This window comes from Collinsella aerofaciens, from assembly GCF_039758815.1.
Lineage (GTDB): Bacteria > Actinomycetota > Coriobacteriia > Coriobacteriales > Coriobacteriaceae > Collinsella > Collinsella aerofaciens_BP.
This window is the reverse complement of sequence record NZ_JBDMSK010000003.1, coordinates 57672-115342: the sequence shown is the minus strand read 5'-3', so window position 1 is coordinate 115342 and position 57671 is coordinate 57672. Positions and strand designations below refer to the sequence as shown.

At 62.0% G+C, this 57671-nt stretch carries 47 protein-coding genes and 1 tRNA gene (2 of these 48 cut by a window edge); 21 read left to right on the top strand and 27 right to left on the bottom strand.

What is annotated here, in order from left to right:
* From nifJ to ABHT90_RS03500, 6 genes are all read right to left on the bottom strand, one after another.
* Positions 1 to 1212: the beginning of a pyruvate:ferredoxin (flavodoxin) oxidoreductase gene (gene nifJ / locus ABHT90_RS03525; RefSeq protein ID WP_346977128.1), read on the bottom strand. The gene continues 2328 nt to the left of window position 1, outside the view; only the first 1212 of its 3540 coding nucleotides appear in the window; it begins with the start codon at positions 1210 to 1212; its stop codon lies beyond the left edge, outside the window.
* A gap of 479 nt (positions 1213 to 1691) precedes the next feature.
* On the bottom strand, positions 1692 to 2630 hold the full coding sequence (locus tag ABHT90_RS03520) for an FHA domain-containing protein (protein ID WP_346981644.1): 939 nt from the start codon (positions 2628 to 2630) through the stop codon (positions 1692 to 1694).
* Positions 2631 to 2633: 3 nt separating this feature from the next.
* The gene (locus ABHT90_RS03515) at positions 2634 to 4475 is read right to left on the bottom strand and encodes a serine/threonine protein kinase (protein ID WP_346981642.1); all 1842 of its coding nucleotides are present in this window, start codon (positions 4473 to 4475) and stop codon (positions 2634 to 2636) included.
* Positions 4472 to 5377 (bottom strand): hypothetical protein, encoded by a 906-nt coding sequence (locus ABHT90_RS03510; RefSeq protein WP_346981640.1) that lies wholly within the window; start codon positions 5375 to 5377, stop codon positions 4472 to 4474. Before ABHT90_RS03510 ends, ABHT90_RS03515 begins: the two co-directional genes overlap by 4 nt.
* Before the next feature lie 245 nt (positions 5378 to 5622).
* Positions 5623 to 6219, bottom strand: a complete 597-nt coding sequence (gene recR / locus ABHT90_RS03505; RefSeq protein ID WP_006235173.1) for a recombination mediator RecR — start codon at positions 6217 to 6219, stop codon at positions 5623 to 5625.
* Positions 6220 to 6232: 13 nt separating this feature from the next.
* A complete protein-coding gene (locus ABHT90_RS03500; RefSeq protein ID WP_006235174.1) occupies positions 6233 to 6553 on the bottom strand; it encodes a YbaB/EbfC family nucleoid-associated protein in 321 nt (106 codons plus the stop codon).
* 339 nt (positions 6554 to 6892) lie between these two features.
* Here ABHT90_RS03500 and ABHT90_RS03495 point away from each other — a divergent pair, with 339 nt between their 5' ends.
* The gene (locus tag ABHT90_RS03495) at positions 6893 to 7366 is read left to right on the top strand and encodes a hypothetical protein (RefSeq protein ID WP_346981639.1); all 474 of its coding nucleotides are present in this window, start codon (positions 6893 to 6895) and stop codon (positions 7364 to 7366) included.
* Positions 7367 to 7387: 21 nt separating this feature from the next.
* On the opposite strand, the gene dnaX is transcribed toward ABHT90_RS03495, so the two are convergent.
* Positions 7388 to 9865 carry a DNA polymerase III subunit gamma/tau gene (gene dnaX, locus ABHT90_RS03490; RefSeq protein WP_346981637.1) on the bottom strand — a complete coding sequence of 826 codons (2478 nt, stop codon included), beginning with the start codon at positions 9863 to 9865 and terminating at the stop codon, positions 7388 to 7390.
* Between the two features lie 115 nt (positions 9866 to 9980).
* Between dnaX and ABHT90_RS03485 the strand changes: the two genes are divergently transcribed.
* The 7 genes from ABHT90_RS03485 to pknB all read left to right on the top strand — a co-directional run bounded on the left by ABHT90_RS03485 (position 9981) and on the right by pknB (position 20914).
* On the top strand, positions 9981 to 10706 hold the full coding sequence (locus ABHT90_RS03485) for a hypothetical protein (protein ID WP_346981635.1): 726 nt from the start codon (positions 9981 to 9983) through the stop codon (positions 10704 to 10706).
* Between the two features lie 144 nt (positions 10707 to 10850).
* Positions 10851 to 12704: a serine/threonine-protein kinase gene (locus ABHT90_RS03480; protein WP_346981634.1), complete on the top strand. Its 1854-nt coding sequence runs from the start codon at positions 10851 to 10853 to the stop codon at positions 12702 to 12704.
* On the top strand, positions 12701 to 13714 hold the full coding sequence (locus tag ABHT90_RS03475; protein WP_035136732.1) for an FhaA domain-containing protein: 1014 nt from the start codon (positions 12701 to 12703) through the stop codon (positions 13712 to 13714). Before ABHT90_RS03480 ends, ABHT90_RS03475 begins: the two co-directional genes overlap by 4 nt.
* A gap of 6 nt (positions 13715 to 13720) precedes the next feature.
* The gene (locus tag ABHT90_RS03470; RefSeq protein ID WP_006235180.1) at positions 13721 to 14137 is read left to right on the top strand and encodes an FHA domain-containing protein; all 417 of its coding nucleotides are present in this window, start codon (positions 13721 to 13723) and stop codon (positions 14135 to 14137) included.
* Complete coding sequence (locus ABHT90_RS03465; protein ID WP_346981633.1) at positions 14134 to 15933, top strand: Stp1/IreP family PP2C-type Ser/Thr phosphatase; 1800 nt, start codon at positions 14134 to 14136, stop codon at positions 15931 to 15933. Before ABHT90_RS03470 ends, ABHT90_RS03465 begins: the two co-directional genes overlap by 4 nt.
* 16 nt (positions 15934 to 15949) lie before the next feature.
* Entirely contained in the window at positions 15950 to 18820 is a 2871-nt protein-coding gene (locus ABHT90_RS03460) for an FtsW/RodA/SpoVE family cell cycle protein (RefSeq protein ID WP_346981631.1), read from the top strand.
* A gap of 132 nt (positions 18821 to 18952) precedes the next feature.
* Positions 18953 to 20914, top strand: coding sequence for a Stk1 family PASTA domain-containing Ser/Thr kinase (gene pknB / locus ABHT90_RS03455; protein ID WP_195240991.1), 1962 nt, complete (start codon positions 18953 to 18955; stop codon positions 20912 to 20914).
* A 281-nt stretch (positions 20915 to 21195) separates the two neighbouring features.
* Here pknB and ABHT90_RS03450 read toward each other — a convergent pair.
* The 7 genes from ABHT90_RS03450 to ABHT90_RS03420 all read right to left on the bottom strand — a co-directional run bounded on the left by ABHT90_RS03450 (position 21196) and on the right by ABHT90_RS03420 (position 28331).
* Positions 21196 to 21271: transfer RNA gene (locus ABHT90_RS03450), tRNA-Arg, on the bottom strand.
* A 135-nt stretch (positions 21272 to 21406) separates the two neighbouring features.
* Positions 21407 to 21805, bottom strand: coding sequence for a DUF956 family protein (locus tag ABHT90_RS03445; RefSeq protein ID WP_006235193.1), 399 nt, complete (start codon positions 21803 to 21805; stop codon positions 21407 to 21409).
* Between the two features lie 120 nt (positions 21806 to 21925).
* A complete protein-coding gene (locus ABHT90_RS03440) occupies positions 21926 to 22846 on the bottom strand; it encodes a PTS system mannose/fructose/sorbose family transporter subunit IID (protein ID WP_055310058.1) in 921 nt (306 codons plus the stop codon).
* 16 nt (positions 22847 to 22862) lie between these two features.
* The gene (locus ABHT90_RS03435; RefSeq protein WP_346981630.1) at positions 22863 to 23681 is read right to left on the bottom strand and encodes a PTS mannose/fructose/sorbose transporter subunit IIC; all 819 of its coding nucleotides are present in this window, start codon (positions 23679 to 23681) and stop codon (positions 22863 to 22865) included.
* Positions 23682 to 23699: 18 nt separating this feature from the next.
* Positions 23700 to 24689, bottom strand: coding sequence for a PTS sugar transporter subunit IIB (locus ABHT90_RS03430; protein WP_055250789.1), 990 nt, complete (start codon positions 24687 to 24689; stop codon positions 23700 to 23702).
* A 405-nt stretch (positions 24690 to 25094) separates the two neighbouring features.
* Positions 25095 to 25523 (bottom strand): hydrogenase maturation nickel metallochaperone HypA/HybF, encoded by a 429-nt coding sequence (locus tag ABHT90_RS03425; RefSeq protein ID WP_346981628.1) that lies wholly within the window; start codon positions 25521 to 25523, stop codon positions 25095 to 25097.
* 30 nt (positions 25524 to 25553) lie between these two features.
* Positions 25554 to 28331 (bottom strand): FAD-dependent oxidoreductase, encoded by a 2778-nt coding sequence (locus tag ABHT90_RS03420; RefSeq protein ID WP_346981627.1) that lies wholly within the window; start codon positions 28329 to 28331, stop codon positions 25554 to 25556.
* 188 nt (positions 28332 to 28519) lie between these two features.
* Between ABHT90_RS03420 and ABHT90_RS03415 the strand changes: the two genes are divergently transcribed.
* The 3 genes from ABHT90_RS03415 (at position 28520) to ABHT90_RS03405 (ending at position 31983) form a co-directional block, all read left to right on the top strand.
* Positions 28520 to 29182 carry a TetR/AcrR family transcriptional regulator gene (locus ABHT90_RS03415; RefSeq protein ID WP_138340865.1) on the top strand — a complete coding sequence of 221 codons (663 nt, stop codon included), beginning with the start codon at positions 28520 to 28522 and terminating at the stop codon, positions 29180 to 29182.
* Between the two features lie 63 nt (positions 29183 to 29245).
* Positions 29246 to 30253 carry a DUF5692 family protein gene (locus tag ABHT90_RS03410; protein WP_346981625.1) on the top strand — a complete coding sequence of 336 codons (1008 nt, stop codon included), beginning with the start codon at positions 29246 to 29248 and terminating at the stop codon, positions 30251 to 30253.
* 233 nt (positions 30254 to 30486) lie between these two features.
* A complete protein-coding gene (locus ABHT90_RS03405) occupies positions 30487 to 31983 on the top strand; it encodes a hypothetical protein (protein WP_346981624.1) in 1497 nt (498 codons plus the stop codon).
* Between the two features lie 73 nt (positions 31984 to 32056).
* Here the strand turns inward: ABHT90_RS03405 and ABHT90_RS03400 are convergent, their stop codons facing one another.
* From ABHT90_RS03400 to clpB, 3 genes are all read right to left on the bottom strand, one after another.
* Positions 32057 to 33409, bottom strand: coding sequence for an ATP-binding protein (locus ABHT90_RS03400; RefSeq protein WP_346981623.1), 1353 nt, complete (start codon positions 33407 to 33409; stop codon positions 32057 to 32059).
* 309 nt (positions 33410 to 33718) lie between these two features.
* The gene (locus ABHT90_RS03395) at positions 33719 to 33922 is read right to left on the bottom strand and encodes a hypothetical protein (RefSeq protein ID WP_346981622.1); all 204 of its coding nucleotides are present in this window, start codon (positions 33920 to 33922) and stop codon (positions 33719 to 33721) included.
* 132 nt (positions 33923 to 34054) lie between these two features.
* The gene (clpB, locus tag ABHT90_RS03390) at positions 34055 to 36682 is read right to left on the bottom strand and encodes an ATP-dependent chaperone ClpB (protein ID WP_346981620.1); all 2628 of its coding nucleotides are present in this window, start codon (positions 36680 to 36682) and stop codon (positions 34055 to 34057) included.
* Between the two features lie 604 nt (positions 36683 to 37286).
* Between clpB and ABHT90_RS03385 the strand changes: the two genes are divergently transcribed.
* Positions 37287 to 37934, top strand: a complete 648-nt coding sequence (locus ABHT90_RS03385; RefSeq protein WP_161115195.1) for a hypothetical protein — start codon at positions 37287 to 37289, stop codon at positions 37932 to 37934.
* 405 nt (positions 37935 to 38339) lie between these two features.
* On the opposite strand, the gene ABHT90_RS03380 is transcribed toward ABHT90_RS03385, so the two are convergent.
* The 5 genes from ABHT90_RS03380 to dnaK all read right to left on the bottom strand — a co-directional run bounded on the left by ABHT90_RS03380 (position 38340) and on the right by dnaK (position 45339).
* A complete protein-coding gene (locus tag ABHT90_RS03380) occupies positions 38340 to 40640 on the bottom strand; it encodes a hydratase (RefSeq protein WP_346981619.1) in 2301 nt (766 codons plus the stop codon).
* A 398-nt stretch (positions 40641 to 41038) separates the two neighbouring features.
* Complete coding sequence (locus ABHT90_RS03375; RefSeq protein WP_006235210.1) at positions 41039 to 41455, bottom strand: heat shock protein transcriptional repressor HspR; 417 nt, start codon at positions 41453 to 41455, stop codon at positions 41039 to 41041.
* Positions 41456 to 41527: 72 nt separating this feature from the next.
* On the bottom strand, positions 41528 to 42493 hold the full coding sequence (locus ABHT90_RS03370; protein WP_346981617.1) for a DnaJ C-terminal domain-containing protein: 966 nt from the start codon (positions 42491 to 42493) through the stop codon (positions 41528 to 41530).
* A 108-nt stretch (positions 42494 to 42601) separates the two neighbouring features.
* Complete coding sequence (locus ABHT90_RS03365) at positions 42602 to 43444, bottom strand: nucleotide exchange factor GrpE (protein WP_195239827.1); 843 nt, start codon at positions 43442 to 43444, stop codon at positions 42602 to 42604.
* 2 nt (positions 43445 to 43446) lie between these two features.
* A complete protein-coding gene (gene dnaK, locus ABHT90_RS03360) occupies positions 43447 to 45339 on the bottom strand; it encodes a molecular chaperone DnaK (RefSeq protein ID WP_006235214.1) in 1893 nt (630 codons plus the stop codon).
* A 543-nt stretch (positions 45340 to 45882) separates the two neighbouring features.
* Here dnaK and ABHT90_RS03355 point away from each other — a divergent pair.
* On the top strand, positions 45883 to 46068 hold the full coding sequence (locus ABHT90_RS03355) for a DUF362 domain-containing protein (protein WP_118080210.1): 186 nt from the start codon (positions 45883 to 45885) through the stop codon (positions 46066 to 46068).
* Between the two features lie 238 nt (positions 46069 to 46306).
* On the opposite strand, the gene ABHT90_RS03350 is transcribed toward ABHT90_RS03355, so the two are convergent.
* Genes ABHT90_RS03350 through nadA form a run of 4 tightly spaced genes read right to left on the bottom strand, consistent with a single transcriptional unit; the run spans position 46307 to position 50174 of the window.
* Positions 46307 to 46852, bottom strand: a complete 546-nt coding sequence (locus tag ABHT90_RS03350; protein ID WP_346981615.1) for a transcription repressor NadR — start codon at positions 46850 to 46852, stop codon at positions 46307 to 46309.
* A complete protein-coding gene (gene nadC / locus ABHT90_RS03345; RefSeq protein WP_006235218.1) occupies positions 46852 to 47712 on the bottom strand; it encodes a carboxylating nicotinate-nucleotide diphosphorylase in 861 nt (286 codons plus the stop codon). The genes ABHT90_RS03350 and nadC overlap by 1 nt, the downstream gene beginning before the upstream one ends.
* 3 nt (positions 47713 to 47715) lie before the next feature.
* Positions 47716 to 49092 (bottom strand): L-aspartate oxidase, encoded by a 1377-nt coding sequence (locus ABHT90_RS03340; RefSeq protein ID WP_346981614.1) that lies wholly within the window; start codon positions 49090 to 49092, stop codon positions 47716 to 47718.
* A gap of 56 nt (positions 49093 to 49148) precedes the next feature.
* Entirely contained in the window at positions 49149 to 50174 is a 1026-nt protein-coding gene (nadA, locus tag ABHT90_RS03335) for a quinolinate synthase NadA (RefSeq protein WP_346981613.1), read from the bottom strand.
* Positions 50175 to 50466: 292 nt separating this feature from the next.
* On the opposite strand from nadA, the gene ABHT90_RS03330 reads away from it, so the two are divergent.
* Entirely contained in the window at positions 50467 to 51189 is a 723-nt protein-coding gene (locus ABHT90_RS03330) for a LytR/AlgR family response regulator transcription factor (protein ID WP_346981612.1), read from the top strand.
* Positions 51189 to 52466 carry a sensor histidine kinase gene (locus ABHT90_RS03325; protein ID WP_138341711.1) on the top strand — a complete coding sequence of 426 codons (1278 nt, stop codon included), beginning with the start codon at positions 51189 to 51191 and terminating at the stop codon, positions 52464 to 52466. The genes ABHT90_RS03330 and ABHT90_RS03325 overlap by 1 nt, the downstream gene beginning before the upstream one ends.
* Positions 52467 to 52530: 64 nt before the next feature.
* On the opposite strand, the gene ABHT90_RS03320 is transcribed toward ABHT90_RS03325, so the two are convergent.
* Positions 52531 to 53106 (bottom strand): hypothetical protein, encoded by a 576-nt coding sequence (locus ABHT90_RS03320; RefSeq protein WP_161115202.1) that lies wholly within the window; start codon positions 53104 to 53106, stop codon positions 52531 to 52533.
* A 136-nt stretch (positions 53107 to 53242) separates the two neighbouring features.
* Here ABHT90_RS03320 and trxA point away from each other — a divergent pair, with 136 nt between their 5' ends.
* The 6 genes from trxA to hypD form a co-directional block, all read left to right on the top strand.
* Positions 53243 to 53563 carry a thioredoxin gene (gene trxA / locus ABHT90_RS03315; protein WP_346981610.1) on the top strand — a complete coding sequence of 107 codons (321 nt, stop codon included), beginning with the start codon at positions 53243 to 53245 and terminating at the stop codon, positions 53561 to 53563.
* 221 nt (positions 53564 to 53784) lie between these two features.
* Positions 53785 to 54033 (top strand): hypothetical protein, encoded by a 249-nt coding sequence (locus ABHT90_RS03310; protein WP_006235225.1) that lies wholly within the window; start codon positions 53785 to 53787, stop codon positions 54031 to 54033.
* A 1-nt stretch (position 54034) separates the two neighbouring features.
* Complete coding sequence (gene nikR / locus ABHT90_RS03305; RefSeq protein ID WP_346981609.1) at positions 54035 to 54547, top strand: nickel-responsive transcriptional regulator NikR; 513 nt, start codon at positions 54035 to 54037, stop codon at positions 54545 to 54547.
* A gap of 117 nt (positions 54548 to 54664) precedes the next feature.
* Positions 54665 to 57124 carry a carbamoyltransferase HypF gene (gene hypF, locus ABHT90_RS03300; protein WP_346981608.1) on the top strand — a complete coding sequence of 820 codons (2460 nt, stop codon included), beginning with the start codon at positions 54665 to 54667 and terminating at the stop codon, positions 57122 to 57124.
* 131 nt (positions 57125 to 57255) lie between these two features.
* Complete coding sequence (locus ABHT90_RS03295) at positions 57256 to 57516, top strand: HypC/HybG/HupF family hydrogenase formation chaperone (RefSeq protein WP_215674329.1); 261 nt, start codon at positions 57256 to 57258, stop codon at positions 57514 to 57516.
* Positions 57516 to 57671, top strand: the 5' portion of a protein-coding gene (gene hypD, locus ABHT90_RS03290) for a hydrogenase formation protein HypD (protein WP_346981606.1). 957 nt of this gene lie beyond the right edge of the window; 156 of the gene's 1113 nt are visible here — the first part of the coding sequence; it begins with the start codon at positions 57516 to 57518; the stop codon falls past the right edge of the window. The genes ABHT90_RS03295 and hypD overlap by 1 nt, the downstream gene beginning before the upstream one ends.

Genomic DNA, 57671 nt, shown 5'->3' with positions numbered 1-57671 from the left:
CAGGCTCAGGTTGGTCACGTCATCGACGATGCCGATGGTGAACTCGCGCTTGGGCTCGTCCTTCTTGAGCTCCTCGAAGACAGCGAACGCGGACGCGGGAGGCGTGTCCTTGCTGCCCAGGCCGTAACGGCCACCGACGACCTTGATGCCCGTCTTGCCAGCCTCGTAGAGAGCGGAGACGACGTCCTGGTAGAGCGGCTCGCCGATGGAACCCGGCTCCTTGGTGCGGTCCATGACGGCGATCTTTTTGACGGTCTCGGGGAGAACGTCGACAAAGTGCTTGATGGAGAACGGACGGAACAGGCGGACCTTGACCAGGCCGACCTTCTCGCCGTGAGCGTTGAGGTAGTCGATGACTTCCTCGAGCACGTCGCAGAAGGAGCCCATGCACACGACGACACGATCGGCATCGGGAGCGCCGTAGTAGTTGAATAGGCCGTAATCGGTGCCGAGCTTCTCGTTGATCTTCTTCATGTAGCCCTCGACGACGGCGGGAAGCTCGTCGTAGACCTTGTTGCAGGCCTCGCGGTTCTGGAAGAAGATGTCACCGTTCTCGTGGCTGCCGCGGGTGTGCGGGTGCTCAGGGTTGAGCGCGTGGTCGCGGAAAGCCTGGACGGCGTCCATGTCGCACATCTCGGCAAGATCCTTGTAGTCCCACATGGCGACCTTCTGGATCTCGTGGCTAGTGCGGAAGCCGTCGAAGAAGTTAAGGAACGGGGTCTTGCCCTCGATGGCGGCAAGGTGAGCCACCGGCGAGAGATCCATGACCTCCTGGACGTTGCCCTCGGCGAGCATGGCGAAACCGGTCTGGCGACAGGCCATGACGTCGGAGTGATCGCCAAAGATGTTCAGGGCGTGCGAAGCGACGCAACGCGCGGAGACGTGGAAAACGCCCGGGAGCTGCTCGCCTGCGATCTTGTACATGTTCGGGATCATCAGGAGCAGACCCTGAGAAGCCGTGTAGGTGGTGGTCAGAGCACCGGCACCCAGCGAACCGTGAACGGTACCGGCTGCACCTGCCTCAGACTCCATCTCGACGACCTTGACCGGGGTGCCGAAGATGTTCTTGCGACCCTGGGCCGCCCACTGGTCGACATGGTCGGCCATCGGGCTGGACGGCGTAATGGGATAAATTCCCGCTACCTCGGTGTACGCATACGAAACATATGCGGCCGCCTCGTTGCCGTCCATAGACTTAAACTTACGCGCCATATACCCCTCTCCTCTCATATAGGTATACAGGCCCCGGCGATCGCCGGGATATTGGCGTGATGGGATTTTCGTTGTTGCTTCCAATCATCTGGCAGGCGGACTCAGCAGCAGGTACATGGCGTGGAGAGAAGGCATGCCGAGGCGAGGAGGGCTGCACGCGCTCCACAGGCCCAGCTACCCGTCTTGCACATGACCGAGCGCCGCAAAGGCCGCATGCCGGATGCTCCCGGGCACGCCCCGGCGATGGGAAGCGCCCGCAACGGAAATCCGCATGCGGGTTTATTGTACCCCGCCGTCAAGCCATATTTCGGCAAATATAGGTGGCCGGTAAAGGTTTACCTCGGGTGACTATTGTGCGCCCGGCACCGACGAATACAGTCCCCTGGAACCCCACAGCAGTTGCGGTGAAATAGGGACTGTTTTTGCTGTTAACGGCCTTAATCAGTCCCTATTTCACCGCAACTCATTGGGGGGATGAGCTAGAGGGCGCCGAGGAGGATGGCGTAGGTGGTGGATTCGCCGAGTTTGAGCTCGTCGCCGGGGTTGAGCTGGGCGGAGCGGCCGGGCTCTACTTGAATACACACACTCGTGGCCCCGTTTACCACCACGGTGCCGTTCGTGGACGACAGGTCCTCGACAAACCATGCGCCAGAATCGTCGCACCAGATATGGGCATGGCGGGCCGAGACGTCGTCACCGACATCGGTGATGTCGCCCTCCCCCGTTGCCAGCGCGCCGATCTCGACGCCTTCCTCACTCGGCTGAATCCAGCGCGGGGCGCTCACCACGTAGCCGTTTTGCACGCGCAGCAGTCCCAGCGGATGCGCCGGCGCGACCTCGCGCTCGCCCGCGACCGAAGATGTGCTCAGCGAGCGCGGCGTCGACGTGGCGCCGCCACAGGTCGCATGAGCGTAGTCGATGGCATAGGTCACCGACGAGCGGACATCTGCCGAGCAACCCACGGCGACAAACAGCACCAGGATGGCCTCGGCACGTTCGGCGGGCATGAGCTCAGCCGCCTGCGACAGGCGCTCGAGCGCATTGCGATAGAGATTCGTGTCCTGATGGCATTCCTCGAGTGCCCGCACCATGGGCTCGCCAGTGGGGCCGCACACCATATTGGTCACGGCCGCGGCGTCCATGGGATTGCGACGGCGCAGGGCCAGCTGCGACATAATGCGCGCGACCGAGGTGCCGTAATCGGCAAAATAACGTTCCTGCAGCGTGCCGACCGGCGCGCGCACGATAAAGCGCGAAACCCAGGAGCGATCGGCGGCACGGCTCTGCGGACTACGGCCGTCGGCGAGCGGGCGGCTCGAGAGCACCAGGCCGCACAGTTCGATATGGCTCAGGTGCGCTGCGCGCTTAAAGATGTCAAACATTGCCCCGCACGGGGTGAGCTCAGCTTGAGAAGCCATGGCTTAGCCCTCCTTGGTCGCAGAGATCGTGTCGGATACTTCGGCCGGCCCGCCAAAGGCGCGGACAGCCGCGGCTCCGCCGGCAAGCGGCGTCGCCATGGGAATTTTCGCACGTCGTGCTGACACGACGGGAAGCTCAAAGGCAAACCCCATCGCCAGCAAAAACCACGTGAGCGCATAGGTTGCAATTATGGCGGCCACCAGGCCACCCGCCACGGCATGCTGGGAAAACACGGCACATGCGAGTGCGGCCAGAGCCGGAACCTCGCAGGCGGAAAGGGCCAACACACCCTGCAGGAATCCCACACGACGGTCGCGCGCCAAGGCCCCGGCAGCGATGCCCACCATGCCCGGCAGCGCCAACGCCAGTGCCGCGATAATGGCCGGCAGCTTCCCGGACCACATAAGCGGTCCCACGACGAGCGTCACATGGGCGCCCGACGCCAACAGCGCCGCCGATACCACGACCACAGTCCAAAGCACGCCGCTTGCCGCCGTCGCACCAACCATCGCCGCACGCCGGGCTGTGTGCCCCGATGCCTCCATCGGGCACGGCATGAGCGGCTCGGCGCGAAGCGAGCGGGCGACATTTTGCGCATAGTGGTCGCAAAATGCCGAGAGCGCCGCCTCCACCGCAGCCGGCTCGGGACGATCTTCCTGATGGCAGGACAGGCAGGCCATCAACACATCGAACAGCTGAGCGTCGACAAACGCCAACGCATCGCGCAGATCCTCGGAATTTGGATCGAGCCCCAGCTGCTGAGCCTGTTCGGCCGCGGCAAGTGCCACATCGGGCTCGCGTCGCAGCAGTTGCGTCAAGTCGCAGCCGGGCGCGTGGGCGCCGACGGGATAATCGGGCAGCGTATCCATCTTGAGGCGATAGGGGCTGGCGATATCTCGTGTCTTTTTGCGCGAGCCCGAAGTACCCGACGCACCCGGCGCCACTTCGTACGGCGCGACACCGGCGATGAGCTCGTAGACCGTACTCGCCGCTGCATAGACATCGATCGCCGGCGACATGCGAAGCATGCGCAGGTCGGGGATATCGTCGGTGAGCATCTCGGGCGGGGCGTAGGCCACCGTCGCGCGGCGCAACGTGGCATAGCGCTCGGTAAACGACGCCTTGCCGCCGGTGCCGGCCACCGCAGAGGCGGGCTCGAGCGCCAGCGACGAGCCAAAGTCAATCAAGCACAGGTCGAAGGTGCCTTCGGCAAGCTGTCGGTCGAGCGGCAGGCGCGCCGTGCGCACCATTATATTAGCGGGCGAGATATCACGATGGACGAACCCCTCGCCTACCAAGCTCATGCGGCAGAGCAGATCGAACAGGTCGCGACCCAGGCGCGCCGCCACGAGCGGCGACAGACGTCCGGCATCGTCCACGGCGAGTCGCGAACGCAAGCGGGCGAGCGTCTCGCCCTCGACCCATTCCATGACAATTGCAGGCACACCGTCGACCTCGCCCCAGCCATAGAGGCGGGGAAAGCCCTTAAGGCCCGAAAGGGCGCGATGGCATTCGTATTCCTCGCGAAACGCCGCCTTGAACTTGGCGACCAGCGCCTCGTGAGCGGCATCGTCGTCAAACTCATCGCGCGTCGGCAAGATGAGCTGCTTGAGTGCCACGGCCTCGCCTTGGGCGTTGACGGCACGCGTCACGCGGCCGATACCGCCACGGCGCATGGTGGCATCGTCGGCAAACAGCATCGTAAAACGACGCAGATAGGCAGGCAGTTCGTCCTGACCGAGCGCAATGGCCGGCTCAAACCCGTCGACACGCGCCAGGCGCAGGCCGACCATGGGATCGCGACCGAGCGATTGTGGTGTGGTGGATGCAAGATCGGTCATCATAGGGCAAGCGCCGCCACGTTATTGTTGAAGTTACCGAGCGCGACGTCATCATCGCCGTAATGGCCGACCCATTGACATAGGTTGGTGTAACAGCCCCACAGATTGGCATACTGCTGATACCACTTTGACCGGGGCGAGAATGTCTGACGACCGAACTCGGCTCGAATGACAAACATCTCCCCGACCAGGCTGTCGCACGGTCTGGGATCTCCCGTAGAGTTATAGGTCGAGACCACGTCATTGGCACGAGAAACATAGCCGTCGAGCATGTTGTACTTGGTCACAAGCCAACTGTGAATGCTCTCTTCCTCGGCAGCGGAAAGGCCACCGGAGTTTGCATCGTTGTCAGTGTTGCCGCCCATCGAGCCGCCGTTTCCAGACCCTCCGGTAGAGGAACCCGACCCAGAGCCGCCGCCCGAACTCGATGAACCCGAGCCGGAGCCAGAAGTATCCGAGCTACCGGGCTTTCCGGACTGCTGGGCGTCCTGCTCCTTTTGCTGCTCGACCTTATTCACCGTTGCCGCCACGCTATTGTTGGACAACCGATCGATGATCTTGGTGTTGGTGAGCACGATGGTTTTGCCATTGGCAAGCGTGACTTCGTTGTCCGGGGCCTCGGCGCCGTCCGCATCGTCGGTGCCAAACACAATATGCCCGACCACACTTGCCCAAGCATATCCAGTCGTGGTGCCCAGATCGCTTTTGACCTCATGCCCCACGCGCGGTTCGCGTGCGGCATGCGCCTGCATCATGGACGGCACGGTCATGCCATAGGCAGAAACGCCAGCTATGACCAGCACCAGCGAGCACGATAGCAGTGCGTACGCCCGCGGCGCCAAGCCCAGTCGGCGTCGTATGCGCACCGCGGCGCCGCGCTTTGTCTGAGTGCCACCGGGCCGCATGCGTTCTCCTCCAACAAAAACACGCCGCTCGGGAGCGGCGCATTCATTCGAATCCATATTTGAGTGTATCAGCGAACCAAAAAGGTTGCGCAACGAATGGACAAATTAAGGATGCGAGCGGAAGCATCCATGCGATAAGCGGATACGAAGCATCTTTGTTGCACAACAAACTCACAGTCGCACGGGGAAATTATGACTACCCCGTGCGTCGCGAGGAAAACATACGGCAGGAGCAGGCTCGCCACCTAAATCGCGCGGCGGGCCTCGATGGCGCGGCCAAGCGTAAGCTCGTCGGCATACTCCAAGTCGCCGCCCACGGGAAGGCCGCTTGCCAGACGCGACACCTCGACGCCCAACGGCTTGATGGTACGGGCCAGATAGCTCGCCGTGGTCTCGCCCTCAATATTGGGGTTGGTGGCGATGATGACCTCGTGGATGTCCTCGTGGCCCAAGCGTGCCAGCAGCTCTCGAATGTGCAGCTGCTCGGGGCCAATCTTGTCCATGGGACTGATCACGCCGCCCAATACGTGGTAGAGGCCGTGGTAGCTGCCCGTGCGCTCGATCGCCTGGACATCGCGCGGCTCGCCCACCACGCAAATGCGAGTGGTATCGCGCATCGGGTCCTGGCAGATGGAGCACTCGTCGGCCGTGGCGTAGTTAAAGCAGCGGCTGCAAAAGTGGACCTCCTGCTTGACCTCCAGGATGGCCTCGGCCAGGCGGCGCGCCTCCTCGGCGTCGGCCTCCAACAGGTAATAGGCGATGCGCTGGGCCGACTTGGGACCAATGCCCGGCAGACGGCCCAGCTCATCGAGCAGTTTTTGCAGACTGTGGTTGGCACTCATATATATGCGTGTCTTAGAACGGCATGCCCGGGATGTTGAGGCCGCCGGTGATGGCGCCCATCTGCTTGTTGGCGAGCTCGTTGACGCCGCGGACGGCCTCGTTGACGGCAGCCATAATCATGTCCTGCAGCATATCGACGTCCTCGGGATCGAGCGCATCGGGATCGATGGTGAGGTTGACGAGCTCCATCTCGCCGTTAACGGTCACCTTGACCATGCCGCCGCCGGCAGAGGCGTCGACGGTCTGGGACTTGAGGTTCTCCTGCGCGGCGGCAAGCTGCTCCTGCATCTTGCGAGCCTGCTTCATCATCTGCTGCATGTTCATACCGGCCATGATGGCTCCTTTACGTGCGGCCGCACGCCGAGCTGCAAGGGCAGCCGGAGCACGGCGGGACTTTCAAACTCAAAAATCGTACCACGGCGCGCGGCGAGAGAGCGGGGCGGACGTGTTACCTCAGTCGATATACATGTCCTCCAATACAAACCGCACTCAAAGATTATGCAAGGTCGAATTATGCAAGGTTGCATAATATCGCACACTCAATCTAGTAGAGCCGAATCCGGCATTTCATGTGCGCCACTAAATAGCTAAATGCCGAACCGCTGCTCGAGGCGGCGCACATGGCGGCAGGGTATAATTTGATTGCCATAGATAGTAATTTGGAGGTGCCCCATGAATGCCCCCAACGCGCTCCAAAACATCCGCTCAAAACACCCCGTTGCATATGTGGTTCTCTATCTCTTTGTCGGCTGGGCATTGCTGGTTGTCATCACCCATGCCATAGCTTTTGGAGCAGAACTGCTGATAGCCAGCTCGGACCAGCCCGTCGTCAAATGGGAGACGACCGATGAGTGCACCGACGGAACCCGAACCGTCTACTACAACAGCCCGTCCCTCTATCAAGAGTTCAAGGTCAAGATAAAGGACTTCAAGATTGTCGATGCCGAGCTAGGCGTTTATTTGGCAATCGGAGCAACCATTAACGCCGAGCAAGTCGAGTACACGGACAGCCATGCGACGTATCGTATCGACCTCAGCATCCTAGGCCGACCGTCACGCACCTGTCTGCTCGAATGCGATATAAGCGGCACCACATTACACATGTCCGAAATACAGATGCGCCCGGGCAAGGGGTTCTCTTCTTGAGCAGCATACCCGCCCACACGGTTACTCCACCGGCTTGAAGATGGTGGCCTGGCCAAAGACGCTGCGGATGAGGGCCTTGGCCTCGTCCTCGGTCTGCGGGATGCTCGGGGCTGCGCCCTGATGGCCGAAGGGGCTGCCAGCACCGGGATTGGATTCCCAGGGAGCGGCGGGGACGTCGTCGTTTGCAGAGGCTGCGGGTGCCACAGCAGCGGCCTTGGTCGCGGACGCCGCACCCGGCACGTCGAACGGGGGCAGATCGTCCCCGCCGGCATCGGCAGCAAAACCACCGACCATAGCATCGTCGTAGGGCACCTGCTCGGATTCCCATGGCGCAGCCTGCGCAGGCGGCTGAGCCATGGGGACGGACGCGCGCTCGGGCGCTCGGGGCGCGGGCTCGGTCGGGAGCTTGCCCGTGGCAGGAGCACCGGCAGGGTTGTCGGAGCGCAGCCAAGGGGCCTTGGCCAGGTCGGATGACTTGGGCGCAGGCGCGGCAGCGGACTTGGGCGCGGGGATCGGAGCAGCCGGTTTGGGCGCAGCGGGTTCAGGCGCCGACGGGGTCGGTGCCGCTACCGGCGCCGCTTTTGGCTGCGTCGCGCTGGCGCTCGAGAATGCAGGGGGCACCGAGGACACGGGTTGCGGGTCCGCAGATACCGCAGCCCGTGCAGATGGAGAATGCTCCTCATGTTGAGGAGCCGGCGTGCCACCCCCATCCAGGACATAGTCGACGGTACGACGACCGAAGACCGCGCAGACCGTCGGCAGGACCACCGACTGCGTATCGGCGCGACCGAGCATCTTGATGGCAAAAGTCGAACCCGCGGGGAACGAGACCGTGAGCTTGGAGCCGTCGTCGGCCGTGGCGCGGGCGTTGAGCAAAAGCCCTGCGTAGGAGGCCTGACGAGCCTTGACGCGCTCGACGACCTCGGCCCATTTGCGCTGGAGCTCGCCGGCGTCCTCAACCGCGGGGGTCTCGGCAGCACCGGCGGCGGCAACCTGGGCGGCGTTGTTGGGCTTGGACACCGACACGGTCGATGCAGCAGGCGCGGAAGCCGGAGCCGCAACGGGCTGAGGTGCAGGCGTTACAGGTCTGGGCGCCGGCGCAGGAGCCGCGGACTTGGTCGCAGGCTGGGCAGCCGGAACAGCAGCGCCGCGGTCCCAAGGCATACCGCCCTGGCGCGCGGACGTAGCAGCGGGGGCAGCGGATGCCGCCGGAGCGGCAGCACGAGCGCCCGAAATGAGCGTCGGCTGTTGGGCAGCAGCGGGTACGGATGCTGCAGGCGCGGCGGCCTGAGCAGCAGCCACGCTCGCCGGCACGGCGCCGTTGGCAATCATGGCCTCCAGGCGTGCCACGCGCTCGGCCAATGCCTCAATCGTTAAATCGGCCTCGGGACGTGCCAGGCGCGTGCAGGCGATCTCGAGCACCAGGCGCACGTCGCTCGCGCCCCTCATCTCCAGCGCGGCATCGTCAAGCACCGTCAGCACGCGGGCCAGACGGTCGGTCGAATGCTCGCCAAAGGCAGCAGCCTCGGCAGCAAGCGCCTCGGCCTGCTCGGCCCCGCCCTCAAACAGCTCGGCACGGGCACCGGCAACGCAGGCCACATACACGTCGCGCACATGCGCCACCAGGTCGCGCGTCAGCTCAAGCAGATCATTGCCCTCCTCGACCTGTGCGCGAATGAGCCCATAGAGTTCAGCAATATCACGCTCGGCAATAGCGCGGGCAAACTCGCCCAGGATCTGGTCCGAAACCTCGCCCAAAAGCGAGCGGGCATCGTCCGCATGCACGGCGCCGTTGCCAAAAACGCTCAGCTGCTCCAGCGTGGAAAGCGCGTCGCGCATACCGCCCTTGGCATGGCGCGCCACGATGGTCAGCGCCTCGTCGTCGTAATCGAAGCCCTCCTGCTCACACACGTAGGACAAGCGATGTTCGATATCCTCGTTGCTGATGCGGTGGAAATCGAAGCGCTGGCAGCGCGAGAGGATGGTCTCCAGAATCTTTTGCGGGTCGGTGGTGCACAGCACGAAGATCACGTGTGCCGGCGGCTCCTCGAGCGTCTTGAGCAGCGCGTTGAACGCCGCCGTCGTGAGCATGTGAACCTCGTCGATGATATAGATCTTGTACTTGCCGCGCACCGGGGCAAAGTTGACGGAGTTGATGATCTCCTCGCGCACATTGTCCACGCCCGTGCGGCTTGCGGCATCGAGCTCGTAGACATCGGGGTGGTTGCCCTCGGCGATGAGCTCGCACTCCTCACAGGTGCCGTCGGGCATGCACCCGCTTGCGCCCTCGGCGCGCGCTGCCTCGGCATTACGGCACAGCAGCGCCTTGGCAAGGATGCGCGCCATGGTGGTCTTGCCCGTGCCGCGCGGTCCGCAGAACAGGTATGCGTGGGACAGGCGCCCCTCGGTGATGGCGTGCTCGAGCGTCGAGACGATATGCTGCTGGCCCACCACGGAGTCGAAGGTGAGCGGGCGATACTTTCGGTACAACGATTCCATGGGTGCTCCCCCGGGTATACTGAGTCTTGTTGCCGCGACGGCCATGCGGTCGCACGGCATACTGCATTCATAATAACCCGTACGGCGAGCCCGCCGCGATAGGAGTCCAAAGAGCATGGCAGACGCAGAGAGCAACCTCGTCCCCTCCGAAGCAGCCGACCAGGTCGAGGTCGCGCTCGAGGAGCAGGCCGCAGCCGACGACGGCATCCTGTACCTCAACGAGTACCAGTACGAAAACGACCTGGTCACCGACTTCGCCCGCCTGGTCGCCTCGCCCAGGCGTCGCGGTTCGCTGTATGTCGCCGCGGCAATTGCCGCGCTGATCGGCATTGGCATGCTGGTGGCCGGCGGTAACTGGATCAAGTTTGGCGTCGTCCTGATCGTATTCGGCGCCTTTTTGGCCTGGTGGAGCAAAAACCTGCACCACACGCTCGCCCGTGACTTTATCGACGCCGTCGAGGCCGACGAGTCCATGGGTGGCCGCTATCGCCGCGTCGCTGCCAACGAGGACGGCCTGATGGTTTGGGGCAAGAGCGGCAAGTCGCAGTTCTTCCCGTTTGAGAAGCTCGACCACGTACTCGACGGCGAGCGCATCTTTGTAGCCATGTTCGCCGACCAGGGCGTGACTATCCCTAAGGACACCTTTATCCGCGGCGATGCCGAGCAGTTTGGCCCCTTCCTTAAGGCGCGCATCAACAAAAAGCTCCGCATCGAGACCAAGAAGAAGAAAATGAAGGCCGAGAAGGCTGCCGCCGAGGCCAAGCGGGGCGACAAGGCCGACAAGCCCCAGGACAACAAGGGCAAGCAGCGCAAGCAGAAGAAGAGCAAGAAGAAGCGCTAAGGCCAAGCCAGACAGGCAGCCTCGCATCCCGCCATCCTCGCCATCCGCCTGAGCGTGCTACACTAGCAGCATCTATGCCACCGCGAACGGCTCGGCCCCGCGCCCGCCGCTCGCAAACGAACTTTAAACGCACGAGGGTTGGCCATGCCGCTTTTCTCGCAACATACCGCCCGGTTCTCGCCGGACGTTCCCTTGGAGGGCACCAGCTCTCGCGAGCTGCTCAAGCGGTACCAGCCGCTCGAGACGCTTGCGACCGGCGGTTTTGGCTCCATCGAGATTTGCCGCGATACGCACCTGCGCCGCCGCGTGGCCATTAAGCGCATCCCCCTTATCAACGGTGCCGGCATGCCCGCCAGCGACATCATGGATGTCCTGCGCGAGGCGCACACTGCCGCCATGCTTCAACATCCCAATATCGTGCAGGTTATCGACTTTACGCACGATACCGCCTATGCCTACCTCGTCATGGAATATGTCGATGGCATGTCGCTCGCCGACTTTTTGCATCGCGTGGACGGCCATTCGCTCACCTTTGACGAGGCCGCGGCCATTGCCGACGCGCTGGGCCAGGCGCTCACCTTCGCCCATAGCAACGGCGTGCTCCACCTGGATATTAAGCCCGCCAACGTGCTCATCGACCACTCGGGCAATGTTAAGCTCACCGACTTTGGCATGGCGCGGCTGTCGTCTGCCGGCGGCTTTGGCGGCTCGCGCGGCGGCACCATCGGCTACATGCCACCCGAGCAGCTCGACATCGAGACTGGCACGGTTGACGAGCGCGCCGATGTCTTTGCCCTCGCCTGCGTGATCTACGAGGGCCTGTGCGGCAGCGCTCCCTTTATGGCCGCCACGCCCGGCGACTCGCTCGGCCGCATCATCGGCGGTGCCACCTACCCCAGCGAGCTCATCCCGCACTTTCCCCCAGGAGCCGAGGCTGCGCTCATGAGCGCCCTCTCCCCCATGCCGCAAGACCGCCCCAGCAGCATCGAGGCATTTTGCGACCAGCTGCTCGCCAGCTTGGGCAGCGTGCGCGAGGGCCGTCGCAGCCTGGAGCAGATGGTGGGCGAGCTGTCGGATGACGAGCGCGCGGCAGACGATATCGAATCGTTGCCCTATGAGGACGACACCATCGAGGTCGACCCCGCACTCGGCTGGGCCGGCACGCGCTGGAGCCACGCGCGCGATTACACCATGCGCGCCATCTCGGCGCTAGCGTGTGGCGCCTTTAGCTTTTTGATCATGCAGACGGCTGGCGTCGCGGCGCTTCCCGGACTTATTGCCGCGGCCATCGCGATTGGGGTGGCCGCCGGCCTGGCCCCGCAGATTGGCTCGGCTATCTCGGCCGTGGGCTTTTTGGTACTTATGGCCAACGCCACCATGCAGGCGCAGGGCATCCTGTCGATGCTGCCCGTCGCGGTGCTCTTTGCCGCCACCATGTCCGGTTGGTGGATCGCCTGGGGCCGCACCGAGGCTGCCGCGAGCGCCGCGCTCACCTGCGCGGTAGCACTTGGCTGTCTAACGGGTGACGTCCTCCTTGCCGCCGGGGTCGCCGCCGGCATCGCGGCCTTTTGGCTCGGCCCGGCAAGCGCCGCGGCCGCCACGGGGATGGGCGCGCTTTTTGGCCGCCTGGCTACGGTTGCGCTTTCCGCCGGAGGCGTGCTGGGGCTCGGCAATGTTGCCGCGGCGCTGGGAGACATGCTCTTCTGGGCTGCCGTTGTGCTTGTCGCGGCGACAGCTGCACTGACATCTCTGCTGCTCAACGCCCATGCCAGGCGTGCCGAGCAGGGCTCGAACCTGGCTGCAATCGCTGCCATCGCCGGCTGCGGAATAGGCACCGCGGCGTCGCTCTGTCTTGCACACCATATGGAAATTGCCAGCCTTGCGGCCGCGGTCGTCGTCAAGGCGGCGGTTGCGGGAACCCTATCCTCTATAATCGTTGGGATATGCCTATATTTGCTCGGATACCAAAGAACCTATACGGAGAGTGATCTTTCGTGAACTTCCTGAACATCTTCGAGGACCACGTGGCCGGCATCTTCGGTGCCACCCGTGCCCCGTTCTCCTTTAAGAAGCTTGCCAAGCAGGCCGCTCGCGACATGGAGGATCAGACTCTGGTGATCAACGGCGTCAACACCGCGCCGGCACTCTATACCATCCTGATCGCCGCCGACGACGATCCCATGCTCGCCCCGTTCTACCCCGAGCTTTCGCGCGAAGTCCGCGAGTTTGTGAAGGCACAGGCCGAAAAGCGCCGCTATGTGTTTGTCGGCGAGCCCCTCGTTCGCTTTATGATCGACCCCCAGCTGCGTGCCGGTAAGTTCTCGGTCTTTGCCGAGAACGTCGACGCCCCCACGCTCGGTCGTCTGTACGAGGAAGAGCGCGCCTACCAGAATGGCCTGGGCCAGAACAACTCGGCCGCAAGCCGCGCCGCCAGCGCCCCGCGCGCCGGCCAGCAGCAGTTTGCCGCCCCGCAGCAGCAGCGCCCCGCCGCCATGCCCCAGCAGCAGCCGACGCCTCGCGCCGCCGCTCCCGACCCGCTTGCCGTGGCAGACCCCTTCGCGCCTAGCGTCCCCGACCCCGCCGCCGCACCCATCCCGGTGCCGCAGACCGTCTCGCGCGACGCGCTTGCCGGCATGGGCGGAGCCGCCGCGACCGGTGCCGCCGTGGGCCTAGGCGCCGCAGCCGGCATCGCCTCCAACATGGCGAGCACTCGCGCCCCGCAGCGCCCGCTCGCCCAGCTCGTCGACGTCGTGAGCGGCGAGAGCCATAGCATCACCTCCGCACAGGTGACCATCGGTCGCGAGCGCTCAGTTTCCGACATTGCCCTGCGCGACCCCAACGTGTCGCGCCGCCACGCCCAGCTCACCTTTACGGGCTCGGATTGGTCGATCGAGGACCTCAATTCCACCAACGGCACGCTCGTCAACAACCGCCGCATTACGCGCTGCCCGCTGCGCAACGGCGATCTGCTGACGTTTGGCCTGAGTACCTTTGAATTTAGGGGATAGTCGCTTATGAACATCGATATCGTCCTTTTTGCAGGCCGCATCGTCCTGGTCGCCCTGCTCTATATCTTCCTATTCGCCGTCATGAAGACCGGCGTGGGACTTGTGCGCGGACAGCGCCGCGACTCGGCTATCTGGACGATCGATGTGGACAAGGGTCCGCGCGGTATCCGCGGCATCCACGTTGACATGCTCGGCCCCGTCATCGTCGGTCGCTCGCCATCTTCGGACATCTGCATCAACGAACCATTCGTCTCGGCCTCGCATGCGCGCTTTTCGCTGCAGGGCCCGGCGCTCATCATCGAGGACCTCAACTCGCTTAACGGCACGCTCGTCAACGGCCGCCAGCTGGTGGAGCCCGCGACGCTGCGCGAAGGCGACGAAGTCCAGATTGGCGACGTGGTCATGAAGGTGAACCGTCGATGATCGACGAGGAGAACAAGTCCGCAACTATGACCGAGGCACCGGCCGCCGCCACAGCTGCGCCGGCCCACGCCGCTCCAGCGGGCTCCGCACCCGTGGAACCCGAGGACACCGTGTTCTCCCTGCCTCTTTCGCATGTAACGCATGATATTTCGGATCTCGCCGATAACGAGGACGAAGATGATGCCGCAGCGGCGCCCATCGGCGCACATGCTGCGGAACAGCCCACAGCGCCCGAAGCAACCCCGGCGCCAGCTCACTTTGCAGAGCCCGTCGCCGCGGCAATCAACGAGAGCGCTGCGGCGTTTGCGGCACCCGAGCCCGCCGCGCCGGCGTTTCCCATAGCCCCGGCATCCGAGGTTGCGCCCGCGTCTACGCCGGCGCCCGAGCCTATAGACGTCAGCCCGCAAGACGACGAGTCGACCGCCCGCGTTTCCAAGGAGCCCGACTCCCCGGACACCGGCGATTCCGAATCAAACGCCGAGACCGACACCGTCTCTCCCGGTGACACCGCCGAGATCGACGTTGCCGCCGTTGAGGCCAAGCTCAAAGACCCCGGCTCGACCATGAGCTTTGAGCCCCTGACCGAGGAGCGCATCGAGACCGACTCGACCTATGATGCCGGCACCACCACGCAACTCATGTGGGGCGCCCGCTCCGACGTTGGCTGCGTGCGCCCGCACAATGAGGATTCCTACCTGGTGCAGTCGCCGCTCTTTTGCGTATGCGACGGCATGGGTGGTCACGCTGCCGGCGAGGTGGCCTCTTCTATCGCTGTCGAGACCATCGCCAAGACAGCTCCTCAGTCTGCCGACGCCGCACGCCTGGCGGCAGCCGTCGAGGCAGCCAACGCCGCCGTAATCGAGGCGGCCCTGAACGGCCTGGGCAAGCCCGGCATGGGCTGCACAGCCACCTGCGCCTATATCGAAAACGACACGCTCGCCATCGCCCACGTGGGCGACTCTCGCGCCTACCTGCTCCACGAGGGCACGCTCATCCGCGTGACCCGCGACCACTCCTACGTGGAGGAGCTCGTGGACGCTGGCGAGATCACGGCAGACGAGGCTCGCGTCCACCCCAACCGTTCGGTCATCACCCGCGCACTGGGCTCGGACCCCGCCATGTATGCCGACCACTTCACCCTGCATATCGAGGAAGGCGACCGCCTGATCCTGTGCTCCGACGGCCTTTCGAGCATGATTCCCGATAGCGATATCGAGAACATCGCCACGCAGTCCTCAACCGCGCAAATCTGCGTCGACAACCTAGTGGACGCGGCGCTTGCTGCCGGCGGCCACGACAACGTGACCGTAGTAGTCGTTGACCTGGTTGACGATGGCGTTATGCGCGAGGCGCAGCGCGTGCGTCGCCGCAACGTTACTATCGCCGCCATCCTGGCCCTCGTCTTTGTGCTGGCAGCTGGCATCTGGGCCTACACGGGTGTCACCGGCTCGTACTACCTGGGTACCTACCAGGGCAATGTCGCCGTCTGGCGCGGCCTGCCCGGCAAGCCACTCGGACTCAAGCTCCACTGGCTCGAAAGCGAAACCAGCATCAAGCTGTCCGACCTGCCCGAAGACACGCAAAACCGCCTCAAGGCGGGCATTCCGCAAACAAGTGTCGACGATGCGCAGGACACGATATCCAAGTACCGCCACCAGATCGACGAGGAGCAGACCCGCCAGGTGATCGACGCGCAAACGATTCGCGACAACACCAATCAGGGATCGACCTCCGAATCAGATTCCGAGAAAACCGCCGAACAGTCCGCCGAGGCCGAAGCCTCCGATAAGAATTAGAAAGGGAGTGCCGCTTATGAGTCGCCGCAACACCGAGCTGCTCTTGCTCATCGCCTCGGCGTTCCCCGTCATCCTGCTGTATGCGATGTACGTCCTCACCGCGGGCGCTGCCATCTCCTTTGAGACGCTCGCCGTACCGATCGGCCTCTTTGCCGCCTTTGCCGCGGCCCACATTGCCGTGCGCATCTTGGCGCCCGGTGCCGACCCCGCCATCCTGCCCATTGTCTTTGTGCTTTCGGGCATCGGTATCACGTTCGTGACGCGTCTCGCACCCGCTCTCGCGATCTCACAGCTCATCATCCTGTTTGTCTCGGTGGCCCTGATGGTGGGGACGCTCGCGTTGGTTAAGAACCTCGACGTGGTCATGCGCTACAAGTACACCTTTGGCATCATCGGCATCATTCTGCTGATGCTGCCCATCTTTATCGGCACCACGATCTCGGGTTCCAAGCTCTGGATTCGCATCGCGGGCTTTACCATCCAGCCCGGCGAGTTCGCCAAGGTCTTTATCGTCCTGTTCCTGGCCGGCTACCTGGCCGAGAACCGCGAGCTGCTCTCCATCTCCAACCGCAAGATTCTGGGCTTTAAGATCCCTCGCCTGCGACTGCTGCTGCCGCTGTTTGCCGTGTGGGGTGTGTGCCTGCTCGTCGTCGTCTTCGAACGCGATCTGGGCTCTGCCGTACTGTTCTACACCATCTTCTTGCTGATGCTCTACGTTGCCACGGGGCGCTTTTCGTATGTCGTTATCGGCCTTGCGCTCTTAGCCGTTGGAGCCGTGGGCGCCTACAAGTTCCTGTCTCACGTTCAGGTGCGTTTCCAGGTTTGGCTCGATCCGTTTAAGGACGCCCAGGGCCAGGGCTACCAGATCGTCCAGTCGCTCTTCTCGCTTGCCGATGGCGGCCTGGTCGGTGTTGGCATCGGCAACGGCATGGCCAACAACATCCCTGTCGTCGAGTCCGACTTTATCTTCTCGGCTATCGGCGAGGAGATGGGCCTTTTGGGCGGCGGCGCCGTGCTCATCCTGTTTATGCTCTTTGCCGTGCGTGGCCTGACCACAGCTGCCCGCGCAAAGTCCGACCTTGCCGCCTTTAGCGCCACCGGTCTTACGGCAGCCATCAGCTTCCAGGCCTTCTTGATCGTTGGCGGCGTAACCCGCCTGATCCCGCTGACCGGCGTCACCCTACCCTTTATGAGCCAGGGCGGCTCCTCGCTGCTGGCGAGCTTTATCATCGTCGCGTTCCTGCTGCGCGCCGGTGACGAGGCGACCGGACGCGAGGCCGAGCTTACCGGCACCGGCACCATGGCCGCCATCACCGATGATCAGGTCGCATCTGCCGCCGCCCCGACGGGCACGCGCTTTGCCACTTCGTCTTCCTACGGCAGCGGCAGCCATTCCGTCGGCTCGCGCATGCGCCGTCGCCTGCTCGACACGCCTGAATCCGGTGTGCTCGGCCGCGTTGCGCTCGCCAACCGTCTAACCCGTGCGGTGCTCGCCTTTACGGCGCTGTTCGCCATCCTTATCGGCAACCTCACCTATGTCCAGGTCATTAAGGCCAAGGACTATCAGGACATGCCGACCAACAACCACACCATCGCCCGCTCCAAGTACATCCAGCGCGGCTCCATCATCACGTCCGACGGCGTGACGCTGGCCGAATCGCTGCAGCAGGAGGACGGCACCTACGTACGCTCCTACCCCAACGGTAACCTGGCAGCGCACGTGGTTGGCTACGTGAGCCAGCAGTATGGCACCACCGCCATCGAGAGCGTCATGAACGACACACTCACCGGTTCTAAGGACTACTCCAGCTGGAACAACGCCATCGCGTCGCTCGCGGGCCAGACCCAGCCGGGCAACACCGCCAAGCTCACCATCGACTCGCGCATCCAGACGGCTGCTGAGCAGGCGCTCAAGGGCTTTAAGGGCGCTGTAGTGGTCATCGACCCGCGTACCGGCGCGGTGCTCGCATGTGCCAGCTCGCCCACCTACGACAACACCAACATCGATGCCCTGCTGCAGACGGGCGGCGGCGAGGACGGCTCCATGTACAATCGCGCCATGGACGCGCTGTACACGCCGGGCTCAACGTTTAAGGTCGTTACGCTTTCCGCGGCACTCGAGACCGGCACCGCCAGCCTTACCAGCACCTACCAGGCGCCCGGCTCCATGGACATCGGCAACGCACCGGTCACCAACTATGCCAACGAGAGCTACGGCACCATCAGCCTGCAGCAGGCCTTTGCCGTGTCCTCCAACGTCGTCTTTGGCCAGGTGGCAAACGAAGTTGGCGCAAACACGCTCGTGCAGTTTGCCAACGCCTTTGGCTACGGCCAAAAGCTCGGCCAGGACCTGACCTCCGCGGCCTCCATCATGGCCGACCCGTCGCTCATGACCGAGTGGGAGACCGCCTGGGCCGGTGCCGGCCAGCCTGTCGGCATGGACCACACGCCCGGCCCGCAGACCACCGTCATGCAAAACGCCGTGATTGCCGCCGCCATCGCTAACAGCGGCGTGGTCATGGACCCGTACTTTGTAGCCCAGGTACTCGCCCCGGACGGAACCGTGGTCAAGACCACGCAGTCCCGCTCGCTGGGTCAGGCCGTCAGCTCCGCCACGGCCGACCAGGTCAAGCAGGCCATGCTTGCCGTCGTCCAGTCCGGCACCGGCACCGATGCCCAGATCCCCGGCGTCAAGGTCGCCGGCAAGACCGGCTCGGCCGAGACCGGCGGCACCAACGTCAACTCGATGTTCGTTGGCTTTGCACCTTACGATTCACCCACGGTCGCCATCTCGGTGGCCTTGGAGGATTTCGACAAGCATGACGTCGAGGCCGCCAAGATTGCCGGTATCGTCCTGACCGCGGCGCTTGCCGCACAGGGAGCGTGATGCCCATGATCGAATCGGACACCCGAGGCGCGCCGCGACCGAAGAGTTAGCGGCAACACGCCACACGGCCCCAGCGGCCACATCGTAGGTACTACACACATCGTTGAGCGAATAGTTATGTTAGGAGCAGGAATGGAACAGAGGGTCCTCGGGGGAAGATACCTCCTCAAGGATAAGGTGGGAACAGGCGGCATGGCGACCGTCTACCGTGCACAGGACCAGGTCCTCGACCGCACGGTTGCCGTCAAGATCATGCTGCCGCAGTATGCTGGCGACGCAACCTTCGCCGCACGCTTTAAGCAGGAGGCCCAGGCAGCAGCCGGTCTCTCCTCCCCCTATATCGTGGGCGTCTACGATTGGGGCAAGGACGGCGACACCTATTACATCGTCATGGAGTACCTGCGCGGCACCGACCTTAAGAGCGGCATCAAGAGCCACGGCGCCCTCGACCCCAAGAAGGTCGCCCAGATCGGCTCGCAGATTAGCTCTGCGCTTTCGGTCGCCCACAAGCACGAGATCATCCACCGCGACATTAAGCCGCAGAACATCATGGTGCTGCCCGACGGCAACATCAAGGTGATGGACTTTGGCATCGCGCGTGCCAAGAACAGCCACCTCACGCAAGACAACAACGTGCTGGGAACCGCCCACTACGTCAGCCCCGAGCAGACCCGCGGCCAGGACCTCGGCCCCACCTCGGATATCTACTCGCTGGGCGTCGTGATGTACGAGTGCGCCACCGGCCGCGTTCCCTTTGACGGTGACGACGCTATCTCGGTCGCACTCAAGCAGGTCAACGAGCTGCCTATTCCGCCGAGCCAGATCAACTCCGGTGTCGACGCCGACCTTGAGCGCATCATCCTCAAGTGCATGGAGAAGGACCCGGCAAACCGCTTCCAGACCGCCGACGAGCTGCGTCAGGTGCTCAACAGCTACCTGTCGGGCCGTGCCGTCAACGTCTCGGAGCCCACGCGCATCATCGGTGCCCCCGGTGAGCTGGGCGCCACCAAGACTCGCGAGCTTTCCGATCAGACGCGCGCCATGGTGCGTCCCGTCTCGGGCGTGAGCGGCCAAAATACCGCCCGCAGCTCGGTTTCGGGCTCCACCGGCTCCTACGAGGTCGAAAAGCCCAAATCCAACAAGAACAAGATTATCGCCGCCGTGGTGGCAGCCGTTGCCGTCATCGGCATCGTGGTGGCCTTTGCCACAGGACTCTTTGGCGGCGAGCAGGTCACTGTGCCCGATGTGCTGGGCAAGGACCAGCAGACTGCCGTCGAGCTGATCAAGGAAGCCGGCCTCGAGGTCGGCACCATCGACCAAAGCTACAACGACGATGTCGACGAGGGCAAGGTCGCCGAGCAGACGCCCAACGGCAACACCAAGAAGACCAAGGGCACCAAGGTGAACCTGGTAATCTCCAAGGGCCCCAAGCCCTCCGAAAAGGTTGAGGTTCCCAAACTTGTCGGCCTAACCAAGGACCAAGCAGAAGCCGCACTGGCAAGCGTTGGCCTGAAGGGCAACGCCTCCGAGGAGGCCAACGAGGCTGATGAGGGCCAGGTCTTTGAGCAGGGCACCGAAGCCGGTAAGGAAGTCGCGAAGGGCACGACCATCTCGTACAAGGTCTCGAGCGGCCCGGATACCACGTCCGTCCCCGACCTGACCGACATGACCGAGGCCCAGGCGCGCAACGCCCTCGATATGGCAGGCTTTGGTGTCGACGTGAGCTACCAGGAGAACGACTCGGTTACCGAGGGCACCGTGATCAGCTGGAACCCCAGCGGCAAGCAGAAGCCCGGCGCCACGATTACCGTCGTCATCGCCAAGAAGTCCGGCAAGGCCACCGTCCCGGGCAACCTGTACGGCAAGAGCATTTCCGCCGCTGTTACCGCGCTCAACAACGCCGGTTTCTATAACATTGGCTTCTGTGACCAGAACGGCAATCCCGTAAGCGGTAACGAGGATGCCACCGTTACGGGCGTCTCCCCCACCGGCAAGCAGTCCACCGACAGCACGATTACGCTGACGGTCGCACTTTCTGGCTCGGGTTCGGGCTCTGGCTCGGGCACGGGTGACGATTCCGGTACGACCAACTAGCCGCCACCCTGCCGCTCATCACGGCTCTCGCCGCAAACATATTCGCTCACAGGCGCCCGCTTGCTTCCCCAGCAAGCGGGCGCTTCGTTTTTGACATGACATGAACCAGAGGAGCCCGGCACCGTAGCGGTACCGGGCTCGATATTCCTCTGGTGCCCCCGGGCGGATTCGAAAACTCCCCCCGCGGGGAAATGAGTGACGCGGGTGCCGACGGTCCGAATCCGCCGACAGCTCCCACAAACCAGAAACGGCGCCGCTCTCGCGACGCCGTCATAATCTTCTGGTGCCCCCGGGCGGATTCGAACCGTCGACACCCGCTTTAGGAGAGCGGTGCTCTATCCCCTGAGCTACGGAGGCATGTTGTACTAGTGTAGCAGATTTACTGCATCGCAATACGTCGCATGACTAGACTTCGAAGTTGCGGTGGAATAGTTCCTGTCTGAAGCATCTAAAGCCGTATTTAGGAACTATTTCACCGCAACTTATGAGGAGCTAGTTACCTTTGTGGAAGAGGTTTTTGATAACGGAGGGGATGCTCTTGGCGCCCTTGGCCGTCACATCGATAAAGTCGGGCGAACGCACAAGCTTATCCTCGTCGACGTACTTGCGGACAGCACGAAGCGTCTCTTTGTCGTCGCGCGTCGAAAACGTAAAGTGACCGTTGTCCTTGGTGAAGATGGCAAAACGCGTGATCTTCTTGGTGCCGCGTAAAACCTCGGCGGCAATATAGTCGACCTCATCCCACGGGATTTGAATATAATCCTCGGGATTGCGCTCGTTGTAATACTCGAACGCCTTATTGCCCACCATCACGTTGCCGTGGCTGGTAAGCCCCATCAGGCAGGTTGCCGGCGTTGCCAGATCGACCGTGCTGTTCTGAGATTGCGCCATGCGCGCCTCGCCCTCCAAATAAAACAATCGGACCGCATCCAGTGTACCCACCGGGTGCGGTCCGTTTCAATGGCTCAAAAGCCCTTGCCTAGCAATTCTCGGTCTTAAGCCGAAGCGTGCTTACATGAAGCCGCAGAAGCGACCGATGATGCCGACGGCGAAGAGAGCCAGGATGATGACAATCGGGCTGACCTTCTTCTTGAGGAGCTTGCAGACCAGCAGGGTCAGGCACACGGCGGCAAGGCCGGGGATAAGCTGATCGAGGTTGGCCTGAAGCGTGGTGACCTTCATCTGATCAAGGGCGGTAGCACCGACGGAGTTGTACATCGTCAGCGCTTCCTTGATACCCTCGGAACCGGAGGGCAGGCTAGCCCAGTCGATAAAGGCGCCAGCAGACTGCTTGACCGTGGAGACGATCGGGGTGAAGGAAATGGACACCCAGCGCTCGACCAGGGCGCCGATGATGAACATACCCAGGATGGAAGCGCCCTCGGTGACCTTGCCCATCAGACCGCCGGAGAGGTCCTTGGCGATAGAGGAGCCGACCTTGTAGCCAAACTCCTGTGTGTACCACAGGAAAGCGTAACGGATGATGTTCCACGCGAAGAAGAACAGCAGCGGACCGACGATGCTGCCGGACATGGCCAGGGAAGCGCCCAGAGCGCCCAGAATCGGGCGAAGGGTGAACCAGAAGACGGGGTCACCGACGCCGGCGAGCGGGCCCATCATACCGACCTTGACGCCCTGGATGGCGACGTCATCGATCGGAGCACCGTTGGCGCGCTCCTCCTCGAGGGCGAGGGTAACGCCAATGACGGGGGCGGAAACATAGGGGTGGGTGTTATAGAACTCCAGGTGGCGCTTAAGAGCGGCAATCTGGTCATCCTTGCTGGTGTAGAGCTTCTTGATCGCAGGGATCATTGCGAAGCACCAGCCGCCGTTCTGCATACGCTCGTAGTTCCACGAGCCCTGAAGGAACTGATGACGGAAGCAAACCTTCTTACGGTCAGCCTTGGTGAGCTGAATCTTGTTCTCTGCCATATGTATCACTCCCCTCCTACTCGTAATCGTTCAGAATGTCGCCGAGCGGGTCGCCGGAGCCACCGCCCATGCCGCCACCCTGCTTGGACAGATCCTTAAGGCCAAGGTAGATGAGGGCAAGGGAGATGCCGATGAGGCCAAGGGCGATCAGCGTGAGCTGAGGGATGGCAGCAAGGACAAAGCCGAGGATAAAGAACGGCCAGGTCTCCTTGGTGGCCATCATGTTGATGACCATGGCGTAACCGACGGAAGCGACCATGCCGCCGCCGACGGCCATGCCGCCGGACAGCCAGTCGGGCATAGCGTTAAGCGCGTTGGTAACAGCCTCGGCCGGGATGACGCACAGAAGTACTGCCGGGATGGCGATACGAAGGCCCTGCATGAGGATGGCAGCGTACTGCCAGCGCTCGATGCCGGAGAAGTCGCCCTTCTCGGCGCAACCGTCCATGGCGTGAGCGATAGCGGTAGCAATGGTACGGCAGATCATGGTCAGGAACAGACCAGCGACCGACAGCGGGACGGCGACGGCGATGGCCGCGGTAACGGCCTTGGCCGAATCAGTGGCGCCGCCGTTGAGGGCGAGCACCATGATGATCGAAGAAGCGACCGAGGCCAGAGCGGCGTCAGGCGCGACGGCGGCGCCGACGTTAGCCCAGCCAAGGGCCATCATCTGGAGCGAACCGCCCAGGAGGATGCCCTCCTGAAGGTGACCGGTTACGAGACCGATAAGCGTGCATGCCACGAGCGGCTGATGGAACTGGAACTCATCCAGAATGCCTTCCATACCGGCAAGCAACGCGACAATCGCAACAAGCAGAATAGTGATTGCAGACATGTATCGGACCCTCCTTTACTATGCTTGAGCGGCCAGTTCGGCCTTAGCTTTCTTCAACATGGCGTCGAGATCCTCGGAGGCATCCGAAGGAACCTTGCGGACCTCGAACTTGACGCCCTTGGCCTTGAGGGCCTCGAGGGTCTTAACGTCGTCATCGCCCATAGCGACGGCGTTGGTGACGACGACCTTGCCCTTGGAGTGAGCCATGGAACCGATGTTGACTTCCTTGATGTCGACGCCGGCCTCGATGGCCTTGAGCAGATCCTGCGGGTTCTCGAAGAGCAGCATGGCCTTGGTGTCACCAAAACGCGTGTCCTTGACGACCTCAGCCATCTTCTTGATGGGCACGACGTTGGCATGGACTCCCGGAGGGGCAGCCTGCTCGATCATGGTCTTGCGGAGCTCGTCGTGAGCAACGCCGTCGGAAACCACGATGATGCGGTTGGGGTTGATCTGCTTGGTCCACGTGGTGGCCACCTGACCATGAAGCAGACGGGTGTCGATACGGACGTGGGCGATCTTGATGTGCCCATCGCCGATGACCGTTCCCGGAGGGATGGCGCCTGCAGGAGCAGCGGCGGCCGCAGCCGGCTTCTTCTCCTCGGGCTCCAGAGACTCGGGCTTGACACGCACGCCAGCCTTAGCCTCAGTCACGAGATGTTTTGCGATCGCATGTGCAGTGTTCTTTGCGTCAAAGCGCTGCGAATATGCCTCGATGAGCATAGGCAGGTTGACACCGGTGACGATAGCCCAGGAATCGTGGCCCTCGATGAGCCCGCTGATCTGGTTGAACGGCGTGCCGCCCCACAGATCAACGAGGAAGAGCACCTGCTCCTGGTCTTCGAAGGAAGCGATTGCTTCCTCGACCTTGGCACGGAAGTCGTCGGGGCCCATGCTCGGCTCGAGCGAGACCACGGCAACAGACGGCTGATCGCCAAAGACCATCGAGCCCGTCTGCTTGATTCCAGCTGCCAAGTCCCCGTGGCTAGCAAGAACAATACTTACCATCACATAACCTCCTTTTTGTCTACGTATTTCCTACACGACATGAAAGGAGTATAGCTGTTTGGTTTGTGGAATTATAGCTAAATCCGCAAAAGGTTGGATTATTTGTTTAAACGTCTAGGTTTGTTACAAGTTGATTACGTTACTGCTTTTTGACTCATTACACGACAAGGCGTCGCTCATCAAGCCATGCATTTTACAGATACAAGCAGGCTGTTCATTAATATCGATTTTAGGCAAGCGCGAATGCGCTTGTACTGCCGCTATTTTGTTTAAACAGACATGACTTGACTATTATCGTGACTTATGTTCTACGAAACCACTCAAAATAGTTGCGGTGGAATAGTTCTTGTTTAAGAGCCAGAAGGCTGGATTTAGGAACTATTTCACCGCAACTTATAGGGGGTCCTAGACGATGCGGAGGGGGTTGGCGGCGTCGACGGCGTCGGGGGCGTCGGAGAGGCCGTCAGGAGCAGCATCTGCCGGGTCCTCGTCGGGGGTCTCGATCTGCTTGATCATGACCTCCTGGCCCTGCAGCAGGTATGTCTCGCCGCTGCCGCAATGGGGGCAGGTCTTGCCGTGCTCGACCGTCGCGTAGTCGCAGCCGCACGCCTCGCAATGCGTCACGGCCTCGACAGGCTCCACAATAAGCTCCGCACCCTCGGTGATGGACTTTTTATCTGCCGCCCAGCGCCAAGCGTCGAGTAGCAAGTCGGGAACGACGCCCGAGACCTCGCCCAGCAGCAACGTCACGCTCGAAACGCGACGCACGCCATGAGCGCGCGCCACATTCTCGACATCGCGAATGATGTGGTAAACGATTCCGAGCTCGTGCACTTTTTCCTCCGCCGTTCCCGTTATGACTACTTACTTGCGACCGAACTTAATCTTGATGGCACGCTTGAGCGCGTACTTGCCGAGGCTTGGGAGCTTTTGCTCGTATTTGACCATCGTTGAGCACTCGGGGCGGTCGCGATCCAGATGGATGGCGTCGAACGCGCACTTGGTGGTGCACAGGCCGCAGCCGATGCACTTGTTGGGGTCGACGATCGAGGCACCGCAACCCAGGCAACGGGCGGTCTCGGCGCGCACCTGCTCTGCGGTAAAGGTCTCGACGTACTCGCTAAACGGCGCGGCCTTCTCGCGCTCGCGGTCAACGTGGGCAACCTCGCGGCTCGCGTTGTCGTAGCCCTCGAGCACAACGTCGTCGCGGTCGAGCGCGGTGTAGCGGCGCTGGTTGCGGCCGATGGTGAGCGTGGAGCCCGGCTGCACAAAGCGGTGGATGGACACGGCGGCCTCGTGACCGGCAGCGATGGCGTCGATGGCAAAGCTCGGACCGGTGTAGACGTCGCCGCCCACAAAGATGTCGGGCTCGGCGGTCTGGTAGGTCTGGGGATCGGCAAGGGCACCCTGGCCACGACCAAGCTCCACTTTGGAGCCAGCCAGCAGGTCGCCCCACACAATGGACTGGCCAATCGACATGACCACGCGGTCGGCATCGACACGACGCAGATCGTTCTCATCGTACTCGGGCGCAAAACGGCCCTCGTCGTCAAAGACGCGCGTGCAGCGCTTAAAGGTGATGCCACATACGCGACCGGACTCGTCCAGGTGAACCTCCTTGGGACCCCAACCACAGCTGATGTGCGCGCCGTCCTCGATGGCCTCGCGACGCTCTTCCTCGCTGGCGGGCATCTGGGCCTCGCTCTCCAGGCAGAACATCTCGACGTGCTCGGAGCCCAGACGGCAGGCGTTGCGGGCCACGTCGATGGCCACGTTGCCGCCGCCCACCACGATGGTGCGGCCGGGCAGCGCGTCGATCTTGCCGCTGTTGACCTCGCGCAAGAAGTCGACGGCCACGGTCACGTCCTCGGCATCCTCGCCCGGAATACCGGCAAGGCGGCCGCCCTGGCAGCCGATGGCAACATAAAAGGCCTTAAAGCCCTGCTCGCGCAGCTCATCGAGCGTCACATCGCGACCGACCTCCACGCCATAGCGGAACTCGGCACCCATCAGGCGAATAACCTCGACCTCGGCCTCGATAACGTCCTTCTGCAGCTTAAAGCTGGGAATGCCGTAGGTAAGCATGCCGCCCGGGCGCTCGTTCTTCTCGAACACGACGGGCTTGTAGCCCTTCTCGGCCAGGTAGAAAGCGCAGGACAGGCCGGCCGGACCGGCACCGATAATGGCGATCTTCTGGTCGAAGCCGCCAGCGCGCGTCGGCGTCACCACGGGCGGGACATAGCGGGTCGCGGCATCCAGATCGCGCTGGGCGATGAACTTCTTGACCTCGTCGATGGCCACGGCGGCGTCCACACGGCCGCGGGTGCAGGCATCCTCGCAGCGGCGATTGCACACACGGCCGCAGATAGCGGGCAGAGGGTTCTCGCGCTTAATGAGTGCTAGGGCCTCGTCATAGCGGCCCTGCGCCGCGAGCTTCAGATAGCCCTGAACGGCAACGTGCGCGGGGCAGGCCGTCTTGCAGGGCGCGGTGCCGGACTCGTGCGTCTCGATGCGGTTGTCGTTGCGGTAGTTGGGCGACCACCTGGTGTGGTCCCACTTGGTGGCATCGGGCAACTCCTGGCGCGGATACTCGGGCACCTGTCCGCCCGCCTTCTTGCTGCAGAGCTTTTGGCCCAGCTTGGCGGCGCCGGCCGGACACACCTCAACGCAGCGACCGCAGGCCACGCACTTATCCTTCTCGACCTTGGCGACATAGGCCGAGCGCGACAGGTTGGGCGTGTTGAACAGCTGCGAGGTGCGCAGGGCGTAGCACACGTTGACGTTGCAGTTGCAGATGGCGAAGATCTTGTTCTCGCCGTCGATGTTGGTGATCTGGTGCACAAAGCCGTTGTCCTCGGCCTGGCGCAGGATGTCGTAAACCTCGTCGCGGGTCACGTAATGGCCACGATCGGTCTCGACCACGTAGTCGGCCATATCGCCCACGGCGATGCACCAATCGGCCGGGTCGTCGGCGCAGCCCTCGCGCATCACGCGACGGCTTGCGCGGCAGCTGCAGGTGCTAGCGGCATATTTGCCATCATATTTGTCGAGCCAGTGCTCGATATGCTCAATAGGCACCGAGGTGCTCGCGGCGTCGATGGCCTTCTCGACCGGAATGACGTGCATGCCGATGCCGGCGCCTCCGGGCGGCACCATCGGCGTAGCCTTGGACAGCGGGCCTTTGGATGCCTGCTCAAAGAACTTGGCGTAGACCGGGTGCTCTTCGAGCTGGCTCACGCGCATGTTGAGGAACTCGGCAGAGCCCGGCACCAGCATGGGCAGCACCCACTGCTTGGCGCGCTCGGGGTTTTCCCAGTTGTACTCGAGCAGACCCGTGTAGCTCATGTCGTCGAGCATCTTCTCGATATCGGCCTCGGGCATGCCGGTGAGCTTGGCCATCTCGGGCAGCGTATAGGGACGGCGCATCTTCATCTTGCAGAGCACTTCGGCCTGCTCGTCGGTCGCGGCCTCGGCAAACGACCAGTACTCGTAGCCCAACAGCTCGTCGCGATGCAGCAGACGGTTGGTGCAGTGCTCGCACAGCTTGACGATGGCCTCGCGCGGATGCTCCGGCAGCGGCGGCACGAACTCCGAACCGATGTCGGGCTCGGTGTAGCTAATCCCCGGTCCGTTGAGAATCATGGTTGTCCCTTCTCTTGCCACAGCCCGACGAGGCCGCAGCGCCCCTCTTTTTTTGCAGGCCGGGCATGCCCCATGCCGTTCACCCGCCATTGTTGACATTGTGTCAAAAATAGTATTGACGAACCGTCAACAATATTCAAGACTGTTAGGCGAACGGTCAGGCAAAAGAGGATGAAAGGCGGCAAAACATGGGCAACAACACAGCAGGTACCTCTGTGGTCGATGCCGTCCCCGCATCCGATAGCGCGGCAAAGCGCCTGACGGGCGACGAACGCCGTCGCGAGATCCTCGATGCCGTGCGCACCGTAAGCTCCGAGCTGGGCGTGTCCCACCTATCGGTATCGGCCGTGACCAAGCGAGCCGGCTGCACGCGTTCATTGTTCTACCATTACTTCGCCGACATGGACGCCGCCGTCACCGCTGTTATGGACGAGGCGATCGACGGCTTTATCTCCGAACTCGAGCGGTGGAACGCCGACCGCACCGTCGGTGATATCGAGGGCGCGCTCGACACCGTCGCCCCGCTCTTTAAGCGCCTGGTCGCCAGCGGCCACGAGCTGCCGAGCACGCTTACCTCGAGCAGCGGCGCGCTCTACGGCGGCTTTTTGCACAACGTGGTCCAGCGCGTGGCGCAGTATATCTGCGACACCACCGTAGTGGATTTTGTCGCCCATCATGAGCTACGCATCGACCATGTCTACGAGACGTTCTACACCCTCATCATGGGTCTTTTGATGTATATCCGCACGCACCCCGATGTGCCCGACGAAACGGTCAAGGAAATCATCGCCTCGACACTCCACATCGAGGGCTATACCGCCAAGTATCCGGAGCGCAAGCCCCAGAACTGACGACATTTGGCCAAACTGCCCGCGATCAGAAGAGGGGCCGCGGGCGTGTGAAAGGAGAGCAGCATGCTGTTCGATGTTTGGGGTAGCGATACCCTTATCCACTGGGCCGGCTGGGCCATGGTCTTTATTGGCCTGATCGTGCTCAACGAGGTCGGCCGCCGCACTAAGCTGGGCGCGGCAATCATCTTTGGCGTGGCTCCGCTGGCCATGACCATCTACTGCGTCGCCATCGCCGTGGGCGTTTCGCAGGGTGCCGAGTGGGCGCTCACCAACCCCACCCATGTGTACCAGAACAGCTGGTTCCACTACGCCAAGGTATACGCTGCGCTGGCCGGTTGCTGGGGCTTCATTGCCATTAAGTACCAGTGGGGAAAGATCGGCAAGGCGCATTGGTTCCGTGCGTGGCCGTTTGTGATCGTCGCCATCAACATCATGATTGCCGTCGTGTCCGACTTCGAGAGCGCCTACCACTTCTTTGTCCTGGGCGAGTCCACCTGGGTCACCTCCGAAGGTGCTACGCAGCTGGCCGGCTGGAACAACGTGTTCAACGGCATCGCCGGTATCATCAACATCTTCTGCATGACCGGTTGGTGGAGCGTCTACGCCTCCGAGGATCAAACCGACATGCTGTGGCCCGACATGACCTGGGTCTACATCATCGCCTACGACATCTGGAACTTCTGCTACACCTACAACTGCCTGCCCACCCATTCCTGGTTCTGCGGCTTTGCGCTGCTGTTGGCGCCCACCGTCGCCGCCTTTATCTGGAACAAGGGCGGCTGGATCCAGAACCGCGCCTTTACGCTGGCCATTTGGTGCATGTTTGCCCAGGTGTTCCCGTACTTCCAGGAGGAGTCCGTCTTTGTGACCCACTCCACGCTCGACCCCGGCGCCGCTACCGCGGTCTCGATCGCCGCACTGATCGCCAACGTCGCCGCGATCATCTACATCGCCTACCGCGCCAAAAAGCTCGGCCGCAATCCCTACAAGCAGGATGTCTTTGAGGGCACCAGCGATTGGGAGAAGGCTACCGCTCGCCGCGCCAAGGTGGATTACGCACACGCCGAGTAACGCGCCTGGCGCAGACATCGCTTGAGCACGAAGCAGCATAGCCGGCTCCGCGCAACTCAACGCATTGTAGAGCCCCCGGAATGTGATTCGTTCGCGTTCCGGGGGCCTTTTGCCGCCGCGAGGATGCGGCCGAACGATGCGCTCGAGTTAAATCGGATCTTATATTTCGCACGCGCTTTATATGGCTCCATTTTTGGGTACAGTGTTGTCCCGATATTGAGCTTGGGGGATATATGAAAGATGAGACGATGGGCCAAGAGGATGCGGCCCAAGATGCAGAAGCTTGCGCTGAGGCCTTGGAGAGCTTAGACCGGATTTCACTCGATGAGATTGCGTTTGACGATTCGGGCGTTGATGTGCAGGATGAGCCGGAAACCGAGGCGCAATCCGATGATCAGGATGCAGGCGACGTTGAGCCTGCCGAGGATGAGGCAGATCACGAAGACACCGAAAGCGAGGCCGGCAACCAGCCCGAATCCGACACGGGCGAGGAAACCGTCTTGCTCGACAGCTTACCGGCCGAGGATTCGCTGACCCGCGAGCTTCCTGGCCTGGGTTCCGCACCAGCCGTGGACGAGACCATCGCCATGGGCGATATTCCCCTACCATCCGTTCCCTCGGCACGCGAGGCCGAGGTTCGCCATCGCAAGATGTCGCCCAAGCGCCGCAACCTGATGGTTGCCGGCGTTGTGGCCGTCGCGCTCGTCGCCGGCGGCGCAGGCTATGCTGCCTGGAACGGATATCAGCAAGAGCAGGCTGCCACTGTCGCCGCCAATGCCCACACGATGATGTCAGTGCAGATTGGCGTGCAGGCCGCGGGCCTCGACTGTTCCACTGGCTCAAAGATCCCCGTGCAGGTGAGTGGCCAGGACTCCGACGGCTCTTCTGTGAGCGAAACACTCTACGTTGACGAGCACGGCCGCGGCATCAAACTGCTGCCCGGCGATTACACGCTCTCCATCGCCGCCTCCCCCATCGCGGCCGACGGCACCATCTATACCGTCCCGACCACCAAGACGCAGGTCACCGTTAAGAGCGATGGACAGGATTTAAGTGCCCAGGCCACCTTTAAGCTCAAGGTGCCTTCGGCCGACACGGTGACTGACGACCAGATCGATGCCGCCGCCAAGTATGCCGAGGAGGGCGGTGCGAGCTCCGCCGCGGCTGCCAAAGTGCTCCAGCAGGCAGCAACCGCGCGGCGCGACGCCGCCGTCAATGCCGTGAGCGCGCAAAAGGCACAGGCGTCCCGTGATGCTGACGCTCGCCACAAGGCAACCGACCTCTACCAGCTCGATATTCCCGTCGAGTGGTACGGCAAGGTCGCAACTTGGCAAAACGGAAGCACGCTATGCATCTATCTGGGCGACGACGCCAATACGCCGCTCGTGACGCTCGTTGCGGTGCGCGAGGGCGAGAGCTTTACGCCCGATGAAGGCGATACGGTTTTGGGCGCGGCCAATCTAGGCAACGGTTATACCGTCTACGCCAGCGGCCCCGTCTATCCGTACGTGGTGCCCCAGACTATCAACGGGCGCACCCAGGATCCAGTGTCGACCTACCCCATGGACACGGCCATTGAGCTTGTCGAGCTGACGACCGGCAACCGCTATACGTATAGCCAGATCAAGAACGACCTGGTGGGTAAAGACGGCAAGGCCGATGGTGCCACTAAGCTCGAAACCGACTACCTCGCGCAGATCCTGCTGCCGAGTATCAAAGCCCAGGACTAGCCTGGCGCAGCAAGGTGCTCCCCAACCGTGATGAAGGAGCCAGGAGGTCCTGACCCCACAGGCCCATAGATGATTAGGCAAGGAGCCACTTCCATGCGGGCATAACGTGTACCACACCGTGCTCGCATGGAATATCGGTCTGTTCATCCATGGTAACGATTGCCGACTCGCCAAGATCAAACTGGGCCATCGAGGCATCAAGCGCGGCAATTTCGCGCTCGCGCGTTTTCTCACTTGCCATATCCGCACTCACCTGAATCAGGCTATAAGCCCGCATGAGAAGCGCGTCCCCAGCCACAAAGTCTACCTCATGGCTTTTGCTCTTCTCTTTGATTAGCAGGCGGCAGACCGAGCCGGTCCTCACCGCGGGAGTCCTTCTTCTTAGCGCATTGAACACTGCGGTCTCGAGCCTCTGGCCCTGGTCCAATGCCGATGCGGGAGAGAATGCTCCAAACATCGCAGGGTCGACAGCGTAGACCTTAGACGCAGACCGCATGTTATTTGCCAGTGAACGCGTGAACTCCGGCACAGAAAATAACAGGTAGGCGTCCTCATAATACTCAAGTAAATCGCTGAGCGAATTACGACTGACGGGTATCTGTCTGCTCTTGAACTCGTTGTACACTTTGTTCACTGACAGCTCTCGTCCCGAAGATGCCATACACCGCGTCAAGAACAGCGATGCCAGGCGAGGGTTCTTGACGTCGTACCGTTCAACGACGTCCATGGCGACCGTTCGCGAAGCATATTCCTGTAGCAGCTGAATCGCGTCTGCAGGCGTCTGCTCAAGTGTCGCGATGAATCCCCCTCGTTCAAGATACCCGATCAGATGATGTCGAAGCAGCGCTGCATCGCTCGGGGAAAAGGTCGCATCTGGCTCGAAAACGTTCCCCGTCTTATATCGAACGTATTCCGAAAAACTCAACGGAAAAAGCTCCCGTATAAGAGAACGACCCCTGAACTCGCTCTTAAGCTCTGAGGACAGCATCTTAGAAGAAGATCCCGTCACATAGACGGTCGCTTTCTCCGTATCGACTACACGACGCAGAAACGCACCCCATTCGGGAATTTCTTGGATCTCGTCAAAGAAAATGTAAGCGCCCTCGATTCGAGCAACAGGATACAGCGCATAGAACGTGTCGAGCACGTCCGCCAGCAGCGATGGCTCATACGGGCGCAAGCGCTCATCCTCAAAATTGAAGTAAAGCATCCGGTCAAGCTTGACGCCCCGGCACTGAAGCCGCTGCATCTCCTGATACAGGCGATACGTCTTTCCACAACGGCGGGCCCCCACAATCACATTTACGATGTTGTCGCGCTTTGGCTCCTGTGGGTTTCCTAGATCAAGGTCTCGCTCAAAGACCTGCGGAACCCCCTGCTGTTCAAAGTCCTTTATTTTCTGGGCGATCAAGTCGTTGAATGCCATGATTCTCCAATCTTGCTCTCTAGCTAATCAAAATTATAGCGATTCTTGATTAATTAGAGAGCAAGATTGTGTGTAGCTTGATTAACACTTAAGCAAGTTTATCACCGTTATTGCTCCGAAGGATATCGAGTGGCTAAGAGGACAACCGAGCTCGAATGCGACTCCCCGAGCAGTCAATTTGGGACGGGGCTTTTTTGACTACCCTCCCCCTGTAGAAAAATCCCTAACGCAGTTGCGGTGAAATAGGGACTGTTTTTGCTGGTCAAACCGCAAAACAGTCCCTATTTCACCGCAACTTATTGGTGGCACTTAGCGCCACGGATCGGCTTCGAACATCGGCTCGCGCTCGGGGCGTCGGTCGCTGTAGGGGTCGTAACCGTCATCGTCCTCGTTCTCGGCACGGATATAGGGGTCGCGCGGCTTGGGCGCCGGTTTGGGAGAAGCCTTCGGTGCGACCGGCGCGGCGGGCGCTGCCTCAGCCGCCGGTGCGTGCGTCTTGATCTCGTCTTTCATCTGCATAGCTCCTTGCATCGCATCCGTTCAACATCATCTATTGTCGCACGAAAAAGGGCGGCGGACCCAATTGGATCCGCCGCCCTTGGCGTTTAGAGACGACTGGCAGATTTTAAGGCATGTCCCAAAAATCTACTCGGCGTCGGGGACCTCGTAGGTGGCCGCCGGCGTGTTGTCGCACACGACGGTAAAGCCGCCGTCCTTGTCGACATCGACCGTCACCTGATCGCCCTCGCGCACCGTGCCGTCGATGATAGCGGCAGCAATGGCATCCACGACCTCGCGCTGGACCAGGCGCTTGAGCGGACGGGCGCCGAACACGGGGTCCAGGCCACCCACGGCGAGCATCTGCTTGGCCGCCGGGGTGATGGCAAGCGTCATGCGCTCCTTGGCCAGGCGTGCGCGAACGTCGGCAAGCTGGATGTCGACAATCTTCTCGATCTGCGCCATGCCGAGCGGATGGAACACCACGATATCGTCGATACGGTTGAGGAACTCGGGGCGGAAGGTCTGAGCCATGGCGGCGTCGACCTGATGGCGCATCTCCTCCTCGTCCTTACCGGACAGATCGGCGATGGCCTTGGAGCCCACGTTGGACGTCATGATGATAATCGTGTTCTTGAAGGACACCTGGCGACCCTGGCCATCGGTCAGACGGCCGTCGTCGAGCACCTGCAGCAGCACGTTGAAGACATCTGGATGGGCCTTCTCCATCTCGTCGAGCAAGATCACGGAGTACGGACGACGGCGCACGGCCTCAGTGAGCTGGCCGCCCTCGTCGTAACCCACGTATCCCGGGGGCGCACCGATCAGACGCTGGACGCTGAACTTCTCCATGTACTCGGACATGTCGATACGCACGAGCGCGCGCTCGTCGTCGAACAGGCACTCGGCAAGTGCCTTGGCGAGCTCGGTCTTGCCCACGCCGGTGGGGCCCAGGAAGAAGAAGCTGCCGATGGGCTTGTCCGGATCGGAGAGGCCCGCACGGCTGCGGCGCACAGCCGCGGCGACGGCGGAGACGGCCTCGTCCTGGCCGATGACGCGCTTATGCAGCTCACCCTCCAGGCCCTTCAGCTTGTCGAGCTCGCCCTGCATCATCTTGGACACGGGCACGCCGGTCCAGGCACTCACGACCTCGGCGATCTCATCGGAGGTCACCTGCTCGTTGAGACCCTCGCCGTCCTTCTGCTTTTGTGCCTCGAGCGCAGCCTCGGAATCCTGAATCTGCTGCTGCAGACCCGGAATCACGGAGTAGCGCAGCTCGGACGCACGGCCCAGGTCGCCGTTGCGCGTCGCGCGCTCCTCTTCGCTTCTGGCCTCGTCGAGCTGTCCCTTAAGCTCCTGCACGTGGTCGATGGCGTTCTTCTGGTTGAGCCAGCCGGCCTTTTGCACGTTGAGCTTTTCTTGGACCTCGGCGATCTCTTGGCGCAGGGCCTCCAGACGCTCCTTGGAGGCGTCGTCGGTCTCCTTCATGAGCGCCTGCTCCTCGATCTGCAGCTGGGTGAGCTGACGCGTGGTGGCGTCAATCTCGACCGGCATGCTGTCGAGTTCCATGCGCAGGCGGCTTGCGGCCTCATCGACCAGGTCGATGGCCTTGTCTGGCAGAAAGCGGTCGGCGATATAGCGATCGGAGAGGTCAGCGGCGGCCACGAGCGCGCTATCGGTGATGTGCACACCGTGGAAGATCTCGTACTTCTCCTTGAGGCCACGCAGGATCGAGATGGTGTCCTCGACGGTAGGCTCGCTCACCATAACGGTCTGGAAACGACGGGCGAGCGCCGCGTCCTTCTCGATGTACTTGCGGTACTCGTCGAGTGTGGTCGCGCCGATCGCATGCAGGTCGCCACGGGCGAGCGCCGGCTTGAGGATATTACCGGCGTCCATGGAGCCCTCGGTGGCACCCGCGCCCACGATGGTGTGGAGCTCATCGATGAACAGGATGACCTTGCCTTCGGACTTCTGTACCTCCTTGAGCACAGCCTTCAAGCGGTCCTCGAACTCGCCGCGGTACTTAGCGCCGGCGACCAGCGCGCTCATGTCGAGCTCGATAAGGTCGCGGTCGCGCAGGGTACTCGGCACGTCGCCGGCCACGATACGCTGGGCGATGCCCTCGACGATGGCCGTCTTGCCGACACCCGGCTCGCCGATGAGCACGGGGTTGTTCTTGGTGCGGCGGGACAGGACCTGAATGGTGCGACGGATCTCGTCGGTACGGCCAATGACCGGGTCGAGCTTGCCGGCACGGGCAAGGTCGCAGATATTGCGGCCGTACTGTTCCAGCGCCTCAAACTGGGTCTTGTCCTCGGCGGACGTCACGCGGTCATCGCCGCGCAGCTCCTCGTAGACCTGCTCGATGCGCTCCTTGGTGACGCCGGCGTCGCGCAGCACACGGCCCGCCTCGCCCTTGTCCTCGGCAAGCGCCATCAGCAGATGCTCGGTCACCACAAAGCTGTCGCCCATCTTGGTGGCCTTCTTCTCGGCCTTCTCGATGACGCGAACGAGCTCGTTGGACAGGCCCATCTGCTGGCCCTCGCCCGAAACCTTGGGCGCGCGGTCGATGGCGTCCTGTGTGGAGCGTGCGAGCTGAGCCGGGTCGGCACCGATGTGCTCGATAATCACGGAGATATTGCGCTCGCCGGCACCGAGCAGGGCAGACAGCAGATGAATCGGCTCCACCGCGCCAGCCTGCGCGTCGGCAGCCGTGCTCATGGCGGTCTGCAACGCCTCGCGCGACGTCATTGCTAGCTTATCGATTCTCATGGAATCACCTCTCTTGGGGCGGCCGCCCTACGGGGCGGCTTCACGTTGTTCGAGAAGTATTGTTGCCAGCTTTGTACGATCTTATACATAAATCTAAGTCTCTATATATAAGATTTTATGAGTGATTAAGAGATAAGGGCAGGCCCGCTCACCCGCTGCGGCCTCGTCCCCTCACTATCTCAATCTGTAACATCTATCGACCGTTTCCGGCTCCAGATGTTACGGATCGAGACGAATTGTTCAGCGGCGCCCGTTTGTCTCAATCTGTAACATCTAGTCGGCAAATAGGGCTCTATCTGTTACAAATCGAGACGAACAGAAGACACCTGAATCGAAAATCTAAATCTGTAACACCAAGCCCACTTTTAGCGGCCAAGATGTTACAAATCGAGATTTAGTGAGAAGAGTATCGCTCAAAACTCGTGGACTCAATTATTGACCTCTCGCCCAGAATGAGTGGGGCAAATATTCCTATTAGAGGTCAAATCGAAACCCAATAGGGCCTTTTCACCCCGTCATTTCGATCGATCGCTTTCTTTTGAATATTGTCGTAAGCTGGTATCACTTATCTTAATGAATGCATACTGTTTGCGAGGTACCCGCCGTGAAACGCTCCACCTATATCGGCCTGCTCGTCTTAGCGTTTGCGATTACCGCAGTCGGCGTAGGAATTATCTATCTCGCATTTCTCCCCGCCTCTGCGACGCAGGCGGCGGTTGAGACCGTAAGCTATCCCATCGAGGTCCTCACCGATATCGTCAAACCCGATTCGATCACCGTCGATTTTGACGGTACGCCCGCAGCGCTTGGGGTCAGCAACTATCCCCGTATCGAACTTGGGGCCAGGCGCTACACCAAAGATGAGCAGCTTATCGGCAAGGCAACCAGTTTACTCAAAGGCAAGACGTTTAAGCGGTGGTACGGTGCCGCAACATATCGAGCCAAGAACGGCCAAATGGTTGGCGGGTATTATTCGACCCTTGAGCTCGATGCGGCAAACGGGAGCAAATTGTGCAACGTCTCATACGACCCCGGCTGCGTGGACAATGAAGGACCGGGGGTCTATATCTCGGATGGCGACGTAATCTACGTCATGGAGGGCGACCAGACGGCAGTCGTCGATTTTATGGATCGGTGTACCGAGGATGCCTACGAACAAACCTGCGAGCCCGATCCGCAGACAGCGCGCAACAGTGGCTCGGCACGCACTTGGCTATTTGACGATGAAATAACCTGGACCCCATCGAAATAAGGTCCCGCCGGGCAGGCACCTTTGTGGTGGTTTCGGCTCCGATGTTCCACTGTCTCGATCTGTAACATCTAGCGGCCCTTTTCGATCCTAGATGTTACAGATTGAGATGAAATGATCGGCGGCGATCGTTTGTCTCAATCTGTAACAACCGCTCGTCAAATAGGGCCCAGATGTTACAGGTCGAGACAAACGGGACCACCACAAAGGTGCCTGTCCCCTTTGTGGTGGTTCTCGACAAAAAGAAGCCGCCCCGATAACAGAGGCGGCATCAAGCAAGCCTATTTATTAGCGTCCCTCAAGACCCAACGAAAACGTCGCGATAGCCCCTGCCACACCTTTCCCTCGGGCGACCCTCGCGAAGCGCGTGAGCACGAGGGAAAGGTGTGGCAGGGGCGTACAGCAGAGTTACTCGGCAGCGGCCTTGAACTTGTTGTAGTTGATCAGGCAGCCAGCCTTGACGATGGCACGCTCCTCTGCCGTCATATCGGCAATGTAGAGCTCAATCTGCTCGACCGCACCATCGGCGCGCACCACGTAGGCGGCGATGCCCTTCAGGTCGCCATCGAGCGCGGCGCGGATACCCGGCACAAAGACGTAGTCGCCCACCTCAAAGCTGGGCTCGGCCTCCATCTGGAAGGGCACCATGCCCCAGTTCATCACATTGGAGCGATAGCGCTTGGTGGCGTACTCGTGGACGATGTTGGCCAGACCGCCAATTACGCGCTGGCAGCTCGCGGCCTGCTCGCGGGCAGAACCGTCACCGGGCTTCTTGGCATAGAGCATGGAGCCGTACTCAGTCGCCTTGGCATCGGCCGCGACACCCGCGCCGGTCAGCGCCTCAAACACACCGGCAAGCTCGGCATCGAGTGCCGCCAGGTCGCCTGCTGTTTCGCCGGCAACGCGGCGCTTTTCCACCGCGTCAACCTCCTTGGAGCGGCCCACGTAGGCCGGATCACGACGGCTCAGCGTAAACTCTGCCAGGCCCAGCGGATTGGAGCGGAAGGAGCTCGTCTCGCCCGAAGGAATGAGCTCGTCAGTCGTGGTGACCGGGTCCATGATCTTGGAGCACACCTTGAGCAGGATATCGTCGCCGAGAGGCTCCATCGCGGGCCACGGCTTGATGTTGGGGCCTTCGACCAGCTCGTCGGCCGGCTCAGCCTTGCCAAAGCCCCAGTACACGCGCTTCTTGTACGGCGCGTCGTCAAAGGTGTACTCGCAGGCCTCGTCCCAAGTCTCCTCGGGCAGGTCGGTCGCCGGCGTCAGGACGCCGCCGTTGGCAGCCGTCGCCGCAATGGAGCGGGCGTCCATCAGGGCCACGGCGCTCAGCTGACCGTTGCCCGGCTTGGAACCCTCGCGATTGGGGAAGTTGCGCGTGGTGTGGCGGATCGAAAGGCCGTTGTTGGCAGGCGTGTCGCCGGCGCCGAAGCACGGGCCGCAGAATGCCGTGCGCACAATCGCGCCGGCCTCCATAAGGTCGTAGATGTAGCCGCGGCGTGTAAGCTCGAGCGCCACGGGCTGGCTCGTGGGATAGACCGACAGCGAAAACTCGCCGCAGCCGGTGTTGGCGCCCTTAAGCACGCGGGCAGCCTGGACCACGGAGTCGTAGTTGCCGCCCGAGCAGCCGGCGATGACGCCCTGCTGCACGTGCAGCTTGCCGTCGACGATCTTGTCGAGCAGGCTAAAGTGCGTCTTACCCTCGCCGATCTTGGCGGCCTCGAGCTCGACCTCATGCAGGATGTCCTCGAGGTTCTCGTTGAGCTCGTCAATCTCAAAGCCGTTAGAAGGATGGAACGGCAGCGCGATCATGGGCTTGATGCTCGACAGGTCGACCTCGACGCAGCCGTCGTAGTAGGCGACATCGGCGGGCTTGAGCTCGCGGTAGTCGTCGCCGCGGCCGTGCATGGTCAAAAACGCGCGCGTGTCCTCGTCGGTGGCCCAGATGCTCGACAGGCAGGTGGTCTCGGTGGTCATGACGTCGACGCCGTTGCGATAATCGGTCGTCATGCTCGCAATGCCGGGGCCCACGAACTCCATGACCCTGTTCTTAACGTAACCCTTGGCAAAGACGGCGCGGATGATGGCGAGCGCCACATCGTGTGGGCCAACGCCGGGGCGCGGGGCGCCCGTGAGGTAGATGGCAACGACGCCGGGATAGGCAACGTCGTAGGTGTCGCGCAGCAGCTGCTTTGCCAGCTCGCCACCGCCCTCGCCCACGGCCATGGTGCCCAGAGCGCCGTAGCGGGTGTGCGAGTCGGAGCCCAGGATCATCTTGCCACAGCCGGCGAAGTTCTCACGCATAAAGGAGTGGATGACGGCGATGTGCGGCGGGACGAAGATGCCGCCGTACTTCTTGGCCGCGGAAAGGCCAAAGACGTGGTCGTCCTCATTGATGGTGCCTCCCACGGCGCACAGCGAGTTATGGCAGTTGGTGAGCACGTAGGGCAGCGGGAACTGCTCCATGCCCGAGGCGCGCGCCGTCTGGATGATGCCAACGAAGGTGATGTCGTGGCTCGCCATGGCGTCAAAGCGAATCTTGAGTGCCTCGGGGTCACCCGACGTGTTATGTGCCTGGAGGATCGAATACGCGATGGTGCCGCGCTTGGCATCCTCGGGCGTCTGCGTAATACCGCGCTCGGCAGCCTCGGCCGCAGGCACAACCTCGCTGCCGCCGCGCAGGTAGATGCCGTCCTCGTACAGCTTGACCATACTGTCTCCCACTCTGCCCAAAAGATTTGGGCGCATAGCATACATTCGTTCAATATCGTGCCATAGAACGGTTGCGAGTGGGTTACGAATCTACACGTTCACTTTATCTCGGTAAAGTACAGGACGAGTCCGGCGAGGGCCTGCAGATTTAGTGCAAGAGTGTCCCTTTCGACTAGTCATTTAAGAACGTCCCCAATGACTACCAACGACTACCGCATCCGGAGCAAGGCAACGCCGCAGGTAGAGGACGGACAGCAAGCGACGTCCAGGGCGAACAAGTTGGCATGAAAAAGGCAAGGCATAGACCTTCTGGTCATGCCTTGCCTTTTGAATGACAAATTGTCGCCCTGGGCGGCGCGCAGCGTCGGCCCGTTACGCGGGTTGGTAAACCCGCGTAACTACAAATCCCCGCCTGCGCCCAGCAGCTTGCGCATGACCTGTTCGGGGTTAACCGAGCCGTCGCGCGGGGCCAGGGCGGTGATCTTCTTCTGCATCTTGTACTCGTGCAGCTCGTCCTCGAGCTGGCGCACGCGAGCACGGAGCTTTTCGTTCTCGCGCTCGCGCTCCTCGGCACGCTCCTTCATGTCGAGGATGCGCACCACGCCGGCAAGGTTGATGCCCTCGTCGGTCAGTTGGTTGATGAGCTCCAGGCGCTCGATATCGGCGCGCGAATACAGACGCGTGTTGCCGCCCGAGCGCTGGGGGTTCACCAGGCCCTTGGACTCGTAGACGCGCAGAGTCTGCGGATGCATGCCGGTCAGCTCGGCCGCCACGCTGATCATGTACAGCGGTTTGTTCCTATTGTCCTCGGCCATGCTACCTGACCCCTTTCCGTCTCGTTATCGTCCATCATAAGCCCGCGAGCGCGGGCGTGCGCCACGACCGCCCTAGTACGTCGCCTTGTAACGATTGACCTTCTCGCGATAGTCGCGCGTGTCGGCCTCGCGCAGCCTGGTCATGGCATCGCGCTCGTCATCAGACAGGTTCGTGGGAACCTGCACCTTGATCTCGACGAGCAGCGCGCCCGTACGGCCACGGTGCTTAACGTCGGGCGCGCCCATCTCTTTAAAGCGGAATTTCTTGCCCGTCTGGGTACCCGCGGGCACCTTCAGACGAACAGTCGCACCGCCGGGCGTGGGCACGTCCACCGTGCAGCCGAGCGCCGCCTCATAGACCGAGACCGGTACCTCCATGGTCACGTCGGCACCTTTGCGCTTAAACAGCGGATGCTCCTCCACGTGCGTGGTCACGACCAGGTCGCCGCGCTCGCCGCCGGCAACGCCGTACTCGCCGCGACGCTTGTAGCGTAGCTTGCCGCCGTCGACCGCGCCCGCGGGAACCGAGACCGTAATGGTCTGCTGCTCGCCCGTCGAGGGAATGCGATAGGTGACCTTGTGCGTCACGCCGCGAAACGCGTCCTCGGCCGTCACATCGACGGTCAGCGACAAGTCGCCGCCCTTGCGCGCGCGGCTGCGACCCGCGCCGGCACCGGCATTACCTGCAGCCCCGGCAAAGCCCGAGCCCCAGTCGCTGCCCCAGGCGCCGTTGCCGCTAAAGATGCTGTCGAAGATATCGCCCCAGCCGCTGGCGCCCGCGCCGGCACCGTAGCCGCCACCATACGCGCCGCCCGCGCCCGGCATGCCGCCAAACATGAGCATCTGGTCGTACTCTTTGCGCTTCTTCTCGTCCGAAAGCGTTTCGTAGGCCTCGCTGATCTCCTTGAACTTGGCCTCGTCGCCGCCGGCATCGGGGTGATATTTTTGCGCGAGCTTGCGAAACGCGCTCTTAATCTCTTTGTCGGAGGCGCTCTTGGATACGCCCAGGATGTCATAGAAGGTTTTGCCTGCAGCCATCGTAGCTCCTCTCCTGTTACGTCCGCCGCCCATGCAGACGACGGCTCATGCTGTCATATGGCACTAGGCCAGAAAGGGCCCCGGGTGTTGCCCCGGGGCCCTTCTCAATTACTCCTCGGTGCTCTCGGCCGTGTCGGCCGTAGCATCCTCGGGTGCCGCTTCGGGCTCCGGTGCGGGGCGCTTCTCGCCACCGTAGGTCACCGTCACCATCGCGGAACGCAGGATGCGATCCGCCATGCGGTAGCCCTTCTGGTACACGTCGTTGACGGTCTCGTCGTACTGCGATGCGTCCTCGACGCGACCCACAGCCTGGTGCTCGAGCGGATCGAACGCCTCGCCCTTGGGGTCGATGGGCTCAACGCCCTCATGCGCAAACACGTCGAGCAGCTTGGCATGTACCGCGTCAACGCCATCGACGAACTGCTTAAAGTCGTCGGAAATCTCTTGACTGCGGGCATGGTCGATCGCGCGCTCGATATCGTCAATCACCGGCAACAGCGCGGTGACAAGCTTCTCGGTCGCGCGCTCGCGCTCGGCGATGCGCTCGTTGGCAGTGCGGCGACGGAAGTTCTCCCAGTCGGCCTGCAGACGAGCGGTGCGCTCGGTAGCGTCCTTCGCCTTGTCCTCGGCGGCCTTCTGAGCCTCTGCCGCAGCATCGAGCTCATTGCGCACGTCGGCAAGCTCCTTTTGGGCCTGCTCGAACTTGAGCTTAAAGTCGTTGTCGGCGGCTTCCTCACCGGCGCGGATAGCGGCTTCCACCATCTCGTCCTCGGTCATCGTCGCCTCCTTGTTGGAATCCTCTACCTGGTTCTCGGCAGCCTCGGCGGCCGGGGCCTCATTGACCTCGGTATCGTCTGCGGCCTCTACGGGAATCTTCACGTCCTTCTCCTCAGAGTCAACGGGGGCGGCGCCAGCGGCGGCCGCCTCCGTGCGAGCTTTACGGGCGGACATGATTACTTGTCCTCGTCGTCCACAACCTCGTAGTCGGCGTCGACAACGTCATCGTCGGCAGGCTGGGCACCGGCGGCACCGTCGGTCTGCTGCTGTGCGTCGGCGTAGACAACCTGGGCCAGCTCGTAGGCCACAGACTGCAGGGACTCGCCGGCGGCCTTGATGGCCTCGACGTCAGAGCCCTCGAGCGCCTTCTTGGCGTCGGCGATAGCGGCCTCGGCCTTGGACTTCACGTCGGCGGAAACCTTGTCGCCCAGCTCGTTGAGGGTCTGCTCGGTGGAGTAGCACAGGCTGTCGGTCTGGTTGCGGACCTCGACCTCTTCCTTCTGCTTCTTGTCCTCCTCGGCATGAGCCTCGGCGTCCTTGACCATACGATCGACTTCGTCGTCGGACAGTGCGGTGGAGCCGGAAATGGTGATCTGCTGCTCCTTGCCGGTGCCCTTGTCCTTAGCGGAGACCTTGACGATGCCGTTGGCGTCGATGTCGAAGGTGACCTCGATCTGCGGCACGCCGCGGCGGGCAGCCGGGATGCCGGTCAGCTGGAACTTACCGAGCGACTTATTGTCGCGGGCAAGCTCGCGCTCGCCTTGGAGCACGTTGATCTCGACGCTGGTCTGGTTGTCGGCAGCGGTGGAGTAAACCTCGGTCTTGGAGGTCGGGATCGTGGTGTTGCGGTCGATCATCTTGGTCATGATGCCGCCCATGGTCTCGACGCCCAGCGACAGCGGGGTAACGTCGAGCAGCAGGATGCCCTCGACGTCGCCGGTGAGCACGCCGCCCTGGACGGCAGCGCCGTCGGCAACGACCTCGTCGGGGTTCACGGACATGTTGGGCTGCTTGCCGGTCATGGTCTTGACGAGCTCCTGGACGGCGGGCATACGGGTGGAGCCGCCGACGAGGATGACCTCGGTCAGATCGGAGAGCTTAAGCTTGGCGTCGCGCAGGGCGTTGGTGACAGGCTGCTTGCAGCGCTCGAGCAGGTCGCGAGTGATCTTCTCGAACTCGGCGCGGGTCAGCGTGTAGTTGAGGTGCAGCGGGCCGGACTGGTTCATGGTGATGAACGGCAGGTTGATGGTGGTCTGCTGGGCGGCGGAGAGCTCCTTCTTGGCGTTCTCGGCGGCCTCCTTCAGACGCTGCAGGGCCATGGGGTCCTGACGCAGGTCGACACCGTTCTCCTGCTGGAACTTATCGGCCATCCAGTCGATGACGCGCTGATCCCAGTCGTCGCCGCCCAGGTGGTTGTCGCCCGAGGTGGACAGAACCTCAAATACGCCGTCGGCGAGGTCGAGGATGGAGACGTCGAAGGTGCCGCCGCCCAGGTCGAAGACCAGGATGCGCTGGTCGGTGCCCTGCTTGTCCAGGCCATAGGCAAGAGCAGCAGCGGTCGGCTCGTTGACGATACGCTTGACGTTGAGGCCGGCGATCTTACCGGCGTCCTTGGTGGCCTGACGCTGGGCGTCGTTGAAGTAGGCCGGGACGGTGATGACGGCGTCGGTGACGGTCTCGCCCAGATACTTCTCGGCGTCGGCCTTCATCTTTGCGAGCGTCATGGCGCTCACCTGCTCGGCGGTGTAATCCTTGCCCTCGATGTCGACGACGGCACGGCCGCCCTGGCCCTCCTTGACCTCGTACGGCACGGTCTTGATCTCAGAGGTGCACTCGGAGTACTTGCGGCCCATGAAGCGCTTGATGGAGAACACGGTGTTCTTGGGGTTGGTGACAGCCTGGTTCTTAGCGGCCTTACCCACGACGCGGTCACCGTCGGCACGGAAGCCCACGACGGACGGGGTGGTGCGATCGCCCTCGGCGTTCACGATGATGGTCGGAGAACCGCCCTCGAGAACGGCCATTGCGGAGTTAGTAGTACCAAGGTCGATACCAAGAATCTTGCCCATTAGAAATTCCCTCTCTCTTGTGCGTTTGCACCGACTCGGCGGTCTGCCGCACGGTGTTTCGGCTTGTCTTTCAGGATGTAGTGTATCCCCTTATGGGCCGGAATATACAAAATCTAAGTCAATTCATATAAGATTTCTTATTGCCGAGAGTTTAGGTTCGCAAATGCGCAGGTAGACGCACTGTTTGAGTTCTCGACAAATCTATTGAGATCTATGTAGAGATGGCTGAGGTTTGGGCCGGAGCCACACGGAGTGGTCTTGGGGCTACCCCGAGGAAGGCGTGACCCGTTTTGAGCGTCGATTCCGGGACACGCTTTCCAAAAGTTCGCTCAATCGCTCATTATTACGAGTCACCTTTAGCTAACATTTACGCAGCTCAACGGCCCCACCTGCACGTTTTTTAGTAAACCTTGGCATACTCGGCGAACGGTATGAAGATGCCGGCCAGAGGGTATTGCAAGCAGTCGCTCCCGTGGTATCTTTTTGCCCGAATCAAACCGGCGCGCATCGTCTGTAGCGTCGGTCAACAGAGAGGAAACTACCATGGCTCATCCCGTAATTGATGCCGACGAGTGCATCGCTTGTGGCGTTTGCGTCGACACCTGCCCCGCTGGCGTTCTGGAGCTCCAGGACGTCGCCACCGTCGCTGACGAGGACTCCTGCGTCGCCTGTGGCGCTTGCCAGGACGCTTGCCCCGCTGGCGCGATCACCGAGATCGTCGAGGAGTAACAACTCCCCCACTTGCACACTCAAAAGTACACCGTGCACAAAAAAGGAGGCCTCCGCATCGCCGCGGAGGCCTCCTTTTTGTGCGGATAGCTAATTTAGCACCGCCGCAGGTTGAGCTCACGTCAGCGAAAACGCCCCTAAGCGAGCAAGGTGACGTGAAAGAGGAGGGAAGCGTACTTTGGGTACGCGACCGACGATTGAACGTCAGATTGCCGCTTAGGGACGTTTGCAGCGTCGGCTACGATAGGTCATCTTCGTAGGGCATTAGATCCGCCAAGTAGCCTTTTTCCTTGAGCATGGCCTCGATCTCGTCGAGGGTCTGTTCGTCCTCCGCCGCAATGCGATGGAAGTGATAGCCGCTCGTCACCGTTAGCAGCGGAAAGCTCTTGCCGCTCTCGATATCGCGCAGATAGCGCTCGACATCGCGGCGGTTGCGGATGTCCAGGTCGGCCGTGATCTTGCCGTACACACGATGGTTGACGATCACGTTGAGCACGGCGCCACCCGCGTCGACGATACTCGTAAGCTCGTCGCCCGCCTGCTCCACGCTGTGGCGCACCTTAACAAGACGCGTGGGCACGGCGGGGCTACTCGCGGCTTCCTGCAGCACGTAGCCGCGGTTGGTCGCCACGATATCGTGCCCGTCGGCGCGCAGCAGAGCGATGTCTTGCACGACAATCTGGCGGCTCACACCCACCTCGCGGGCAAGTGCGCTGCCCGAAACGGGCTCCTTGGCTTCCTCGAGCACGCCCATGATGGCACGGCGACGCTCGCGGGCGTCCATTATTTACCGTCCAACAGACGCAGGTGCTTGAGCGAGAGGTCGAGAATCGGCGCAGAGTGAGTCAGCGCCCCCGAGCTAATAAAGTCAACGCCCAGGTCGGCGAGCGCGCGGATATTGCTGGCGTCCACGTTGCCCGAGCACTCGGTCTTGGCGCGGCCGGCGATAAGCTCAATCGCGGCAGCCATATCGTCGTGGGTCATGTTGTCGAACATGATGATGTCGGCGCCGGCCTCCACAGCCTCGCGCACCATGTCCAGGTTCTCGCACTCGATCTCGACCGTCGTGGTAAACGATGCGTGGGCGCGTGCCATCTCGATCGCACGCGTCACGCCGCCGGCGGCATCGATGTGGTTGTCCTTGAGCATGACAGCCGTCGACAGGTTATAGCGGTGGTTGCTGCCACCGCCGATCTCGACTGCAGCCTTCTCGAAGACACGCATGCCCGGCGTGGTCTTGCGCGTGTCGACAAGCACGGTCTTGGTGCCCTCGAGCGCAGCTGCCATCCGATGCGTGTAAGTAGCGATGCCGCTCATGCGCTGCAGGTAGTTGAGCGCCACGCGCTCGCCCGAAAGCAGTACGCGCGCATCGCCGCGCACCTGGCCCACGTGGTCGCCGGCGTGCACCTCGTCACCATCGGCAACATCAAACAGCACCGAGCTCTGCGAATCCAGCAGCTCAAAGGTGCGGGCAAACACATCCAAGCCGGCGATGATGCCATCGGCCTTGGCGATAAGCTCCACCGTGGCGGGACGCGCCGTGGGGCACACGCTCGCCGTGCTCACGTCCTCAAAGGTAATGTCCTCGCGCAGAGCCTGCAGAATCAAATCATCGACGACGAGCTTCATGGTAATGGGATTCATGGTCTACTCCTCCACGGCCTGCGTGCCGGCGGCACGGGCCAAATCATCGATTGCCAGGGGGTCGGCGCTCAGGGCGCGGTGACGCCCGTCAAGCGCGGGCTCACCGGCCTGCTCCACGGCCAGCGACTCGCCGGTGCGCATGTGCCACGCGGCGCGGCGGCCCCAAACCAGAGACTCGAGCAGGCTGTTAGAAGCCAGGCGGTTCTTGCCGTGAACGCCGTTGCAGGCTGTCTCGCCCGCGGCGTAGAGCTCGGGCATCGAGGTGCGGCCGTCCTTGTCGACCCACACGCCGCCCATAAAGTAATGCTGCGTGGGTGTGACGGGAATGGGCTCGTCCAGGATGTCGCGGCCGTCCTCCAGGCAGCGTGCGCGGATGTTGGCGAAGTGCCCGGTCACCACGTCGCGCTCGACGGGGGCAAAGCTCAGCCACTCGTGCTCGGTACCGTCCTGCTTCATCTGCTCGCGAATGGCGGCGGCGACCACATCGCGCGGCTGAAGCTCATCGGTAAAGCGCTCGCCGGCGGCGTTGAGCAAAATCGCGCCCTCGCCGCGGCAGCTCTCGCTGATCAGGAAGGTGCGGCCCGGTTGCGGCGAGAACAGCCCCGTGGGGTGAATCTGCACGTAGTCCAGGTGCTCCATCTTAATGCCATGCTCCTGAGCAATGTAGCAGGCATCGCCCGTGAGCTGCGGGTAGTTGGTCGAGTGGTCGTACACGCCACCGATACCGCCCGTTGCCCACAGCGTGTGGCGGGCATGGATCTTAAACGGCTCGCCGGCATGCACGCCCTCGGCGGCGTTTGCCAGCTCGTCGGCGGGACGAACCGAGTTGTCCTCATCCACGGCGACGGCGACGACGCCGGTGCACACCGTGGCGTCATCGCGCTCGGCGGTCAGGATGTCGGTCATGGCAACGTGTTCGAGAATCTGCACGTTGTCCAGCTTGCGGACAGCCTGGAGCAACTTGGTCGTAATCTCCTTGCCCGTAACATCGGCATGGAAGGCGATGCGCGGGCGGCTGTGCGCGCCCTCGCGGGTAAAGTCGAGGCTGCCGTCGGCCTTGCGCTCAAAGTCCACGCCCATGGCCAGCAGGTCGTTGATGACCGAACGGCTCGAGCGAATCATGATGTCAACACTCTCGCGGCGGTTCTCGTAATGGCCGGCGTGCATGGTGTCCTCAAAGAAGGCATCGTAGTCAGAGCCTTCGGGCAGCACGCAGATGCCGCCCTGCGCGAGCATCGAATCGCACTCATCGACGGCGCCCTTGGAGAGCATGATTACGCGCGTGCTCGTCGGCAGATTGAGGGCCGCATACAGGCCCGCCACGCCGCAACCGGCAATGACGACGTCACACTCCATATCGGGGTATTGTTTGGTTTCCACAGGAATCCTCTCCCTTGTAATGTGGCATAAGGGATGGTCCCTCATGTCACATTGGCTTAGCGCGCCGCGTACTCGAGCATGCGGTCAAGCGTGAGCTTGGCCTGATCGGCGGCCTCGTCCGACACGCCAATCTGCACCTCGCCCTCGCCCGTCTCCAGGCAGTGCACGAGCTTTTCGAGCGTGATGAGATCCATGTTGACGCAGGTGGGCTGCACCGCAGGGAAGTAGAACTTCTTGCCGGTGCCCTGGCAGCGGCGCTCGAGTTCGTAGAGCACGCCGCGGACCGTCACGATGATGAACTCGTTGGCGTCCGACTCCTCGGCATACTTGATGATGCCGGCAGTAGAGCCGATGTAGTCGGCCTCGGCCAGGACGTCGGCCTTGCACTCGGGGTGCGCCAGCACGAGCGCGTCGGGGTGCGCCTCCTGCGCGTCGACGATCTGCTCGACGGTGATGATGTGATGACGCGGGCAGTAGCCGTTGTTGAGGATGACGTGTTTTTGGGGCACCTGCTCGGCCACAAAGCGGCCCAGGTTTTGGTCGGGAATGAACAAGATGTGCTGCTGCGGCAGCTCGGACACGATCTTGACGGCGTTGGAGCTGGTGACGCACACATCACTCCAGCTCTTGATCTCGACCGTCGAGTTGACGTAGCACACCACGGCCAGGTCGTCGCCATACTCGGCGCGCGCTGCGTCGACCGTCTCGCGCTTGACCATGTGCGCCATGGGACAGTCCGCGCCCGGCTCGGGCAGCAGCACGGTCTTGGTGGGATTGAGCAGCTTGGCGCTCTCGCCCATAAACTCCACGCCGCACAGCACGATAGTCTGCTGCGGCAGGCTTTTGGCGAGCTTTGCCAGGTAGAAGCTGTCGCCGACGTAATCGGCAACGGCTTGGACCTCGGGCGCCACGTAATAGTGCGCCAGGATTACCGCGTCACGTTGGGTTTTTAGTTGATGAATGGCCTCGACGAGCTCTGCGGGCACCAGTGCCGCACGCTCCGTTGCCGTCGTTGCCGATGCCAGGCCGGCCGCGATATCGCGTGCAAGCTCCGACGCATCCATGTTCGCGCTCTGTGCCATCAAGGCCCCTCTCTTTTGGCGAATCTTGGGGCTTTAGTATGACACCTAGGTTTACAGCTGACAAGACAGCTGTAAACCTAGGTGTAAAGTTGAAATAAAGATTCAATCATGTGGCAAGTCCATTTTCGAACTGGCAAGCTGAGGATAGCTGAGCTCTCGATAGCGCAGGAGGCATCTTTCGCCACCGCAACACCGCTTGGCGCGAGCTGCACGCCGTGGGGCGCAAACGGTCCGCACCCCCGCAAGCGGCGCGTGCCCGATGTGGCAAAATCGAACTACTTAAGGGGGCCGAATGCTCAAGATTATTGCCTGCGACGATGATGTCGCTTTTCTAGATAGACTGCACCGGATGATCGACCGTTGGTCGACCGAGACGGGCACGGCGGTCGATGTTGCGCTCGTCACGCGCGGCGAGGACCTGCTGGCCCGCCATGCCGCATCGCGCGCCGACATCATCTTGCTCGATATGATCATGCCGCTCGTCAACGGCATGGACACCGCACGCGAACTGCGCCAGGCCGACACCGCCGTGCGCCTGGTGTTCCTCACCTCGTCGCCCGAGTTCGCGCTGGAATCCTACGAGGTCCGCGCCTTCGACTACCTGCTCAAGCCCGTGACTTACGAACGCCTGGCGCAGTTACTCGACGAGCTTTCGAGCATGCGCCCGGCGGCAACCGACGAGCTCGTGATCAAAACTTCCTTTGGCTACCACGCCCTGCGCCTGTCCGACACCGAATATGCCGAAGCGCGCAACAAGCACGTGGTCTTCCACCTGCGCGACGGACGCGATATCGAGGCACTCGAGTCATTCCGCAGCGTCGAGGACCGTTTGGTGCAAAATGCCACCTTCTTTAAATGCCACCGCAGCTACCAGGTCAACCTGCGCAATATCGATCACTTTGACCGCACGGACATCGTCATGCGCTCGGGCGCGTGCATCCCGCTTTCGCGCAGCTGCAAGCAGGGATTCCAAGACGCCTACTTTGCGGCGCGCTTTGAGGGTGGGAGACACTGATGGTCTCCTCGGTCGAAATGGTCCTTTGGGCAATCCACCACGCCACGACGCTGCTCTTTGGCGTCTTTGCCTCGGCGGCGCTGTGCGGTGTCGAGATCAACCGGCGTCATGCGCTTGAACTGGTGCTGGTCGGTGCCGTAACCGGATGCGCATTTGGCCTCGCCAATGCCGTCGGCGGCGAGCTTTTCGCCCGCCAGGTATATCCGATCGTCGTGCATCTGCCGCTCGTCATCTATTTGTGCGCGCGCTACCGCCTGAGCCCGCTGCTTGCCGTGCTCGGCATTACGAGTGCCTATCTGAGCTGCCAGTTCAGCAATTGGATGGGCATCGCCGCATTTGCCGCAACCGATTCTCAGATCGCATACTATCTGGCGCGCATCGCGACCACGCTCGCCGTCTTTGCCGTCCTGTTGCATTGGGCCGGCGACATCGGTCCGCGCTTGGCGATTAAAAGCACCACCGAGCTGGGCATCCTTTTAATCCTACCGCTCGTCTATTACATCTTTGACTACGCCACCAACGTCTACACCACGCTGTTCCACTCGGGCTCGGTGGTGACGGTTGAGTTTTTGGCCTTTGCGCTCTGCGCGTTCTACCTTATGTTCCTCGCCGTCTACCTGCGCGAATACGAAGAAAAGGAAACCGCCGAGCGAGAGCGCTGGATGCTCGAAACCCGCGACAGCGCCGCCATTAAAGAGCTTGAGGCCTGGCGTCAATCTGGTCGCGAGCTGTCGATTCTTCGCCACGACATGCGTCACTTCCTACGCGGCCTGGCCGCTTTAATTGAGGAGGGCCACACCGACGAGGCGCTCAAACGCATCGACGAACTCTGCGAAGCCGGCGACCGCACTGCCGTACGCCGCTTCTGCGCCAACGAGACCGTAAACATTGCGCTTTCGTCATTTAACTCGGAAATCAATAGAAACGGCATTACCGCCAACCTGCGCGCCGCCGTGCCCGAAACCATCCATGTAGGTGACGCCGACCTGTTTAGCGTGCTCTCAAATGCCTTGGAAAACGCTATCACCGCCGCAAGCGCCGCACCCCAAGGAAAGCGATTCGTCGACTTTGACCTGCGATTAGAGGACAGCCAGCTGCTGCTGTTAGTTTCCAACACGTTTGACCGCGCGCCGCGCATGGTCGACGGCATGCCCGTGACCCGGCATGCGGGCCACGGCTTTGGCACCAGGAGCATCAAACTTGCCGTGGAGCGCATGAACGGCAACTGTCAGTTCCGCATTAACGGCGATCGGTTTGAGCTGCGCGCTGTGATGTAGAAGTGCGGCGCCGATCTCGAGGCGTGCCTTGCCCGCCAGACAATCGCTCGCCGGCGCCAATCCGCTACAGCGGAGCGGCCGCCGGGGTCAGCTGCTTGATGTAGGCCCACATGCGCTGCTTAGCGGCCTTGTCGGTGAGTGCCGCCTCAAAGCCGTCGAGCGCGAGCACGCGGCGGCCCTGCACATGGGCGACCAGGCCGGGCTTGAGCATGGCAGTGTCGAAGTCATCGATCGCCACGAGCATGTCGGCGTAGGTCTCGCGCATGGCGTCAGCCGCGTTGTTGTCGAGCAGTAGTACCGCCTCGGGGTCCAAGGCCTCAAGCGCCTCGCGGAACAGCTCGCACGGCAGAGTCTCGCCCACCGCGACCGCTCCGTCACCCACGCCGGCGACGCTTGCCAGCACGCAAAAATCCTCGGGTGCGTAGCCGATGGCCCCAAGCGCCTTGCGCAACGCCGCGCCATCCGGGCCGGCAGCAAGCTCGCCACCCGAACGCTCGGCCTCGTCCAAATCGCCTTTGACCAGCACGATCGGCGAGCACGCGTTGCCCGCGATACGCACGCCACGGACCGCAAGCGATGTGAGCTCTTGCTCGGCCGCCTGGGCGATGGCTTCTTTTTTCTGGCTTTGTGACGTGGACATGCGCTCTCCAATCGTTTGCGTGCCCACCATTATATAAAAGAGCTGCCCGCGAGTGGTTGCTTTGCTGGCGGCTGGGTATAAGCACGGTCGTACTGAGTTTTACGCGGCCGAGCCGCGTCGCATTATGGAGGTCACCATGGCTGACATTAATCAGATTACCCCCGAGAACTTCGATTCCATCGTTAACGACAGCCTGCCCGTGCTGGTTGATTTTTGGGCACCGTGGTGCGGGCCCTGTCGATCCCTCTCGCCCATCGTTGACGAGGTTGCCGATGAGCTGGCGGGCAAGCTTGCCGTTGCCAAATGCAACGTCGACGACAACCAGGACCTGGCCATGAAGCATGGCGTCATGAGCATCCCCACGCTGATTGTGTTTAAGAACGGCGAGGAGATTGACCGCTCGGTTGGCGCTCTACCCAAGGCGAGGCTGCAGGCGCTGCTGGAGAAGCATCTGTAATACGCTTGTTACTTACTCGCCGTCTATGAGCGCTTTTGCACCGCTCGCCGGACTTCTTGATGCACCGAGTGCAACCACGGATAGTATGGTAGTCACAAACAGCCCCCAGTGAACGGGTGCGGGTCGCACAGACTCGTACCCGTTTTCTTATGCAACTGCGCGCAGAGCGGGCGTAGTAAAATCTGAACCACTGAACTGCCCCATACAAAAGGAGATTTCCCATGCATGATGTTGGAATGAACATGAGCCAGCTTGCCATGAGCGTCAAGCAGGTCGACGACACCATCGAACTCGCTCACGAATGGAGCCATCAGCTGCTCCATGCGACCGAGAACTTTGATATGGAGCGCATTGGCGCCAAGCTCGAGGCCGCCATGGCCGCGCTGCACGAGGCGCATGACGCGCTCGAGGGCTACGAGGAAGCCATCGAGGCCGACCACAACTCCGTCGGCTCCGTGAAGCTGGTGTAAGGTGGCCGAACACGAGCACGGCTGCGGATACGAGCACGAGCATCCGCACGGGGCGGACGGTGACGCAGGCTGCCACTATAGTGGCTCCGGCTCCGAGCTGGTCCGCTTTTCGGTTACCGCACCGGACGACCTGCTGCGCCGTTTTGACGAACAGATCGCGCGCCGCGGCGACGTGGCCAACCGCTCCGAGGCCGTGCGCGACCTGATTCGCGCCTCGATCGCCAAGGAGCAGATGCGCACGCCCGATGAGCATGTTATCGGGTCGCTCACCATGATCTACGACCACCATACCGGCGACCTGACGCGCCGTCTGGACGAAGTGCAGCACGACTACACCGACGAGATCGTATCGACCATGCACGTGCATCTGGATCACCACAACTGCTTGGAGATTCTGGCGCTCAAGGGTCGCGGTGAGCGCGTCTACGAACTAGCCGACCGCCTGCTGGGCCTGCGCGGCGTTAAGCACGGCGAGCTCACGTGCGCCGCCACCAAGCAGAGCCTGGGGCTGTAGCGGGATTTCCCGCAGCGCACCTGCCAAAAAGGGACAGGTTTGTTTTGGCAGGTTTAGAAGTTTTACCTACCAAAATAAACCTGTCCCTTTTTGGTCGGTTTTGATGAGGGGTGTCGCATGCGGCATGTGCATATTCATGTGACGGGCATTGTGCAGGGCGTTGGCATGCGACCGTTTGTGTATCGCGAGGCCATGGCGCATGGCATTTGCGGATGGGTGCTCAATGCGGGCGACGGCGTGCATATCGAGGCGCACGCTCCGGCCGATGCGCTCGATGCTTTTGTTGTCGCGCTTTCTGAGCATGCGCCTGTGGCAGCCCGCATAGAGTATGTCGAGGTTGTGGACCTGGCAGCCAACGGTTGGGATGCCGCCGATGAACAGGGCTTTCGCATCGTAGCATCGCAGGACCAGACCGCGCACACGACGCTCGTCTCGCCCGATATCGCCACCTGTGACGATTGCCTGCGCGAATTGTTCGATCCCGCCGACCGACGCTATCACTACCCCTTTATCAACTGCACTAACTGCGGCCCACGCTTTACCATCATCCGATCGCTGCCTTATGACCGAGCGGCCACATCGATGGACCGTTTCCCCATGTGTCCCAGGTGTGCCGCGGAGTATGCCGACCCACTCGACCGGCGTTTTCACGCGCAACCCGATGCCTGCTTTGATTGCGGGCCGCATATTACGTGGCGCGAGGCTGTGAACGGCGATGCGTGCGGGAATTCGTCCGCGACACCGGCCGTCGGCACCACACGCGAGGCCAGCGACGCTATCATTGAGCGCTGCGTTGAGCTGCTGGCCAGCGGTGACATCGTCGCCATCAAGGGCCTGGGCGGATTCCATCTAGCCTGCGACGCTGCCAACGAGCAGGCGGTAGCCGAGCTGCGCCGTCGCAAACGCCGCAGCAACAAACCACTTGCCGTCATGGTGCGCAGTCTTGCTGATACCGAGCGCCTGTGTCATATCGACGATGCTGAACGCGATCTGCTCGCTGGCAGTATCCGCCCCATCGTGCTGCTGCGCCGGCGTGCTGTTTGCGGGAGCGACGGCGATTCTCCCGACGCCCTCGCACTCGCACCGTCCGTCGCGCGCGACCTGCCCGAGCTTGGCGTTATGCTCCCCTACACCCCGCTTCAGCATCTTCTGCTTACAGCCGCCGCGTCGCACGGTATGCACGCGCTCGTCATGACCAGCGGCAACCTGAGCGAAGAGCCCATCGAGACCGATGACGATCTTGCCTGGGAGCGCCTCGTTGCCGCCGGCATTGCCGACGCGTTGCTCGGTAACGACCGCGCGATCCTCTCGCGCTACGACGACTCTGTAGTGCGCGCGGCGAACGGCGCCGTTATGCCCGTTCGCCGCGCTCGCGGATATGCACCCCAGCCGCTGCCGTTGCCGGCGCTCGACGGCGCTCCGTCCTGCGTACTCGCCTGCGGGCCGCAACAAAAGGCCACGATTGCGCTCACGCGTGAAGGGACGAACGGCGAGGCAACCTGTTTTGTGTCGCAGCATATCGGCGATGTTGAAAACGGCGGGACCTTCGATGCCTGGAACGCCGCGCGCACGCGCTTGGAAGATCTCTTTGACTTGGCGCCCGCTGCCTTGGCCTGCGATGTACACCCCAGCTATCTATCGGGCCAGTGGGCGCGCGAGCAGGCGCGAAAATGCAATCTGCCGCTCGTCGAGGTGCAGCACCATCATGCGCATATCGCGAGCGTAATGGCCGAGGCCATCGCCGCGGGCCGGCTTACAACCGACGCGCGCGTCCTTGGCATCGCCTTTGACGGCACCGGCGCCGGCACCGATGGGACCATTTGGGGCGGCGAGTTTCTTGTCGCCGGCCTTGGCGGCTTTGAGCGCGCCGCGCATTTGCGCACCTGGGCGCTCCCCGGCGGGGCGGCCTCCGTGCGCGACGCCCGCCGCAACGCCTTTGCCCTGCTCAGTGAGCTCGGTCTGCTCGAGCACCCAGGTACCGCTCGGCTTTTGAACAGCCTTGACGAGCAAACGCGCAGCATAACGGCAACGATGATCGAGCGCGGCATCAACAGTCCGCGCACCAGCAGCATGGGGCGTCTCTTTGATGCCGCAGCCGCGATTTTGGGCATTTGCGGCCAGGCAACCTACGAGGGCGAACCCGCCATAGAACTCGAAGCCGCCGCCTGGCGCGCGCTCGGCGGTAAGACCGTTCGTTTCGACGGTAATCATGCAGGCGTATTCACGTCTGCCGACGACTCCCCCATCTTGGACCCCCAACCGCCCATCGAAGCTCTTCTGAATGGAATCGAGGCAGGCACGCCGGCCGACAGGCTTGCCCTCGAGTTCCACATCGCCATCGCGCACGCTACGACCCATATCGCGCGCAAGATTTGCACTCGCGAAGGCATCGATACCGTCGCGCTCTCGGGCGGCGTGTTCATGAACCGACTTTTGCTTCAGCTCCTCACCCGCAAGCTTAAAGACGCAGGCCTTACGGTCTTGATTCCCCAAACCGTGCCCGTTAACGACGGCTGCATCGCCTACGGTCAGGCGGCAGTCGCACGCACTCGCCTCGCACAGGTCGCACCGCAATAGGCTGTTCGGCCAGCCCGCAAGCCGCCGTCTCACAGGTGTAGCGCGTTTGCCCGCAGCGCCCGCGAGCGCTACCATCAACTGATGGATTATTAAGCGCCCATCCAGCGCAAAGCGTATAAAAGGGGAACAATATGTGCCTTGCCGTTCCCGGCAAAGTGGTCAAACGCGACGACGACCTCAAGGCCACCGTCGACATGATGGGCATCGAGCGCCCCGTGTCGCTGCGACTCGTGCCGACGGCGCAGGTTGGCGACTATATTCTCGTACACGCCGGCTTTGGCATCCAGATTGTCGACGAGCAGGAAGCGCAAGAAACGCTCGAGCTCGTTAACACCATGACTGAGCTGGTCGAAGAAGACCAGCTCGCCAGCAACCCGGCGGAGGCTTACTAGTGGCGCCCGAACAGCCGGCTCGCTCCGGTATCGACTTCTCGGCATTCCGCAATCCCAAGCTGGCTCGCGAGCTCATCGAGCGCATTCATGAGCTTGTCGGCGACCGCGCCATCAACCTTATGGAAGTCTGCGGCACGCACACCGTGAGCATCGGC

Bases quoted from the DNA above. Each gene is read 5' to 3' on its own strand.
- ABHT90_RS03500 (WP_006235174.1), bottom strand. From the start codon at position 6,553: ATGGCCGGTATGAACATGCAGCAGATGATGAAGCAGGCTCGCAAGATG.
- ABHT90_RS03380 (WP_346981619.1), bottom strand. From the start codon at position 40,640: ATGGTCAAGCTGTACGAGGACGGCATCTACCTGCGCGGCGGCAGCGAG.
- ABHT90_RS03365 (WP_195239827.1), bottom strand. From the start codon at position 43,444: ATGTCCGCCCGTAAAGCTCGCACGGAGGCGGCCGCCGCTGGCGCCGCC.
- ABHT90_RS03495 (WP_346981639.1), top strand. From the start codon at position 6,893: ATGAATGCCCCCAACGCGCTCCAAAACATCCGCTCAAAACACCCCGTT.
- ABHT90_RS03520 (WP_346981644.1), bottom strand. From the start codon at position 2,630: ATGGCTTCTCAAGCTGAGCTCACCCCGTGCGGGGCAATGTTTGACATC.
- ABHT90_RS03460 (WP_346981631.1), top strand. From the start codon at position 15,950: ATGAGTCGCCGCAACACCGAGCTGCTCTTGCTCATCGCCTCGGCGTTC.
- ABHT90_RS03310 (WP_006235225.1), top strand. From the start codon at position 53,785: ATGCATGATGTTGGAATGAACATGAGCCAGCTTGCCATGAGCGTCAAG.
- ABHT90_RS03370 (WP_346981617.1), bottom strand. From the start codon at position 42,493: ATGGCTGCAGGCAAAACCTTCTATGACATCCTGGGCGTATCCAAGAGC.
- ABHT90_RS03375 (WP_006235210.1), bottom strand. From the start codon at position 41,455: ATGGCCGAGGACAATAGGAACAAACCGCTGTACATGATCAGCGTGGCG.
- dnaK (WP_006235214.1), bottom strand. From the start codon at position 45,339: ATGGGCAAGATTCTTGGTATCGACCTTGGTACTACTAACTCCGCAATG.
- ABHT90_RS03445 (WP_006235193.1), bottom strand. From the start codon at position 21,805: ATGGCGCAATCTCAGAACAGCACGGTCGATCTGGCAACGCCGGCAACC.
- ABHT90_RS03330 (WP_346981612.1), top strand. From the start codon at position 50,467: ATGCTCAAGATTATTGCCTGCGACGATGATGTCGCTTTTCTAGATAGA.
- ABHT90_RS03515 (WP_346981642.1), bottom strand. From the start codon at position 4,475: ATGATGACCGATCTTGCATCCACCACACCACAATCGCTCGGTCGCGAT.
- trxA (WP_346981610.1), top strand. From the start codon at position 53,243: ATGGCTGACATTAATCAGATTACCCCCGAGAACTTCGATTCCATCGTT.
- ABHT90_RS03470 (WP_006235180.1), top strand. From the start codon at position 13,721: ATGAACATCGATATCGTCCTTTTTGCAGGCCGCATCGTCCTGGTCGCC.
- ABHT90_RS03480 (WP_346981634.1), top strand. From the start codon at position 10,851: ATGCCGCTTTTCTCGCAACATACCGCCCGGTTCTCGCCGGACGTTCCC.
- ABHT90_RS03440 (WP_055310058.1), bottom strand. From the start codon at position 22,846: ATGGCAGAGAACAAGATTCAGCTCACCAAGGCTGACCGTAAGAAGGTT.
- ABHT90_RS03350 (WP_346981615.1), bottom strand. From the start codon at position 46,852: ATGGACGCCCGCGAGCGTCGCCGTGCCATCATGGGCGTGCTCGAGGAA.
- clpB (WP_346981620.1), bottom strand. From the start codon at position 36,682: ATGAGAATCGATAAGCTAGCAATGACGTCGCGCGAGGCGTTGCAGACC.
- ABHT90_RS03430 (WP_055250789.1), bottom strand. From the start codon at position 24,689: ATGGTAAGTATTGTTCTTGCTAGCCACGGGGACTTGGCAGCTGGAATC.
- ABHT90_RS03465 (WP_346981633.1), top strand. From the start codon at position 14,134: ATGATCGACGAGGAGAACAAGTCCGCAACTATGACCGAGGCACCGGCC.
- ABHT90_RS03325 (WP_138341711.1), top strand. From the start codon at position 51,189: ATGGTCTCCTCGGTCGAAATGGTCCTTTGGGCAATCCACCACGCCACG.
- recR (WP_006235173.1), bottom strand. From the start codon at position 6,219: ATGAGTGCCAACCACAGTCTGCAAAAACTGCTCGATGAGCTGGGCCGT.
- ABHT90_RS03420 (WP_346981627.1), bottom strand. From the start codon at position 28,331: ATGATTCTCAACGGACCGGGGATTAGCTACACCGAGCCCGACATCGGT.
- ABHT90_RS03320 (WP_161115202.1), bottom strand. From the start codon at position 53,106: ATGTCCACGTCACAAAGCCAGAAAAAAGAAGCCATCGCCCAGGCGGCC.
- nadA (WP_346981613.1), bottom strand. From the start codon at position 50,174: ATGGCACAGAGCGCGAACATGGATGCGTCGGAGCTTGCACGCGATATC.
- nadC (WP_006235218.1), bottom strand. From the start codon at position 47,712: ATGAATCCCATTACCATGAAGCTCGTCGTCGATGATTTGATTCTGCAG.
- dnaX (WP_346981637.1), bottom strand. From the start codon at position 9,865: ATGGAATCGTTGTACCGAAAGTATCGCCCGCTCACCTTCGACTCCGTG.
- ABHT90_RS03295 (WP_215674329.1), top strand. From the start codon at position 57,256: ATGTGCCTTGCCGTTCCCGGCAAAGTGGTCAAACGCGACGACGACCTC.
- ABHT90_RS03510 (WP_346981640.1), bottom strand. From the start codon at position 5,377: ATGCGGCCCGGTGGCACTCAGACAAAGCGCGGCGCCGCGGTGCGCATA.
- ABHT90_RS03355 (WP_118080210.1), top strand. From the start codon at position 45,883: ATGGCTCATCCCGTAATTGATGCCGACGAGTGCATCGCTTGTGGCGTT.
- ABHT90_RS03415 (WP_138340865.1), top strand. From the start codon at position 28,520: ATGGGCAACAACACAGCAGGTACCTCTGTGGTCGATGCCGTCCCCGCA.
- ABHT90_RS03405 (WP_346981624.1), top strand. From the start codon at position 30,487: ATGAAAGATGAGACGATGGGCCAAGAGGATGCGGCCCAAGATGCAGAA.
- pknB (WP_195240991.1), top strand. From the start codon at position 18,953: ATGGAACAGAGGGTCCTCGGGGGAAGATACCTCCTCAAGGATAAGGTG.
- ABHT90_RS03485 (WP_346981635.1), top strand. From the start codon at position 9,981: ATGGCAGACGCAGAGAGCAACCTCGTCCCCTCCGAAGCAGCCGACCAG.
- ABHT90_RS03400 (WP_346981623.1), bottom strand. From the start codon at position 33,409: ATGGCATTCAACGACTTGATCGCCCAGAAAATAAAGGACTTTGAACAG.
- ABHT90_RS03435 (WP_346981630.1), bottom strand. From the start codon at position 23,681: ATGTCTGCAATCACTATTCTGCTTGTTGCGATTGTCGCGTTGCTTGCC.
- hypF (WP_346981608.1), top strand. From the start codon at position 54,665: ATGCGGCATGTGCATATTCATGTGACGGGCATTGTGCAGGGCGTTGGC.
- ABHT90_RS03410 (WP_346981625.1), top strand. From the start codon at position 29,246: ATGCTGTTCGATGTTTGGGGTAGCGATACCCTTATCCACTGGGCCGGC.
- ABHT90_RS03395 (WP_346981622.1), bottom strand. From the start codon at position 33,922: ATGAAAGACGAGATCAAGACGCACGCACCGGCGGCTGAGGCAGCGCCC.